The organism is Hymenobacter defluvii (assembly GCF_017589435.1).
GTDB lineage: Bacteria > Bacteroidota > Bacteroidia > Cytophagales > Hymenobacteraceae > Hymenobacter > Hymenobacter profundi.
On record NZ_JAGETX010000016.1, the window covers coordinates 1 to 57,529 of the forward strand.

Sequence of the window (57,529 nt, forward strand, 5' to 3'; positions counted from 1 at the left end):
TCGTGTATGTTTAGGAGTTGGGTGATACTATTGTAAGTGAACTGCACGCTGAGTGCATATTCTGGATAGGTAGTGCAAAAGTCTTGCAAAGCACCCGGAGTCTGCCATATCGACACATGCAACAGGCTGCCTACCCAAAAGAAAGAGGGAACACCGGAGCCGAGTGCTTCGCATGTTCCCTCTCACTCAATCAATGGGCCAGAGCCTATTCGTCGGCAGCTTGTTTTTCCTGGATGCCTTCGTCTTCCGACTGCTTCCGGTCAGACTCTTCTTTGTCTACCTTCCGTTCCGACAGACCTTCTTCAATGGCCTTACCGATTACACCGATAATCAGCGAAACTGATTTCGAGGCATCATCATTAGCCGGAATTGGGAAGTCTACCAGTTCGGGGTTGGAGTTGGTGTCCACGATGGCAAATACCGGGATGTTCAGCTTTTGGGCTTCTTTCACAGCAATATGCTCACGCTTTACATCTACTACGAACAGCGCAGCAGGTAGGCGGCTCAGGTCGGCAATGCCGCCCAGTACACGCTCCAGCTTCTCACGCTCGCGCGACATCATCAGCTTCTCGCGCTTAGCAAGGGCTGCGTATGCCGTATTTTCCTTCACCATCTTGTCGATGGTGCTCATTTTCTTCAGCGACTTGCGTACGGTAGCGAAGTTGGTGAGCATACCACCCAGCCAACGGTCAGTTACGTACGGCATTTTGAGACGCTTAGCCTCTTCCGTTACGATTTCCTGCGCTTGCTTCTTAGTAGCTACGAACAGTACTTTCCGGCCCGACTTAGAGATCTGACGAATAGCAGCAGCTGCCTGATCCAACGAAACGAGGGTCTTGTTCAAGTCGATAATATGGATGCCGTTCTTCTCCATGAAGATGTACGGCGCCATTTTCGGGTCCCACTTGCGCGTAAGGTGACCAAAGTGGGCACCTGCGTCAAGCAGTTCTTTATATGTGGTGGTCTGAGCCATGATAGGAATTCCTCTGGAAGATTAGCGTTTCGAGAACTGGAACGAACGACGAGCTTTGCGCTTACCGAATTTCTTGCGTTCCACCATGCGCGGGTCGCGGGTCAGGAAGCCTTCTTTCTTCAACGCCGGACGAACCTCTGCGTTGTCGCCTACGAGGGCTTTCGAGATGGCCAGACGGATAGCCTCAGCCTGAGCCGAGATGCCACCGCCGCGCACGTTCACCTTAATGTCGTACTGGCCGACTTGCTCGACCGTCGCCAAAGGCTGGTTCACGATATTTTCCAGGAGCTCGTTACCGAAGTACGCTTTCATGTCCCGGCCATTGATAGTGATATTCCCTTGCCCGGCTTGCATATAAATGCGCGCCACCGAGGTTTTTCTTCTACCAGAGGTGTTGGAAATTTCCATTAATAGAATACGATTAGAGAAAAAGGAAAGCCTTATATGGCTTACAGGTGCTTAAGATCAACAGCTTTAGGCTGCTGTGCTGCGTGGGGATGCTCGGCGCCGGCATACACGAACAGGTTGCGGAATTGCTCCGAACCCAAACGGTTGCCTTGCAGCATACCTTTCACGGCGTGCTCGATTACGCGAGTCGAGTCTTTGGCTTTCTTATCGCGCAGGTTGATGCGCTTCTGACCGCCGGGGTAGCCCGAGTGCGTGATGTAGATTTTGTCGGTCAGCTTCTTGCCCGTAACGCGCAGCTTGTCAGCGTTAACAACAATAACGTTGTCGCCGCAGTCCGAGTTGGGCGTGAACGAGGGCTTGTGCTTGCCGCGTAGGATGTTGGCAACTTGGCTGGCCAAACGGCCCAGCGTAGCGTCACCAGCATCAATCACGACCCAGCCCTTATTGGCGTTGGCTTTGTTGACGGAAATCGTCTTGAAGCTCAGATGATCCATTGATGAGTTGAGTAAACGTTTGAAAATGAGGCATGAACCGAATGCGGCTCGGGAAAAACGGACACAAAGTTACCGTTTTTCGGGCAGGAAGCAAACGATGCTATAAAGTTTTGTGTGTGAAAGCCATAGCGCTGCACACAGGAGCACTTTTTAAGCAGTTCGCTAAGCCGCTGATGGCTACTGATACTGCCGTAGCGTATCCACCAATACCCGGAAATCTTTAGGGTAGGGGGCCTCAATAGTTACACGTTCGCCGTCCATTTTGGCAAAGGTGAGCTGCCGGGCGTGCAAGGCAAAGCGCTTAATAAATGGCTGTTCTTCCTCACCTTCTTTCACGTTGAACTTGCGCTTGAGTGAAGACAGGTAGAAGTCTTCGCCGCCATACAAACCGTCGCCTACAATGGGAGCCTGCAAAAACATCAGGTGTAGGCGAATCTGGTGCATTCGGCCGGTGACGGGTACGCACTGCACCAGCGTATGGCGGGCAAAGGCTTCGAGGGTAGTGAAATAGGTTTCGGCAGGCTTGCCTTTGAATGCGAGGCGGGCTTTGCCCTTCGAAGTGGTTTCGATTTTACGATCTACTAGTAGATTATCGAAGTGATGCACACCCCAGGCCACGGCATGGTAGAGTTTGTTCACCTCCCGGTTTTCAAACTGCATGGAAAGGTGGCGGTAGGCCGCCGGGTTCTTGGCCAGCGCCAGTGCACCCGAGGTTTCTTTGTCGAGGCGGTGGCATGCCTGCACATCATCGGCATACTCGCGGGCCATGCGCAGAATGTTGTTGGCACCGCCAAACCGCTCGTCGAGGGTAGCCAGAAACGGCGGCTTGTTGATGACGATGTAGTCCTCGTCTTCAAACAGAATCAGGTCTTGAAAATCAATATGCTTCATTACACTACGAAGGTAGCGGGAAGCGCGCATATCCGTGTTAGTCTACCTGCTCCGGCTGTTTTACGGGGCGTCGCAACTTGGGCTTTGGTAGCTTGAACTCGAAGGTAGTGCCCTGACCCGGCTCGCTGTGTAGGCGCAACACCGACTTATGGCCTTCCACAATGTGCTTGCTGATAGCCAAGCCTAAGCCCGTGCCGCCCGAGTTGCGCGAACGACTTTTCTCGATGCGGTAGAATCGCTCGAAAACCCGGTGATGGTGCTGCTTGGCAATGCCCTCCCCATCGTTGTGCACGGCAATACGCACTGTTTTGGCGGTTTCTGAGAGGTGTACGGATACATGTCCTTTCTCCTGACCGTACTTAATGCCGTTGTCGATAAGGTTGATGAGCACTTGGCGGATGCGGTTGCGGTCGGCTAGCACCAGTAGCTCGGCATCGGCGAGGGTAGGGGGGAGTAGCTCCAGCGTTACGCTCCGTTGGGCGGCCGTTAGCTCTAGCTGCTCAAAGATGTCGAGCACCAGCTGCACTACGTTGAAGCGCTGGCGGCGCATCTGCACCACGCCTTTCTCCAGCTGTGAAATTGTGACCAGGTCCTGCACCAGGTCGTTAAGGGCATCAAGGCTGCTGGCGGCTTTAGAGAGAAATTTTCGCTGGGTTACTTCGTCTATTTCGTCGTCGTCCAGAATAGTATGCACGAAGCCTTGCGCGGCAAAAATGGGCGTTTTCAGCTCGTGCGATACATCGGCTAGGAACTCGCGGCGCAGCACTTGCAAGCGTTTTAGCTCGTCGATTTCTTGCTGCTTGCGAGCAGCCATTTGCAGAATCTCGTCGCGCAGGCGCTTCAGGGGCTCAGGCCGAAACAGGAATTTATTGGAGAGCTTGCGCAATTCTTTGCGCTTGATCATCTCCAAACCTGAATAAATGGTATTGATTTCCCGGAAGATCAGCGCTTCAAACGATAAGTAAACCAGCAGAAAACAAGCTGCTACTGTAATGCCCGCCGTTAAGAATGCTTCCCGAAACTCCATCTGTGGCGCGTAAACGGCCAAGGCCGTAAGCACACCAGCCACGAGCATCGAAATGAGGATAGCAATAGTACGTGAGGACAGATTGAGTTTCAAAGGAAAAGATATAGGGTAGGTAGTGGTTGAAAATAGGTCATGCTGAGCGCGGCGCACCGGAGGCAAAGCATCTGTACTTAAGATAATAATTCCTGTTACTTGAACTACTATCAAGAAAGATGCTCCGACTCCGCTACGCTGCGCTCAGCATGACGTTCTAGCAAAAGGCTTTGCGGGAGGCGCTAATCAGCGTTGAATTTATACCCTACCCCTTTGATGGTTTGAATATGGTGGTCGCCTACCTTCTCGCGCACTTTACGCACGTGCACATCCACGGTGCGGGCCAGCACAAATACGTCGTTACCCCAAATATTCTGGAGAAGTTCGTCGCGGTTGAACACTTTGTGGGGCGAAGCAGCCAGGAACGCCAGCAACTCAAATTCCTTCTTAGGCAGAATGATTTTGCGACCATCCTGGTACACAGCAAAGCCCGTGCGGTCAATAGTCAGACCGTTGATTTCGATGGTGGCGCTAACCTGCTGCGGATCCTGGTCGCGGCGCACGAAGGCAGCCAGACGGCTCATGAGGGCACGCGGCTTGATGGGCTTGTTGATGAAGTCGTCGGCGCCGGCCTCAAAGGCAGCCACTTCCGAAAACTCCTCGGCGCGAGCTGTCAGGAAGATAATATAGGCATCCTTGAAGCGCGGCTGCTCGCGTAGCTGGCGGCATGCGGCGATGCCATCCAGATGGGGCATCATCACGTCGAGCAGGATAATGTCAGGGCCAAAATCGGTGGCGATTTCCAGCGCTTGGCGGCCATCGGCGGCCGAAGCTACTTCGTACCCTTCTTTGCGTAGGTTGTACTCCAGTAGCTCAACAATGTCTGGGTCGTCGTCAACAACGAGAATGCGATAGGCGTTGGAAGCAGAAGTAGCGTGCACAGGGCGAGGCGGTTTGGGGTAGAACAGAACGCGGGCCGACAGGCCAACGCGGCGGTGGGAGGTAGGAGGAGAAAGGACGTTTTTGCGGGCTGGCAGTGTCTTAACCGTTGATGCCAAGGGAGGGGAGCATTAAAAGTGAAACAGACTCGACGGGCCGTTTGCGCCGCCGAGCTACAAAAAAAGCGACCCCAACGGAGTCGCTTTTCCTTACAATCAATTAGAGGCCACTAAGTTCAATCGATTTTTGAGGCCTTGGTATTTATACATATCCACTTTCACGGAGCCAACAAACATTTCGGCCTGAATCAGAACCGGAATTTTATTGCGGTCGTCGGAGAGGTACACCGAAATGGCGTTTTCGCCGCGGAAGAGTTTGTTGCTGGGCATCTTGGGCACCAGCCGAAGCGCCCGCACAATGCCTGCTTTGGTTTCCACCGTTTCGCGCCCTTTGTAGATAACGTCCATGCTAAACACTTCGTCGTCGAAAAAGCCCTGCACCCGGATAACCTCACCGGGTCGATGCTGGTCAAAATTAATAGTTCTCAGGAAATAAACCCCGCTCACGATATCCTGCACATTGCTTGGCACCTTAAAGGTACCGCGTTTTACATCATTCTTGTCTTTTTTATACGATTCGACAGAAGCTACGGCGCGGGTATGGTCGAAGTCCACGGTTTCGCGCTTGCGGTAGTGGTTTTCCTCGATGTTGCGGAAAAAGCGTTGCGGCCGGATGGAAGCCGTGTCGATGTAGGAGCGCCAGGTGTCCCGGATGCGTAAGAAAAAATCGAAGGAGCCCAGCGTGCGTCCCGTAACAGTAGCCTGGTAGCACGGCCGGTTGTTCACGCGGTGAATGTTATCGGCTACCTCAATAGTGGCCTCGGCAGCGTTAATCAGACCATAGTGTACCTTGTAGCTGAGCACTTCGCCATGAGTGAAGCTGCTATTGGATACGATACGGGTAGCCTCCGTTGGTTGAAAAGCCGAAAGGCCTACACCAGCGAAAAGAAGCAGACAAACGTAGTAAAACCAGCGACGGGACATACGGAACGGCGGGGTTGTTTCAGCTGGTACGTATTCAAAAGCGGTGCCAGCAAAGCTACACAACATACGAACGCGCCGCCAGCTAAGTACACCTGAGCTTGAGGAGCATAGTAGTAAAATGCGGCAGAATACGAAAAAGCCCCATAACTAGCGGCTATGGGGCTTTGCAATTCAAGCTAGGGTAGGAACAATGCCTACTCAGCCAGCACTTCGTCGTCCTCATCTACCGTACGGTCTTCGGGGATGGCGGCCAGCGCGGCTTCGGGCTCACCCTTCACCATCTGACGAATCTTAGTTTCGATTTCGTTGGCCAGCTCCTCGTTATCGTGCAAGATGGTCTTCACACCTTCGCGGCCCTGACCGAGACGGTCGCCGTTGTAGGAGAACCACGAGCCCGACTTGGCGATGATACCCATATCTACACCCAGGTCCAGAATCTCACCGATTTTGGAGATGCCTTCGCCGTAGATAATATCGAATTCAATCACCTTGAAGGGTGGCGCTACCTTGTTCTTCACCACCTTCACCTTGGTGCGGTTGCCGGTGATGTTGTCTTTGTCTTCCTTGATCTGGCCGATGCGACGGATATCAAGGCGCACAGAAGCGTAGAATTTCAGGGCGTTACCACCAGTGGTGGTTTCGGGGTTACCGAACATCACACCGATTTTCTCGCGCAGCTGGTTGATGAAAATGCAGCAGCAGCCGGTTTTGTTGATGGTACCGGTGAGCTTCCGTAGAGCCTGCGACATCAAACGCGCGTGCAGACCCATTTTCGAGTCGCCCATGTCGCCTTCCAGTTCGCCTTTGGGCACCAGAGCAGCTACGGAGTCAATTACAATAATGTCGATGGCACCGGAGGAAATCAGCTGGTCGGCAATTTCCAGGGCTTGCTCGCCATTGTCAGGCTGGGCGATGAGCAGGTTTTCGGTGTCAATGCCTAGCTTTTCGGCGTAGCCTTTGTCAAAGGCGTGCTCGGCGTCGATGAAAGCCGCGATGCCGCCTTTCTTCTGTGCCTCCGCAATGCAGTGCATCGTGAGGGTAGTCTTACCCGACGATTCAGGGCCGTAAATCTCAACAATACGACCTTTAGGCAGGCCACCAATGCCCAGTGCAATATCCAAGCCCAAGGAGCCAGTGCTGATAGCCGGAATGTCGACAACTTTATTGTCGCTGAGCTTCATCACGGTGCCTTTGCCGAACGACTTGTCCAGCTTTTCCATCGTGAGTTGCAGGGCCTTTCTTTTTTCAGCGGCCGGATCGGCGACGACTTTCTCTGTGGTTGCAGCCATGTGAGGGTAGGTTATAAAAAGTACTTACGTTTGGTGAAAATTATGCTTTTTCCGGCTGCCCAGCAAGCTCAACGCTGCACGGTGAAACCCGTGACGGCGCTTATTTGGGGCAGCTTTTTCTAACACCCGACCCTGGCTTTTCGTGCCGTTGTGCCGATAAATATATGAGAAATTATTTACTAAATATATTAGCTGTTGGCGGTCTGCTAGTTAGCACGCATGCGGTGCAAGCGCAACTAGATAATCGGGCATTCACAAATACTGAACCAGGCAAAAAAAGCGAGTTTACTTTCAATCAGCAGGCTTCTTCCAGCGAAGAAGAAAACACCGCCGGCGACCTGCGACTATCCGTGCGCTCCTTCACGTTTTTCAAGGATAACGAGTATTTCAACCGCATTATCGAGGGATACACGCTATTTGGCACGCAGTTGAACCCACAGATCGTGTATTATCCTACAGCTAATTTGCGGCTGGAAGGCGGTGTATTTCTGTGGAAAGACTTTGGTAACGCCCGGCTGCGACAGGTGCGGCCTACTTTTCGGGCTACTTATACCAAGGGCAACAGCGAGTTTATTTTTGGAAACATTCGGCCGCATTTGAACCACGGCTACATCGAGCCGCTGTTCAATTTTGAGCGCGTAATCCTAAAACCGTTGGAGGAAGGATTGCAGTATCGCTATGTTTCTGATAGGGTAGGGCTAGACGTTTGGGTGGACTGGCAACGGCAGCAGTATCGGTACAGCAATTATCAGGAAGAAATTGCGGGCGGCCTCAGTGGTTCGGTGCGCCTCACCGGCGCTAGTAGCCCCGTGACAGTGTCCTTACCTCTGCAATTCACAGCCACCCACCGGGGCGGGCAAATCGACACCATCGACCGGCCGTTGCAGACGCTGTTCAACGGAGCTACAGGGGTAGAGGCGCGTTATCAGCTTCCTACCCACCCTACCACGGCATTTCGGGTGCAGGCCTACGGCACAGGCTATTACGACAAGTCGTTTGCCTACCAGCTACCCTACCGGCGTGGCAATGGGCTCTACCTCAATGCCACCGCCGAGACGCGCTACCTCAATGTGATGCTGAGTTACTGGCAGGGCCAACGGTTTCTATCGCCGCTGGGTGGCGATTTGTACCAGTCGGCTTCCCGCTCAGTGGGCAGCCCAACGTATATCGAGCCGCACCGTCGTATTCTGATTTTGCGCTTGATGCGGGATTTTTCGTTGGGCGAAGCGGCGGCTATTACCGTGCGTGTAGAGCCAGTGCATGATTTCAAGGAAAAAAAGACAGACTTCGCGGCGGGTATTTATTTGAATTTCCGGCAGGAATGGCTGCTGGGCAATATCAGCCGCCGCGAACGGGTAGGCAAGTAGCAACTACCGGGTAGGAGCAGTAGCCTGAGATAAGCTATAGTATAAAATCTCTCCCTCCGCATCGTGCTTGCGCAAAGGCCACAGCCGTGTGCGGGTAGGCAACTGCCGAAATCCTGCTGCCTGGGCCACGGCGCAGCTACGCGAGTTGTTTGCCCGGCACCGAATGGAAAAAATACCCACTTGCAGGTCGTCGAAGCCAAACTGCACGGCAGCGGCCAGAGCCTCGCGGGCGTACCCGTGGCCTTCGGCCGACTGGGCAAGGTAGTAGCCAATTTCGGCGGTGCGGGTGCGGCCCGTTTGCGGGCGCAGGCTGATATCACCCAGGTAAGCAGCGGTGGCCGTATGCCAGATACCGAGCACATACAGCCGGTCGGAGTGCCAGTCACTCAGGAAAGTGGCTAGTACACGGGCCGCATCAGTAGGAGTGGTGGTAGCAGCTACGCGGGCCGGGAAAGCAGGGCGCAGGCGGTTGCGCTCCTGGTCGAGCAGCGCAAAAAAGTCCGCTTCGTCGGTAGGAGCATACGGGCGGAGCGTGAGGCGCGCAGTGGTGACCGTAGTGAGGGGTGGCGCAACAAACAGCGTGGCAGCAACAGGCATACAAGGAAGTAAAACGCTGATGAGCTTACGTAAAAGCAGGCAATGGGATGACAAAATGTTTTGCCCGACTACCTTAACCTCGCGTAGAGTAGGGCGTTTCTAGAAAAGCAAATAACTCATTTATACACCTGCTGGTAGCAGTGCTTATCAGCTTTATTTACGGACATGACAGGAAGACTTACAGGCAAAGTGGCCATCATAACGGGCGGTGGCGCTGGGATTGGTGAAGCCATCGCTAAAAAATTTGCGAAAGAAGGTGCTGCTGTGGTGGTAGCAGGCTTTGCGGAAGATCCAGTGTGCGAGGTAGCGGAAGAGATTATTCGCACCGGTGGCCGTGCCATTACCTTCACCGGCGACTTATCGAACCCTCAAACGGCAGAGGCCTGCGTGCAGGCAGCGCTGGCAGAGTATCAGGAGCTACACATCCTGGTAAACAACGCCGGAGTGTTTCCGGCCACTTCTACCATCGATAAATACCCAACGGAGGCGTTTGAGTACATGATCAAAAACAACATCTACTCAAACTTTATGATGACCCGGGCTGCTATTCCGCACCTGCAAAAAACGCGGGGCAATATCGTATCGGCAGGCTCGGAGGCGGGACACATGGGCGAGCCGCAGAACACGCCCTACGGCGGTACTAAGGGCTTCATACACGCCTTCCAGAAGGGCGTAGCCGTGGAGCAGGCCAAATTTGGGGTGCGCTCCAACATTGTAGGTCCCGGCCCCATCGACACCGCCTGGACACACAAAGAAACCGGCCCGATGAATGCTAAAATGGAAAAGCTCACCGTACAAGGCGTGCCCATGGGTCGGCGCGGCACCACCGAGGAGGTAGCCAATGTGTATGCTTTCCTGGCATCAGATGAGGCTAGCTACGTTACCGGCGCCATTTATTTCGTAGATGGCGGCGTTACCGTCTCTAAAGGCCCCCACGGCGACGAGGTGCCTAGCGACTTGGCTAAGGAACCTATCGGTGTCCTACCCGTCGAACATACCAAAGATGGCAACACCGAAGTGCGTCCGCAAGACGCAGCTAGCATGATTACGGATTAACACTGATTTTAGCGGATTTCACGGATTTTGTAGCCGATTGACGCTCACAGTTTCTTAAAGCAAAAAGGCTTGCCATTGGCAAGCCTTTTCCTTTTGTACTTTATCGAATTGAGTCTTTACAACGACAACTCTTACTAATCCGCAATTTTGTATTGCGCGGGGCTGCCTAGGGCGTGCTGCGTGCGCATGATGTTCACTTGGCGGGCGGCTTCGTTGAAGTATTCCAGCCGGCGAATCAGCATTTCTTTGAGCAGCACACGGCCCTCGGGCGTGGCCATGTAAGCCTTCTTATCTTCCAGGAGGCGACGCATGGTGGCTTCCGTCTGGTCTTCGTGCTGCATGTATTGCTGCTGAAACTCGGCTAGGCGGCCTACCCCATCGGTGGTGAGGCGGTACTGCGTGCCACCCTGGTTCAGCACTTCGCAGAGCACGTATACTTCCAACGGGAGAGAGGTAGCCAGCGCCGTAGTGCGCAGATCGAGACCCGCAGCCAGGGCATCTAGAATAATATTGACGTTACGCTCGAACTGCTGGTAGTACGCAGAAACTTCCATGGTAGAAGTATTGAATGGTAAATGGTGGCTGTTGAGAATTGGCCTATAATCAGAGCTTAGCTGACCACTGATGCCCTAAACTTCAACAATGCTACAGAATTTCCTTGATGATTTGCTCGATGCTGATGCCTTCGGCTTCGGCTTTGAAGTTGCGCACCAGGCGGTGGCGCAGGATGGGTAGGGCCACCGCCTGCACATCCTCGATATCGGGCGAGTATTTTCCGTTGAGCAAGGCATTACACTTAGCACCCACAATCAGGTGCTGCGAAGCACGTGGACCGGCGCCCCACTCCAGTAGCTGATTCACACGGGCTGCGGCGCGGCTGGTATTCGGGCGGGTCTTGTGCACTAGACTCACAGCGTATTCCACCACGTTATCGGCCACGGGTACACGGCGCACAAGCTGCTGGTAGGCTTGTATTTCACTGGCGTGTAGTACCTTGCTTACGGTAGCTTTCCGGTCGCTGGTGGTATTTTTCACTACCTGCAACTCTTCCTCGTAGCTAGGGTAGCCCAACTCGATGTTAAACATGAAACGGTCAAGCTGCGCCTCGGGTAGGGGGTAGGTGCCTTCCTGTTCAATCGGGTTTTGGGTAGCTAGCACGAAGAACGGACGGTCGAGGGCGTAACGCTTGCCGGCCACCGTCACAGCGTATTCCTGCATGCTTTCCAGCAACGCCGCCTGGGTCTTAGGCGGCGTACGGTTGATTTCGTCGGCCAGCACAATGTTGGCGAAAATCGGACCCTGCACGAAATGAAAATCCCGCTGCTGGTTCATTGTTTCCGAACCTACAATGTCGGAGGGCATCAAGTCGGGCGTGAACTGGATGCGATTGAACGACAGGTCCAGAGACTCAGCAATGGTGTGAATGAGCAGCGTTTTGGCGAGACCCGGCACACCCACCAAGAGGCAGTGACCCTGGGCAAACACGGCAGTCAGCACCAGCCGCACCACCTCATCCTGCCCAATAATTACCTTGCCGATTTCCTGCCGCAGCTTGTGGTACGATTGCGCCAGCGCATCGGCGGCTTCTTTATCGGAGGCGAAAGGCATAGGTCGATTTGCTGATGTAGGGATTATGGATAGGCTGAGCTTTGCTTGATATACTGATGCTTGATGCGCTACTATGCCGAGTATATACTTCAATCAGCACGTTAACGCATCAGGCATTCACGCATCACTATAGCGTTCTTTGCAGCAGCCGGCACTCGTCGTACTGTGGGTCTACGTCGATAAAGACGGTGGTGCGGTTCTTCTCAAACCACTCGTCTAGTGCCTTATTTTTCTTTTCATTGAGAGCAGCCTGCGCAATTTTCTGGTAGTCGTCGCGGAGGTTAGCTTGGTGAGGCGGCGTGTTCGACTTCAGCCAGATCAGGCGCATGGCGTCCTTGCCATCTTCGGTGCGGTAGGGTAGGGGCTGCGAAATACTACCTACCTTCATCGTATCAATGGTGAAGAAGATAGCGGGGTCAATTTTATCCAACGGAATATAAGTGCTGGCGTTCTGTTGGTTCTGGATCAGGCCGCCGCTGGTGCTAGTGGCTTTATCGTCTGATTCATCTTTGGCAGCTTTGGCAAACGTAAGGCTGTCGGCTAGGATACGGGTGCGTAACTTGTTTAGCTGCACCGCTGCCACGCTTACGTCCTTCGAGCCGGTTTCGGGCTTCAACAAAATGTGGCGCGTGCTGTAGCTGTCGCCCTTGCGCTCAATTAACTGAATAAGGTGAAAGCCGAACTGCGATTCCACCACCGGCGACAACTGCCCTGGCTCCATGCGCAAGGCGGCCGCTTCGTACTCAGGTACTAGCTCCTTGCGCTTGAAAAAGCCCAGATAACCTCCCTGCACCGCCGAGCCAGGATCTTGCGAATACTGCTTGGCCAGCTCCTCGAAACTCTCGCCGCCCTGGATGCGGGCACGCAGATCGTTTAGCTTGGCCATAGCTTCCTGCTTGGCCTTGTCGTTCACTTGGGCCAGTTTCACAATCTGCCCTACCTCTACCTCAGTAGAGAAATAGGGTAGGCTGTCTTTGGGAATGCGGTTGAAATACTGCTTCACCTCGCGGGGCGTCACAGTTACTTTGCCCACAATCCGCTCCTGCATTTCCTGTTGCGTCAACTGGTCTTTCACCTGTTGGCGCAGGTCGTCCTTGAGAGCTTTCAGGGGCTTGTTGTAATACTCTTCCAGCTTTTTCTCAGAGCCAATTTGCTGCACGAAGTAGGCCATACGGCGATTCAACTCGCCGTTGACCTTGGCCTCTTCTACCACTACCGAGTCGGTTTCGGCCTTGGCTAGCATCAGCTTGTTCATCACAATCTGTTGCAGGATTTTGCAGCGCAAGTCAAGCGGTAAGGCCTTACCCTCGGCGCGGGCTTCCTCCTGCGCATATACTATATCCAGATCTGATTTCAGGATAATCTGGTTGTCCACCTTTACGATAATACCATCCACTATCGTGCGACCCACGGGCCGGCCGATGCCTAATTGGGCCGAAGCAGAGGTGACGATGCCCGTCAGTAAACCGAGGCTAAGCAGCGCTACGCGCATCGGCAAACGAAAAAAATAAGTCATGCAGCAAGAAAATAGGTCCGGTGTTGGCACCTGCCAGTCGGACAGCACTACCCAGCAACGCAAAAAGCAGCGCGTAAATTTCAACATAAATCACGGATTTTTTGGATGAAAGCGGATTTTGTGGGCGGAGTGGGGCAGCGCCTCACAGCTGTGCCAGCTCATTGGGGCCACCCTACTTGCTGCGGATACCGCAAAGACCTGTTAGCGTTGCATACGCTAGCCCCAACGTCCTCTACAAAATTCGTGAAATCCGTTAAAACCTGCGCTCATCCGTGGTCTACTTGGTCACCAGCTTATCAATTTCTGATTGGTTGAGCTGCACCGGATATTGCGTCCGCAACTGCTCAATCCATTGTTGCTCCAGGTAATTCTGGTAGTCGGAAGTGGCTTGGCCACGGGCTTCACTCAGCTTCTTGGGGCCGGCCGGCAGTTGTTCTTTGATGATGACGAAGTAGTAGCGGCCATCCAATTGCACGGGGTAGGTGCCAGGACCACGCTGCGCTACTTGGTCCACGGCTTTGCTGTCGCCCTGCTGGAACGTGCGCTGCTGAATCTTTACCCCCAATGGGTTTTTCTGATTGAGGATAGCTTCCAGCATAGCGGGGTTGTTGCTGCTTTGAGCAAACGCAACAGTTGCTGTCGTTGGTTTTGAATTGGCTGTGGCACGTAGGCGACTGGCAGGTACTTCCCGGGAGGTGAGGTAGGAAACGACTTGCTCAGCTCGCCGGCGAGCTAGCGCGGACTTTTCACCGCGCTTTATATGGCCCACTACTTCAGTGGATACCAAAGTAGTGTCAGTCAGCAACTGATCAGCTAGCTGATTAAGGCTTGCTTGAGCCATTGAAGTGAGCTCTGCCGAACCGGCTTTGAAATCAACCGCTTTCGGCAGCTTGTCAGTCATGATTTGGTAGCGACCTACTTGCAGCGACTGCTGGGCCTCTTTCAAGACTTCCGGTGAGGCGGCGTTGATAACCGTTGCCTGCACGCGCGGTGCCCACTGGTAGTCCTGCTGGTGCTCAGTGAAGAACTTTTGCAGCCCTACCGAGTCGTCAATGGCCTTAGACCATACTTTCTCGTCCATCAGCTGAAACAGCAGGATACCGTCACGGTATTCCTTCACCAGCATGCGGTAGTCCTCGTACTTGCCTTCCAGGTTGTCGCGCTCGTAGTTGGTCAGGCTCTGGTCTACGTACTGGTCGTAGAGCACCTGCATGGCGTGCTGGGGCTCATCGCCGGGGCGGGGGCGCTGGCTCTGCTCCACATAGGTCAGGAAGTCGGTGGCAGGGTAGGCTCTGCCGTTGATGGTAAATAGGGTATGAGCAGTAGTAGCTTTACTCTTTATTTTTGCCGGCTCGGTGGGGGCTTTGTACACAAAGCGGCCGTTCACCAAGGCTGTATCTGCTTTCGCAAAAGCGTACTCTTTCCCGGCCTTGTTCTCCTCAAACTTGTTCTCGGCTTTCACGCGCTTCAAAAAGGCTGCGTGGTTCAGCTCAGAGCGTGAGTCCTTGGCTACCTTGCTCTTGAGGGTAGGCTGCATGGCTTCAAACGAAGGCACCGGCATTTTCTCAATCAGCTTGATAACGTGCCAGCCGTAAGGCGTTTGCACGGGGCGCGATAGGTCGCCAGGCTTCTGCAATTTGAAAGCCACCTCCTCGAAGCTCGGAATCATGCGACCCGCGCCAAAGGCGGGAATCTCGCCGCCGTTGGGTGCCGAGCCGGCGTCTTCCGAAAACTGCGCTACCAGCTTGTCCCAGTTCTCGCCGCGTTGCAGGCGGCTATACAGCTCGTCGATTTTCTTTTTGGCCGTGGCCGAATCGGCGGCGGGCATGTTGGGCGTGGCCCGAATCATGAGGTGAGCTACCTTGATTTCGCCTTGCGCTGCTCGGGTGTCATTCACCTTAATGAGGTGGTAGCCAAAGCGCGTGCGCACTGGCTCCGATACCTGCCCTACCGGCGTTTTGTACGCCGCCGACTCGAAGGGGTACACCATCTGCATCGAGGTGAAATAGCCCAGGCGGCCGCCGTTTTCGCGAGCCGAAGGGTCTTCTGAGGTCTGGCGAGCTACCGTTTCAAAGTCTTCGCCGCCGCTGGTCACGCGCTGGCGCAGGGCCTGCGTTTTCTGGTAAGCGGCCAGTGTATCCTTGGGCGCGGCATCGGGTGCTACTCTGATGAGGATGTGCGACGCGTTGATTTCCTTGCTCAGGCGGTCGTAGGCCTCGCGCACGAGCTGGTCGGTCACGCTTTTCTCGGTGAGGTAGGGCTGGGCCAGCTGTTGCCGGTAGCCATCCAACTCACGCCGGAACGCCTGGGTGGTATCCAGGCCGCGCTGCTCGGCATCGAGCACCTTCAGCTTGAAATTAGTGTACAGCTTCAGATACTCATCCACACCCGCACGGGTACCAAAATCGGGGGCTGTGCTGTTGTTTTTGCGGTATACGTAGGCAAACTCCGAGGCGGGCACCGGGTGCGTTCCCAGCGTTTCAACAACGGGTTGTTTGGTTGCCGACGTGGTTTTGGTAGACTGGCAGCCGGCCAGTAGTGCTAAGGCAGCGCCGGCGTACAGAATGCGTTTAGGCATAAAAGCAATAAATCTAAAACAGACACCCTACGCCATTGCGCAGGAAAGGACCGATGCAATTTTACGGATTTTTTCCTGCCCAGCCCGTGGAGGGCAGCACCCGCGGGCGCAAAACAAAAGGCACCCCGCGAAAGGTGCCTTCTTATGCTAAACTCGACTGTTTTTCTTCAGGAAACGCGCTTGTGCAGCCGGCAAACGTTGTATCTACCGGAGGTAGTGAACTCCACACTGTCCATAATCCGGTTGACCAGTGCCATGCCTACCCCGCCTTTCTTGCCCAGGCGCACATGCTCGTTCATGTCCGGCTCGCGGAACGTAGAAGGCCGGTAAGATATCGGGCTACTGTCCTCAATAGAAATATCCACAGCATGGTTTACGAAGTTGATACTCAGGTACAACGAGCGGGATTCATCTTCCCCATTGGCATGAATAATCAGATTTGCTACTACCTCGTCGACAGCCAGTATAATCTGGTTGAGCTGTAATTCCGACAAGTTGTAGGTAGCCAGATAGTCGTTCACGAAGTCGCGCACAACCTTCAGGTTTTCTCTACTACAACTAATGCGGATATCTTTTTTCATGAAAGCAGCGTCCGTCGACAAAACGAGTTAAATAGCAACGGCTTCTGCCTGTGTGGGTACAATCGTCATCAGCGAGTCGAGGCCCAGAATCTCGAATACGTTATGCACTTTTTCCTGCATGTTGTAGAAAATGAGCTTCACGTTGGCATCTTGCAGCCGTTGCAAGTGGGATATAAAAACGCCCAGCCCCGCCGAAGAGATATAATTGAGTCGTTGGCAGTCGATTAATATTTTTTGATAGTCCAAAACTTCCGATTTCGACAGCTCCGTATCCAGAATCACAGACGAGCTGGCGTCCAGCTCACCGTCGAGATTCAGGGTGAGCGATGTATCAGTGGCTTGTTGCGTTATTTTCATGCCTCGGCTCTACGTTAGGAGTGCGGATCAGGTTGAACAGCTTTGAATTTAATCACCAGCAACGTCTGATCGTCGTGCACGGGCTGACCATAGCTGAACTCAGCTAAGTCGCTCAAAATATGTTGTTTAATCTCCTCCGCTTCCAGGTAGTATGTGCGCTCCAGTACGCGCTGTAACCGCTCTTCCCCATATTCCTCCTTATTCTCCCCACGCGCCTCCACGATACCATCCGTATATACTACCATTACGTCGCCGGGGTTATAATCGTAGAACTGATTTTTGATGTGTTTCTCGTAGGAGTCGTTGCGAATAATACCCAAGCCCAGGCCCGCCGTGCGGAAGTAGGAAACCTCTTCCTTGATGGAGTGATAATAGAGCGTGTGGCAGTGGCCAGCGCGCGCAAATACAAATCCACCGTGCTCATAATCAATAATATAGAGCGAAGCAGTGATAAAAGATGACTTTTCCAGGCAGTGGATCAGGGCGGTGTTGGCCTGAGACATGAAACGGCTGGGCACCGGGAATTTTTCCCGGTCGTTGCGAGCCAGAGGGTTCTCCTGCATCAAGGCATGGAAGATACCCTTCATCTGCGCCACGTGAAAAGCAGCTGTCACACCCTTTCCCGATACGTCGCCCACCAAAATAGCCAAGCGACGGCCCGGTAGGTGTAGGAAGTCGTAAAAGTCGCCGCCTACCTCTTTGGCTGCCAAGGCAAAGGAGCTGATTTCAAACCAGTTGTCGGTAGGTAGGGTCTTCGGAATCAGGCTGTCCTGTACGGCCGAGGCAATCTTTAGCTCCTCTTGCACCCGCTCGTTTTCAATAGAAGCCTGGAGCAGTTGCAGGTTTTCGATACTGAGTACCGTTTGGCTGGTGAAAGTTTGTAGGATGCCCAGGTTTTCGCGGTCGAAGCCGTGGCGCTGGTCCTTCAGCATATACAGGGATCCATAGCGGCGCTTGGTAGAGCGCAATGGCATCACAATCATAGACGAAAACGGCAGCTTCAGACTACGAAAGCCGCTGCTATTGTCCAGATCGTTGTTCAGGTACTCAATGTGGCCTAGGTTGTAATCGGTGAGCAGGCTGTGAATGGCAGCGCTTTGCTCCTGCTCAATATTGAAATATTTGCCTGAGTAGCCATCTGTGGGGGTATCCAGGGTCAACCAAGCGGCATCGGCGCCCACCGTTTGCACTGCCGAGTCGAACAAGGTGCTGTAGATTTCCTTTTCGGTTTGGCCTTTCTGGATCAGCTGCGTGAGGCGTTGCAGGCTCAGGATTTCCTCGCGTTTCTGCTCAAACACACCCGCTGTAGGCAGGTTGAAAAACGTGACCAGTAGCCCTACCAGCGAGTAGAACGCGGCGAAGAAAACGGTGAGCATCAAAAAGGCATGCTGGGGCGCGGGCGCTACCAGCTTGGGGTCGTGCTCGATGCGCAGGAAGTACACTACAAACACCCCCATGCACAGTAGCAAGCCTGCCTGCAACAGCACCACTTCCCATTTCTGGCGACGGTTGAGGTAGGCTACCCACTTCTGGTTACCGCTGAGGTAGATGCCAAACAAAGCCAAGCCACCCATCACGGGGTAGGCAAGCAGGCCCGTGGGCGCCCAGTTCAGTAGACGAAACAACAGTGTACCGCCTAATAACAGCTCAAACCACAGCCACTCGCGCCGCAAGTGGGTAGGCGCCCGAAACAGGACCAACGACCGCCATGTGTAGTTGGTACTGGCTAGAAAGACGATGAACAGCGCTAGGTTAATGGTATAGATAACCGCGAAAAAGACTCGGTCATTGGTAGGCGCTTCGGCCTGAATGAAGCGCTCCAGCAGGTGCAATCCCACACAAACGCTGGCCAGGATGCCGGGCCCCAACAACAGCCGCCGCAGCAGCCCCGTGAAATCGGTGCCGCGCAGCGGGTCGGGACGATTGCGCTGGTAGAGAAACACGCCCGCTGCAAAAAGCGCCTGCGACACCAGCGTGAGCCAGGGCGCCGGGCGCCCTAACTGGGTGGCCAGCTCTGGGCTGGCGGTCAGGAGCGTGCAGTACAGCAGCACCAACCAACTCAGAATAGTGAGGGGTAGGATGACAGCTTGCAGCTTCTGGCGAAGAGACATACAGTGAAAACAAGGTAGAACTACGCCGTGCGCCGCAGCGGAGTGGCAATAGCGAAAGGGCCGACAAGATACGCAGCGCGCCGAAATCGGACGCGGGATGCTACCGGGCTGCTAAACTAATGAGCGATTTGCTAGCGCAAGTATAGATGCTATATCGCGAAAGTGGAAGCTCAACCGCAAGAGTGCAATTGGCAGGTGGTAGACACTTGCAATACAACGTTATTTCGACCAGCGGGAGAAATCTCGCGTGCTCCCACTAATTTTCTGATGATTGAATTAGTACGGCACGCGAGATTTCTCCCGCTGGTCGAAATAATGTTGTAACGCAGCGTACTGCTTTTGTTTACCGGCTGCTATAGTTCGGTGCTTCGCGGGTGATCTGCACGTCGTGGGGGTGCGACTCGCGTAGGCCTGCGCCCGTGATGCGGGTGAAGCGAGCCTGTTGCAGGGTAGCAATATCGGGGGCACCGCAGTAGCCCATACCGGCCCGTAGACCACCGGCCAGCTGGTAGAGCACCTCGGCGGCCAGGCCTTTGTAGGGCACACGGCCCACAATGCCCTCGGGCACCAGCTTTTTCACGTCGGCCTCGGCATCCTGGAAGTAACGGTCTTTCGAGCCGTCTTCCATCGCCTCCACCGAGCCCATGCCGCGGTAGCTCTTGTACTTACGGCCTTCAAACAGCGTCACTTCGCCGGGTGCCTCCTCGGTGCCGGCTAGCAGGGAGCCTACCATGATGGTAGAGGCGCCAGCTGCCAGGGCCTTTACTACATCACCCGAAAACTTAATGCCACCGTCGGCAATCAGCGGGACGCCGGTGCCTTCCAGGCCGCGGGCCGCTTCCAATACTGCTGAGAGCTGCGGCACGCCAATACCGGCAATAATGCGGGTGGTGCAGATGGAGCCGGGACCTACGCCTACCTTCACGGCATCGGCACCAGCATCGGCTAGGGCGCGGGCACCTTCAGCAGTAGCCACGTTGCCAGCAATGACTTCGAGGGCAGGGAACTGCTTTTTGATGTTGCGCACGGCATCCAGCACACCTTTGCTGTGGCCGTGGGCTGTGTCTACGCTCACTACGTCTACGCCGGCTTCTACTAGGGCCGCAATGCGGTCCAGCAAATCAGCCGTCACGCCCACCGCGGCGCCTACCCGCAAGCGGCCGAACTCATCTTTGCAAGCGTTAGGCGAGCGGCGGCGCTTGCGAATGTCGCGGTAGGTAATCAAGCCCACCAGCTTGCCGTCCTTGTCTACCACGGGCAGCTTCTCCACTTTTGAATCCTGGAGGATTTCTTCGGCAATACTGAGGGCAGTGCCGGCGGCGGCCGTTACAAGACTTTCGCGGGTCATTACTTCTGATACCGGGCGACTCATGTCTTTCTCGAAGCGCAGGTCGCGGTTGGTGAGGATGCCTTTGAGGCGGCGCTGGTCGTCCACAATCGGAATGCCGCCAATCTTGTTGTCGCGCATCATCTGCTTGGCATCACCCAGGGTAGCGGTGTCCTCCAGCGTGAAGGGGTCGAGGATGATGCCGCTTTCCGAGCGTTTCACGCGGCGCACCAGTTCGGCTTGCGCTTTGATGCTCATATTTTTGTGCACCATGCCAATACCGCCTTCCTGGGCCATGGCAACGGCCATGTCGGCTTCAGTAACGGTGTCCATCGCCGCCGAAACAAAGGGCAGGTTTAGGCGAATGTTGCGGGTGAGCTGGGAACTGGTGTCGGCGTCGCGGGGCAGTACTTCGGAGTAGGCCGGAAGTAGCAGGACGTCATCGTAGGTGAGGGCCTCGAAGGCAATTTTGGCAGCGTAGTCGGCCATGGCAACAAGAAGGTTAGGTGCTACTTATTGCCAGACAAAGCTACGACGAAAAGTTGGCTTGCGTGTTATCAAACTATGAAAGATGCGCTGCAAATCCATTCTAGCAAGAGGCATTGGTGCAAACGGACCGCCCGATTTCCCCTACATTGCGCTACGCAAACGTTTGTCTAAACCGACCTAGTCCATATGCCTCGTTTCCATTACCCCGCTTTCGCAGCGGGTTTTCTGTTGCTGTTTGCTTCTGCGTCCGTCCCTGGCTTTGCCCAAAACCACCAAGACTACCTACTCACCGACAATTGGAAATTCACAAAGGGTGACTTTCCCGAGGCCGCTACTCCGTCTTTCCGCGATGCGAAGTGGCAAACCGTGCGCGTGCCGCACGACTGGGCCATCTACGGCCCGTTTGGCGCCGACAACGACAAGCAGCAGGTGAAGATTGAGCAGAACAAGGAGGAGCAGGCCACGGTGAAAACCGGCCGCACGGGCGGCCTACCCTTTGTGGGGGTAGGGTGGTACCGTCGCCAACTGGAGGTGCCGGGCTTTGGGGCCGGCAAGCGGGCGGTGCTACTGTTTGATGGGGCCATGAGCAATGCCCAGGTATTCATAAACGGCAAGGAGGTTGGCCGCTGGCCTTATGGCTACAATTCGTTCTATTTCGACATCACCGACTACCTGCAAACCGGCGGCAACAACACGCTGGCCGTGCGCCTGGAAAATCAGCCGGAGTCGTCGCGCTGGTACCCAGGGGCGGGGCTGTACCGCAACGTGCACCTTATCGTGAGCAACGACGTGCACATTCCGGTGTGGGGCACCTACCTCACCACGCCCGAAATCAACACGGAGTTTGCTAAAGTCAAGCTGAAAACCAAGGTGGAAACGCCCGGCAACACCTTCCAGCCGCTGCGCCTGGAAACCGAAGTGCGCGACGCCACCGGGCAGGTGGTGGCTACTACCTCGTCTACCCTCGCGGCCACTGACCAGCAGGAGTTCGAACAAAACTTGGTGGTAAAAGCGCCTAAGCTCTGGTCGCCGGAAACGCCTACCCTCTACACGGCTACCTCCAAGCTGTATGCGGGTGATGTGCTGAAGGACGAGTACAAGACGCCGTTTGGCATTCGGTCATTTAAGTTTGAGGCTGGCAAAGGCTTTTCCCTGAACGGGCAGCCGCGCAAGTTTAAGGGCGTGTGCAACCACCATGACCTGGGCCCACTGGGCACAGCCGTAAACACGGCCGCCCTGCGCCGGCAGTTGGTACTGCTGAAAGATTTGGGCTGCGATGCCATCCGGACCACCCACAACATGCCCGCGCCGGAGCTGGTGCAGCTATGCGACGAAATGGGCTTCATGCTGATGGTAGAGTCCTTCGATGAGTGGAAAACGCCCAAGGTGAAGAACGGCTACAGCCAGTATTTCGACGAGTGGGCCGAGAAGGACCTTGTGAATATGGTGCACCAATACCGCAGCAACCCTTCGGTAATTATGTGGAGCATCGGCAACGAGGTGCCCGACCAGAGCGCACCCGGTGGCAACAAGCTTGCTAAGCGCCTGCAAGACATTGTGCACCGCGAGGACCCTACCCGCCCCGTGACGGCCGGTATGGACCGCATCGACGATGCCATCAAAAACAACTTCGCCTCGGTGCTCGATGTACCGGGCTTCAACTACAAGCCCCACCGCTACCCCGAGGCCAACAGCAAGCTGCCGCAGGGCTACCTGCTGGGCTCCGAAACGGCTTCTACCGTTAGCTCGCGGGGCGAGTACAAGTTTCCGGTGGAGCTGGCGAAACAGAAGAAATACCCCGACAACCAGTCGTCGTCCTACGACGTGGAGTATTGCGTGTGGTCGCAAATTCCGGACATTGAGTTTGCTGCGCAGGACACGCTACCCTATGTGGCCGGTGAGTTTGTGTGGACGGGCTTCGACTACCTGGGCGAGCCCACGCCCTACGACGAGTCGTGGCCTTCGCACAGCTCCTACTTCGGCATTCTGGACCTGGCGGGCATGCCCAAAGACCGGTACTACCTCTACCGCGCCCGTTGGAACCCTCAGCAGACTACCCTGCATGTGCTGCCGCACTGGACCTGGCCCGGCCGCGAGGGCCAGACCACGCCCGTGTACTGCTACACCAACTCGCCCTCGGCTGAGCTATTCGTGAACGGCAAGAGTATGGGCCACCAAACCAAATCCAATACCGCCGACCTGCGCACCCGCAACCGCCTGATGTGGAACGACGTGCAGTACCAGCCCGGCAGCATCAAGGTAGTAGCCTACGATGCCCAGGGTAAAGCCGTAGCCGAAGAAACCGTACGCACCGCTGGCAAACCCCACCACATCCGCCTAGTGGCCGACCGTACCCAGCTCACCGCCGACGGCCAGGACCAGGCCTACATCACCGCCCGTGTAGAAGATGCCCAGGGCAACCTCTGCCCCGACGCCACCGAACAGCTGCGTTTCAAAGTAAGCGGCGCGGGCAGCTTCCGGGCCATCGGCAACGGCGACCCTACCTCGCTGGAGTCGTTCCAGGCGCCGCAGATGCACGCGTTTCATGGGCAGCTGGTGGCCATTGTGCAGACTACCGGTAAGCCCGGCGCCGTGCGCGTGCAGGCTACCGGCAAAGGCCTGAAGAACGGGGAAGTGACGTTGCAGACGGCCGCGGAGAAAGCGCGGTAGTTAGTTTTTTTAACGGGCCCCGGCCCAACCTTCTGCTGGGCTTTGGAGTTGAAAAGTCAGTCGGGCGCGATACAATAGCGTCTAGCTGACTTTTTACTTATAACTCCACCCCTCATGGCAACTACAAAAAACTGGTTTATAACCGGCGTTAGCACCGGCTTTGGTGCGTCGCTAGCCGATTTGCTTCTCGAAAAAGGTGATAAAGTAGCCGCTACCTTCCGCAAACAGGAACAAGTAGACGAATTCACGAAGAAAGCCGGCGAGCAAGGCCTGGGCGTACTGTGCGACGTGTCGGACGAGGCGCAGGTGCAGCAGGCCATCCAGCAGTCTATCGACGCACTGGGCCACATAGATGTCGTAGTGAACAACGCAGGCTACGGCTCACTGGGCAGCATCGAAGAAATTGATGACAAAGAAGTACAGCGCCAATTTGACGTGAACGTGTTTGGTCCGCTACGTGTGCTGCGCGCCGTGCTGCCCCACCTGCGCGAGCAGAAAAGCGGTCACGTGCTCAACATTACCAGTGTAGGCGGTTTGAAAACCTTCCCGGGGGTAGGTATCTACAACGCGTCAAAATTTGCGCTCGAAGCTATTGGCGAAAGCCTGGCCCAGCAAGTGAAACCGCTCGGTATCAAAGTTACCAATATTGAGCCCAGCGGCTTTCGTACGGAGTGGGCCGGTGGCTCAGCTACCTACGTGGATACCAACATTGAGGACTACCGCTCTACGGTAGGCGAAAATCTGAAAGGCATTCAGAGCTACAGTGGTAAGCAGCCCGGCGACCCCGACCGCGCCGCGCAAATCATGTACGATCTGGTGCGTGAGGAAAACCCACCCCTGCACCTGCCCATTGGCAAAGCCGCCGTGAAAGGCGCCCGTGACAAGTTCACGGAGCTGGTAAAAGAGCTGGCGCAAGTGGAAGAGCTAGGAAACTCAGCTGATTTCCCGGAGGATAAATAAGGTTGCTAGTACGTCGAAAAAAGCCCCGTAGCGTGTAGCTGCGGGGCTTTTCGGTTTTTCAGCAACGAAAAATTGTAGCTAGAACTTTGCACCAACGCTTAGCTGAAACTCCCGGATGCGGTACTCCGCATCGTATGTATAAGGACCATTAAGCTCACCTTCGAAGCGCGAGGCACCCGGAATCAGCACGTTGTAGGGCGTGTCGGAAACCGTGGCGGACAGCAGCAGCCGGTCGTTGGTGAAATAGAGGCCGGGTTGAATGAAGGTATAGCTGTAGCCGTTGTGGCTGAGGTTGACCATTTGCCCTACCGCCACGCCGGGCATCAGGTGGGCCGAGGTGCCCAAGTTGAACCGGTAGTAGATGCCCCAGTCGGCGCGGGCGCGAGCGAGCAGGCGGCTGATATGCTGATTTTCATAGGCCGTAATGATGTCGTTGACCACCGTTTGGGTGTAGCCGGTTTTGTAGTTCAGGTGCTGCATGTCCAGCCCCAGCGTGGCCGCCAGCACCACACGCTCCGACAGTGGCTTGAAGGCCTTCACCTGCATAAAGCCCGAAAACGTGTTGCGTATCGTTGTTTTACGCTGATCCTCCGGGAACACGAGCGAGGCTGACCGCGGGCTATACGTGCCCCCGTACGACATAGCGCGAAAGTCACTGATTTTGGGGCCGGCTTCGAAGTAAAATACCCATTTGGTAGGGGTGTACTGGGCCACGCTCGGGCGACTCAGCAAGGCCCCGCTTACCGTTAGTAAAAGGGCAGGCACGTAAGATTTAAGCATACAAGGCAACAGTGGAAAGTGGATAGATTGAATAAGGCCCGCTTATTCAACTGTAATGCCAAAATATCTTACTTTATTAATATTAATTGACATAAGTTGTAGAATAGCCGCGTAGCGGCTATAGGTTTGTAGAAAAATATCGATTCCAGCGCGCCGCGCATCCCTTATTCGTGGCGTGCTACAAAACTGGAGCCGCTACGCAGCTACTCCACAACTTGCGTAAATAGCATTATCTCCAATGCTTCTAGAAAGATCATATAAAGACTCTGCGTCAGGGTAGCAAAACCGCAAAAGGATGCTGCCTGCCTACAACCCATTCTGCTTCTTGGTGCCGCGAATGGCCTGTGCTTCCAATGGGTTTTCGGGCCAGTAGTGCTTGGGGTAGCGGCCGCGTAGTTCCTTGCGCACCTCAAAGTAGCTGCTGGTCCAGAAACTGCGTAGGTCGCGGGTCACCTGGGCGGGGCGGTAGCCGGGCGAGAGCAGGTGCAGGGTGAGCGGCACCGCGCCGCCGCCTACCATGGGCGTGTCGAGCAGGCCAAAGACCTCCTGCAAGCGCACGGCCAGCACGGGTGCGGTGGGGTCGTGGTAGTCGAGGCGGATGCGCGAGCCGGTGGGGACTTCCAGGTGGGTAGGGGCGAGGCGGTCCAGCCCTTGGCGCTGTGCCCAGCCGTCGGGCAGCCAGTTTAGTAGCGCTTCCCCCAAGTCCAGCTTGCTAATGTCGGTTGCAGAGCGCACGTCATCCAGGAACGGCCCCAGCCACTCGGGCAGCGCTTCCAGTAGCGCCGCATCCGATACCTCGGGCCACTGCTGGGGCCGCAGGTGGTGGAGAAACGCCAGCCGCTCTCGCACCTGCGTAGCCGCCTCCGTCCACGGCAACCGACTGATGCCATCGGCCCGCAGATGGTCGAGTATCACGGCGGCTACCGTTTCGGGAGTAGGCTGAGGTAGGACAGATTCAGCTAGAACCAGTGCACCCAACCGTTGCGTACGGCGGGCCACCACGCGGCCAGCGATATCGTCCCAACGCACCTGCTCCTGTGCTTCGATAAGGTAGGCGAAGTGCTGTTCGAGCTCTGCGCGACTGATGGGCGCGGCCAGTCCGGCTCGTGGCTGCGCGGCCACGCCATCCAGCGTAGCTACGGCAAAAAACGTGTCGCTGGCGCTGAAAAACTCCGCCGGCAACGTGGCCCGCTGGCCCGATACCAAGCGCACGCGTTCGGGCGTTTCGCGCTGGGCGAGGCGGTCGGGGTAGGCGAGGGCCGTGAGTAGGCCGGCCGCGTCAGGCACCAGCGGAGCGGCTTCTACCCCGGCCCGGCGGCGTAGGACTGTAGCAGCTTCGCGCACCCGGCGCAGCGTGGCCTGGTCGGGGTGCAGGCCGGGTAGGGGCGCCCGGCCGGTTTCCAGCGCTTCCAGGCGCAGGCGCACATCGGGCGGGCCAAAGGAGCCGTCGGCGGGGCGGAGTAAGTCGCGCTCGGTGAGAAGGGCGGCGAGGGCGCAGGCTGTGGTGCCTTGCCCTACCTCTTTGCCTCGCACCACTAAGTGCGCCAGGCGCGGTGCTAGCCCAAGCCCTGCCAGTGCCCGGCCATGAGGGGTAGGGCGGCCGTCGGGTTGGAGGGCATGAAGCCGCACCAATAGTTCGCGGGCCAAAGCCAGCGCGGCGGTGGGCGGCGCATCGAGCCAGCGCAGGGCTTGAGCATCGTAGGCCCCCCAAAGTGCCAGTTCCAGGGCCAGGGCGCTCAGGTCGGCCGTCAGGATTTCGGGTGCAAGGTAGGCGGGTAGTTGGTGATGGTCGGTGGCGGTCCAGAGGCGGTAGCAGGTGCCGGGACCAAGGCGGCCGGCGCGGCCCCGGCGCTGGTCGGCGGCGGCTTGGCTTACCGGCTGGGTAGTGAGGGTAGAAAGGCCGGTGCGCGGCTCAAACTGCGGCACGCGGGCATAGCCACCGTCTACCACAATCGTCACGCCCTCAATGGTTAAGCTGGTTTCGGCGATGCTGGTGGCCAATACCACTTTGCGCCGGCCGGCTGACGCTGGCCGCAGGGCGGCATCCTGCTGTTCCAAAGGTAGTTCGCCGTGTAGCACGTGCAGGTCGGTGGTGGGAGCGAGGGTAGGGGCCAGGCGCTCGGCCACGCGGCGCTGATCGGCTAGGCCGGGCAGAAAGGCCAGCACGTCGCCGGTGGCGTGGGTGGCCAGGGCTTCGCGGATAACGGCGGGCATCAAATCCTGCAACCGCTCGTGGGGTCGGCGGCTGGCGCCGCCCGCCCGCGCCGGCGTGAGGTAGTGCGTCTCGACGGGGTAGCTAAGACCAGCGCTACGCACCACCGGCGCGCTCAGCCAAGCACCCAATCGCTCGGCCTCCAGCGTAGCCGACATCACTAGCAACCGCAAATCGGGGCGGAGTACGGCCTGTGCGTCTAGTGCCAAGGCCAAGCCAAGGTCGGCCTGCAAGCTTCGCTCGTGAAACTCATCAAACAGCACGGCTGCCACGCCTTCCAGCGCGGGGTCGTCCTGAAGTTGGCGCGTCAGAATCACTTCCGTTACTACCTCAATCCGCGTTTTCGCGGAGACTTTGCTTTCCAGGCGCATGCGGTAGCCCACGGTTTGGCCGACTGGTTCACCCAGCAACTGCGCCATGCGCGTGGCCGCCGCCCGCGCCGCCAGCCGGCGCGGCTCCAGTACAATAATGCGCCCGCCGGACGGCATCCAGTCGGCTTCGAGCAGGGCCAACGGCACCAGCGTGGTTTTGCCCGCGCCAGGCGGGGCCTGTAACACCGCGCAGGCGTTGTGGCCGAGGGTAGCAAGCAACTCGGGTAGGGCAGCGCGGATGGGGAGGTTGGGGAGATGCACGGGTGGCTAGTGGAGTAGTTACTGTAATACGTTTTTCATTCTGAGCCTGCGAAGAACCTTCTCACAGCTGGAACACTACCACACGAAGTCGTTCTCGTCATTTAATATCAACTACCAATGATTCGTTCTGCCGTGAGAAGGTCCTTCGCAGGCTCAGGATGACAGACGTATTTCAATTCAATTTTTAGCAATCAACACTGCTAATACACCGCTACCTCAGGGTCTACCTCGCGGCTCCAGGCGTCGATACCGCCTTTCAGATTGAGCAAATTGTTGAGGCCGTGGCGATGCTGCAAAAACGCCAGGGCTTGCATAGAGCGCACACCGTGGTGGCAAATGAGCACTACAGGCCGGTCGGTGGCTATTTCCTCGGTGCGGCGCGGCAACTCGCCTAGCGGAATCAGGTGGCTGCCCTCGATGCGGCAATAGTCGTATTCCATGGGCTCGCGCACGTCGATAAGCTGGAAAGTTTCGCCGCGTTGCTGGCGGGCGTGCAGGTCGGTGGGCGTGAGGTCAGGCAGCATAGGTAGCGAGGAAAGGTAGGCTGCAAAAATACGGCGCGGCTCGGTAGGTTTGGGTAGCTTTGGCCGCACCCGGTTGGGTGCTCACTCAAACGCGCGTTGTTTTGCTGCATTCTCTGTACGAATTCTGGACGGCCGCCGTGGGCAACACGCCGCTGGAATGGGTAGCCGTTGTCACGGGGTTTTTGTGCGTGTGGCTGGCCGCCCGCGAGTCGCTGTGGAACTTCCCGGTAGCCATTGTGAGCTGTACGCTCTACATTCTGGTTTACCACGACAGCAAGCTCTACGCCGACCGCAACCTGCAAGTCGTATTCATCCTGTTGAGCCTATACGGTTGGTACGAATGGCTCTACGGCGGCGCCCGCCGCACCGAGCTAACGGTGTCGCGCACGCGCCCTCAGGAGTGGCTGCTGCTCGCGCTGGGCGCGGCCGCTTTCACGGGTGGCTTCGGCTACTACCTGCAACACTACACCGACGATACCATTCCCTACCTCGACAGCCTGACCACGGCCATAAGCCTGGCCGCGCAGTATCTGATGATGCGTAAGCGCCTGGAAAACTGGTTGCTGTGGATTGGCGTCGATGCCTTGTACGTGCCTATTCTGTGGCACAAACAGCTCTACCCTACCAGCGGCCTCTATGCTTTGTACCTCGTACTGGCCGTGTACGGCTACGTGGAGTGGAAACGAGCTGCTCAGGTAGCGCAAGCTACTGGCACCTCCAATTCAGCCATCTAAATGCTACGCGTTTCCCTCACTGGCCCCGAATCGACGGGCAAAAGCACGCTGAGCCGCCTGCTGGCCGCGCACTACGGCACCGCCCACGCGCCCGAATATGCCCGCACCTACCTCGATCAACGCGGCCCTACCTACACCCTGCCCGACCTAGAGGCCATTGCACGCGGCCAACTTGCCGCCGAAGTTCAAGCCACGGCCGAAGCGGCGGCGGCCGGCAAACCGGTGGTATTTTTTGATACCGATTTGGTGGTGATAAAAATCTGGGCCGAGCACGCTTTCGGGCAGTGTCCTACCTGGATTACCGACCACCTGCACCAACATCCCCACGACTTGACCCTGCTGCTCGACGTGGACCTGCCCTGGGAGCCCGACCCCCTGCGCGAACACCCGGACCCCGCGCAGCGTCAGTATTTCTACGAGTGGTATCGGCGGGAATTGCAGGGCCTACCCAGCCAATTTGTGGAAGTAGGCGGGCCGCCGACTGAGCGGTTGGTGCAGGCCGTGGCGGCAGTGGATGCGTTGCTGCGGAATAGTTGCTAAGCGCCGGTCTGCGTATGTGGATACAATACAAACGTTTTTTCGAAAGCCCCATAGCTCATATCCCTACCCCAACCCATGCAACACACGCTCATCAACGACCACTGCCGCGTCACGATCAATACCAAAGGAGCCGAGCTGGCTAGCTTCGTCCGCACCAACTCGGACCAGAATCCGCCCGAGCTGGAATATATGTGGCAGGCCGACCCAGCCGTGTGGAGCCGCCACGCGCCGGTGCTGTTCCCTATCGTTGGCAAGCTGCCGCAGGACACCTACCTGCATCAAGGCAAAGAATACAAATTGCCTCAACACGGATTTGCCCGTGACCGGGAATTTGCCTTGGTACAGCAAACGGAAACCGAACTGACATTTGAGCTACACGCCGACGAGCAGAGCCGGCAGGTATATCCATTCGATTTCGTGCTGCGGATTTCCTACCACCTGCACGAGCTAACCCTGGACGTGCGCTGGCAAGTGCTGAACCCCGCCACCAATCAGGAGCTGCTGTTCAGCATCGGGGCACACCCGGCGTTCCGGTGCCCGTTGCTGCCTGGCGAAACGTTTGAGGATTACGCTTTCCATTTCGACCACCCCGTTACGTTCGAGCGGTACTTGCTGCAAGGCGGCCTACTCTCCGGCGAAACGGAGCCAGTGCTAAACCAGCAAACCGAGCTGCCGCTGACCTACGACTTGTTCAAAGACGATGCGCTAGTGCTCAAGCATTTCGACTTTTCTACCATTACGCTGCGCAATTCCCGCTCCGACCGCGCCGTGCGTCTGCGCTTCGACGGCTTTCCCTACCTCGGCCTCTGGACCAAAGGTCCCGGCGCCGAGTTTGTGTGCGTAGAGCCCTGGCAAGGCATTGCCAGCACAGTAGGTGCCCCCGTGGAGCTAGCTGATAAGGAAGGTATTCTGACGCTGGCGCCCGGCCAGGAGTTCAATGCCGCGTATTCTATTGCTGTGCAGTAAATTCATTTCTCTGTCATCCTGAGTGAAGCGAAGGACCTTATTACTCTAGAACGACAAGCGTACTAACGACTCGTTCACCTGTGATAAGGTCCTTCGCTTCACTCAGGATGACAGAGAAAAAACATTCAACTACCTAGTAGCTCGCGCATGCATATCCAACCCATCACCCCTGAGCAAACCCACGCCCTGCGCCACCAGGTACTGTGGCCCGACAAACCGTTGGCATACGTGCAACTGCCGGAAGATGCTGATGGACACCATTTTGGGGTGTTTGAAGGAGAGAACCTGGTAGCGGTGATTTCGTTGTTTGTGGATGCGCAAGGCGAGGCGCGGTTTCGCAAGTTTGCTACCCATCCCGATTTTCAGGGGCAGGGTATTGGCACGGCGCTGCTCACGCACGTGCTAGGCGAGGCCATCCGCCTGGGCGCACACGCCATTTGGTGCGATTCGCGCCAATCGGCCGCTGATTTTTACCGGCGTTTTGGGATGGAGCCGGAAGGGGAGGTATTCTATAAAGGTCCGATTCCGTACGTGCGAATGCAGCGCCGCTTGCCGTAGCGTCCGCCCCGAGGGGCTTACACGCAAAGAACCCCTTTTAAGGGTAGGCTCTCTCTTTCAGCCACGAATTGAGAGAAAGCCAGCGGCTACACCAGCGGTGCGGCCGGGCGCGTGGGTACGCCCCGGTTGTAATCGGGCTCCCAGTCGTTGATGGGGCGGGTGATGCCGGGCGGCAAATCTAGGTCGGGTAGGCCGTCGTCGAGGGGCTCGCCGCCTTCGTCGTCGTTATCGGGGTAGGGGGGACGTAGGAAACGCCGCTTGGGCATCACCAGGAAATACGCCAGTACGGCAAAGACCAGAAGGGTATAGATCAGACTGATCATGGCGGAAGCAGGTGGGTGAATCGACGAGGGAAAGGACGACGAAAGACTACTGTCAGTCAGTTAACTAACGGCAGTCGGGGCCGAGTTGTTTTCGGAAAAAGTCACTTTTTCAACCCCTCCGCCCGCGTCTACCCAAGATACGAAGTTCTGGCGCGAAAGAAAAATAGCCGCGTGCTTCTGCTTGTAACTGGCCGGTGCAGCGCCTACTTTTGCCCCATAGTTTAGGGGTGCCAACCCGCCATGTGGCGGCCAGTGGCTGAGATCATACCCATTGAACCTGATCTGGGTAATGCCGGCGAAGGGAACAGACGATCCGCGAACGTGAAAACCCGAGTGGTGCCGACCCCTGGCACCGGGCCCGTTCCACTTTTCTGCTTTTGCATTCTTGAAAAATGTACTGGTTTTGGGCACCGCGCTGTTGACGCTGCCCGTAGCGGCCTGGGCGCAAGGTCCCGTGTCCGGCATCATCACCGATGCCCGCACAGGCACGCCGCTACCCGGCGCTACCGTACTGCTCGACGGCGCTACCGGTGTGGTAACCGATGCGGCCGGCGGCTTCTCCCTACCCGCTGTGCCAGCTGGCGCGCACACGCTCCGCATCACGTTTGTGGGCTACGACCCCATCACGCGCACCGTGCAGGGACAAGCCACCGCGCAGCGCCTCACAGTGCCGTTGCAGACCGGCGGTGTGCTCACCGGTGAGGCCCTCGTAACGGCCCAGCGCGCCAACGAGCGCACGGCTACTGCCTATACCAACCTGGGCAAGGAAGACTTGGCCAAGCGCAACTTCGGCCAGGACCTGCCCTACCTGCTCGACCAAACGCCCTCGGTAGTCGTTAATTCCGATGCCGGGGCGGGCGTGGGCTACACCGATATCCGTATTCGGGGCACCAGCAACACGGGTATCAACATGACCATCAACGGGGTACCGCTGAACGATGCGGAGTCGCACGGGTCGTTTCTGGTGAATCTGCCGGATCTGGCGTCGTCCATCAACTCCGTGCAGGTGCAGCGGGGGGTAGGCACCAGTCAGAACGGCGGCGCGGCCTTCGGAGCCAGCATCAACATCTCTACCCTGGATGTGCGCCGTGAGGCCTATGCCGAAACGCAGAACACCTACGGCTCCTTCAACACCTGGAAAAACAACGTGCAGTTCGGCACAGGGTTGATTAATAACCACTTCACGGTGGATGGCCGCCTGTCGCGCATTGCCACGGATGGCTACATGAACCGGGCATCGTCGGATTTGAAGTCGTACTACTTTGCGGCGGGCTACCAGGGCAAGAATACCATGCTGAAGTTCATCACCTTCTCGGGCCGTGAGAAAACCTATCAGGCCTGGAACGGTGTGCCCGAACCGGCCATTACTGGCAACCAGACTCTGCTTCAGAACTACATCGACAACGGCGAGCTGAGCGAAGCTGATGCCGAGCGCGTGCGCCGCGAGGGTAGGCGCTACAGCTACTACACCTACGACAACCAAACCGACAACTACCAGCAAAACCACTACCAGCTGCACCTTTCCCAGCAGTTGGGTCCCGACTGGAACGTGGGCGCGGCCCTGCACCTCACGCGCGGCTTTGGCTACTACGAGAGCTACCGTGCCCGCCGCCGATTCACCGACTACGGCTTGCAAAACGTGATTATCGGCGGCGATACTATCACGCGCACCAACCTGGTAGACCGCAAATGGCTGGATAACTACTTCTACGGCGGCACCTTTGCGCTCAACTACCAGCCCCGCGACGGCAAGCTGCAAGCCACCATAGGCGGCGCCTGGAATCAGTTTGATAACGACCACTACGGCGAAGTGATCTGGGCGCAGTACGCTTCCAATAGCACCATTCGCCAGCGATACTACTTCAACGATGCCCGCAAAACCGACTACAACGCCTACGCCCGCGCCACGTGGCAAGTGCTACCCAAGCTGGGCGTGTACGGCGACATGCAGGTACGCCACATTACGTATACTATTGATGGCGTGGAGGATGAGCAGAACGACGTGCGCACCCGCGCCCGCTACACGTTCTTCAACCCCAAAGCCGGCGCTACCTTCGCCCTGGCTGAAGGGCAGCAGCTCTACGCCAGCTTTGCCGTGGGCCAGCGCGAGCCCGTGCGCTCCGACTTCACCGACCGCCCCGCCGGCGACGTAGGCGCTAAAGCCGAGCGCCTCAACGACTGGGAGGGCGGCTACCGCTTCACTCGCGCCAATGGTCGATTGTTAGGCTTTCCAGCCACCGTGCGCGTTGAGATTAACGGGTTTTATATGAGCTACCGCAACCAGTTGGTAGCCACCGGCCAGCTCAACGATGTGGGCACGCCTCTGCGGACTAATGTAGCTCGTAGCTACCGGCGCGGGGTAGAGCTAACGGAGTTTGCCTCTATCAATGATAAGCTAAGCCTGAGCAGTACGCTCACGGTCAGCCAAAACCGCATTCTGAATTATCAGGGCATCAGTTACGACGCTGATTACAATCCCGTGACGGAAGCGCCGCGCACGAGCACCATTTCCTACTCGCCTTCGGTGGTATCGGCGCATACGCTGGCGGGGCAGCCGCTGCCGGGTCTGCGCTTGGCGCTGCTCTACAAAACCGTGAGCCGCCAGTACCTCGACAACACCACCAGCGAGGACCGGCGCATCAAGCCTTACCAAGTGCTCGACTTCCGGGTGCGCTACACCATCCGGCCAAAGTTTGTGAAGGAAATTGAGCTGGGCTTGCTGGTGAATAACGTGCTGAATCGTCGCTACGTAGCCAACGGCTACACCTACAGCTACCTCGGCGCCAGCGGCGGCCTCGATACGTTCAACTGGTACTTCCCGCAGGCTATGCGCAATTTCCTAGCGTCGGTAGGCGTCAATTTCTAGACCACGGATTCGCTCGGATTTATCGGATGACACGAATTTCGTGGACGGTTTTCCTTTCCGAAAAGCGCCCATTATCAACAGAAAAGCCTCGCAGTTTGCGAGGCTTTTTTGTTGTCTCCTGTACGGTGATAAGTTGGAGGAATCGTACAGGAAATCTGTGTCATCTGATAAATCCGAGCGAATCCGTGATTCAGATAATCAAGCGCACGCCGCCCAACTCAGAAATCTGGTAGGGGAACCGGTCGCCGGGGGAGCCGATGAACATGAAGTTTTTGGGGATGTTCCACTCCTGCGAGAGCTGGTCGATGAGGGCGGGTCCGAACTGGCCTTTGAGCGGTACAAAGTCAATCACGATTTCCTCGTAGGCACGGTCTAATACTTTAATATCTCGGAGCAAATCCTGGGAAAACGTTTCGCCCTCACGTAGCAGCGTCACAATTTTAAGACGGTTAGTAAACTCGTTTTCGACCACATAGGACATGACTTTGTTGAGGTTCGATACGTTGTCACCCTTGGTGAAGAATACGAATTCCTGGCGGTTTAGCTCGTGTAGCTGCCGCTTAATGGTAACCTGCGTAAGGCGCGAAACGCGAGGCGAGTGTTTGGCAAACGACTCGGCGCCGGCTAGAATAAGGTTTAGAATGGCCGTGCGATTCAGCATGGCCGCCACCACTAGCATGGATGGCACGAAGTATTGCAGGAAAACCACTAAGTAATCGGGCCGGATGCGGATGTTGCCGTACAGCGCCGTGACAACGCCCACCAGCGCCAGCGCCACCGTAACGACACCTGCGTACACCGGTCGGGGTAGGTTGGGCCGCTTGCGCTTGAGCAGGAAGTTACCCAACGCGAAAAAGGCCATTACCGACAGGAACGAAATGGTGTATACGCCCGCCAGCGGCCCCAACTCGCCGTTCGTAATCAGCAAAACCGATATACACAGCAGAAAGAAGGTAATGAGGATGATGTAGTTGCTTTGGCGCTTATTTTCTTTCAGAAAGAACTGGGGTAGGATGCGGTCCAGGGCCATGCGCTTCATCAGCCCGCTCACGCCCACAAAGCTGGTGAGCACGGCACCGCTGAGCACCGCCACGGCATCCACCGAAATAAGGGTAGCCAGCCAAGGGCCGCCAGTAGTGGTGCCAAGGTAGGAAAGCAAGGTTTCGGTGTGCTCACCCACCTCGCCTAGCGGTAGCGCAGCCACGGCCAGCAAGGCCAGCAGGGGGTTGAACACCGTAACCACGACCCACATATTGCGTAGCGTTTTCTGAAATACGCCCTCAGCTTGCTCCTCCACAAAGTTGGCCGAGCTTTCAAAACCCGAAATGCCCAGCATAGCCGCGCTGAAACCCAGGAAAAGCGCCGATGAGAGGCTCCCCTGCAACGGCATGTGCCAGTTTTCAACTAAAGTGCTCAGCCCATGCGTAAACAAATACCACCCTGTGACGCCCACCAGCAAGGTGAGTGAGAACAAATGCAGCACGAAAATGCCCACAGCCACCACCGCCGACTCAGAAATGCCTAGGATAGTGAGTAGTAGAAAGAAACCCAACAGCAGCACCGTGGCCGTGATGATAGGTAGGCCGTGCCAAAGCGTGTGCAGGTAGTGCATGGCCTCGGAGGCCGAAATAACGGCCGTAGCCATGTAAGACAAGATAGTGAGACAGGCGGCCACGGCAGCGTTGCGCTTGCTAGTAGTGTTCAAGAGCACGTTGTAGGCGCCCCCATTGAGGGGTAGGGCGCCCACGACCTCGCCATAAATGCGACGGAATAAAAACAGCACGCCTCCTACAATCAGCAGAGCTACCCACGCATACTGTCCCGCATACGCAATAGCCAGTGCCGACACGTATAGGCAGGAAGAGGATATGTCGTTGCCACAGATAGCAGTGGCTTCCAATTCGTTTAGTTTTTTCTCGTGGCTCATCGGGTATAGCGTAGGAGGGGATAGAAGGTGTACGGGGGTAGGCGGGTAAAAGGTGGGAAAAGCTCGGCCGGCACTTGCTTCCTGCTTGGTTTACGGGAACAATTTGCCCCTTCGCAATTGCTTATATTTGACAACCAAACCCCACCCCGCTAGTCTATGTCTTCCCAAGCCGATATCCTCTCGCCCCAAAAGAAAGCCGACCGCGCCCACGGCTCCACCAATGCCGCTGGCTTCACCGACTACTTCGACCTCGACGGCCTGCTCACGGAGGAGCACAAGCTCATCCGCCAGACCATTCGGGACTTTGTGAAGCGGGAGATTTCGCCCAATATCGAGCGTTGGGCGCAGGAGGCGCATTTCCCCTCCGAAATCGTACGCAAGTTTGGCGGGGTAGGTGCCTTCGGCCCTACCATCCCCACGGAGTACGGCGGCGGTGGCCTCGACTACATCAGCTACGGCCTGATTATGCAGGAAATAGAGCGCGGCGACTCGGGTATGCGTTCTACGGCGTCGGTGCAGGGCTCGTTGGTGATGTTCCCGATCTACCAGTATGGCTCGGAGGAGCAAAAGCAGAAGTTCCTACCCAAGCTGGCCTCGGGCGAATGGCTGGGCTGCTTCGGCCTGACGGAGCCCGACCACGGCTCTAACCCCGGCGGCATGGTCACGAAGTTGGAAGACAAAGGCGACTACTACCTACTGAATGGCGCCAAGCTCTGGATTTCCAACTCGCCTGATTGCCAGGTGGCCGTGGTGTGGGCCAAAAACGAGGAAGGCCGCATCAAAGGCGTCATCGTAGAGCGCGGCATGGAAGGCTTCACTACCCCCGAAATCCACAACAAATGGAGCCTGCGCGCCTCCTGCACCGGCGAGCTGGTGTTTGATAACGTGCGTATCCCCAAGGAAAACGTGCTGCCGAACGTGGAAGGCCTCAAAGGCCCCCTGTCCTGTCTCGACTCGGCCCGTTTCGGTATTGCTTGGGGTGCCATCGGTGCGGCCATTGATTGCTACGAGTCGGCTTTGAAGTACTCCCTGGAGCGGGAGCAGTTTGGCAAGCCCATCGGTGGTTTCCAGTTGCAGCAGCGCAAGCTGGCCGAAATGCTCACTGAGATTACCAAGGCGCAGCTCATGGCATGGCGCCTGGGTGTGCTCAAAAACGAAGGCAAGGCCACATCAGCCCAAATCAGCATGGCTAAGCGCAACAGCGTGCACATGGCGCTGGAGGTAGCCCGCGAGGCCCGCCAGATCCACGGCGGCATGGGCATCACGGGCGAGTACCCCATCATGCGCCACATGATGAACCTGGAATCAGTAATTACCTACGAGGGCACGCACGATATTCACCTGCTGATAACGGGGGCGGATATTACGGGGATTCAGGCGTTTAAATAGGGTTTTCCTTGGGTTTGGGGAGAAAGGCACGGCTGTACTTCCCAGCATCCGGCTATATTAGCCCATCCATTTATTTGATCTGACCTCTATGGCCGCTGCACCCGCTCCCTCTGCTTCGCCCCTGGTTTTGCTTGAATGCCTGATTGCCGGCACCTCCCACCGCGAGGGCCTGAAGGCCTACGAGCCGCAGCTACAGCTAGGCCAGGCCCTCACGCTGGAGCGCGAAGCCGATAGTTCCTACGACGATTGGGCCGTGCGCGTGTACACGGCTGGCCCCGAGCCGATGTGGCTCGGCTACCTCCCCGAAGGCCGCAACGAAACCGTAGCCCGCCTCCTCGACGCCGATTTCGCATTGGCTGGCCGCCTCACCCACAAAGCCTGGGAAGACGAGTGGCTGTACCTGGAAATGGAAGTAGTCCTACCCATTTAGGAGGTATAGCGCCTCACCGCAAGTCGTCGAAGGCATATTGCGCAGTGCTCCAGAACTCGTCCAGCGCCACCAAGCGGGGCTTGAAGAAGGAAATCAGTCGGGGCCAGTCGTCGCGGTTGAACAGGTTGACGGGCGCCAGCTCCTGGTAGATGCGCGCTGTGGGCTGGCCGTTGGCGTCGTGCGTTGCGGGCTCCCAAGTCCAGGCTTCACCGGCTGCTTCTTCCAGCCACCGGCGCACTTCCTTGAACTGCTCGTAAAAAAGCTCTCGGATGCCGGCATCTGGGTGGGTAAGCTCAATGCCAATGCTGGCCCGGCGGCCGTCGGCGTGCATGCGAAAGTAGACGTGCTTCAGGCCGGTTTTGTAGTTGATCCAGTTGGTAGGCAGCCCTTCGGCCGATGGAACCGGGGCCATGTATTGCCCAAAGGTGGTCCAGAAAGCCTGCCGGAGCTGCGTGACTTCAGTTTTGCTGTACATGAGGAGTAGAGCGGCGACGGGGTAGGCCAAACAGGTTTGCGTGCGTAGTACGCATCTGGTAGGAGGCCTGCCGCGGCCGGTGAGTGGTCGTCATGATACGGCGGTTGAGCCGCTGAAACAGTACGGTGTCGCTTTCTAGGTAGTACCAGGCGGGTTTGCCATCGTAGTCGCCAATAGTACCCTTGTACAGCTCATCGTACACCAGCCAGCCCCGGTGGCCCTGGGTGGCAGCGGCAAACTCATCAGCTGTTTTATCGATGTAGGTAGGAATGCTGCGCGAAGCCGGCCGGTAGTCGTGGCCCAGTACGGCGTTATATTTCAAAGGGTAGGCGAGCTTATAATAGCGGTAAGGCGGCACGTGGTTCCAGTTCAGGTACACCACATCGCCGGGCTGATACCGGTCATTTATGAACTGAAAAGCCTCCCGGAAGTACGATTTCTTATAGCCGCCAAACAATCCTGGGTCGGCTAGCTGGCGGGCCGAAGCCGCTAATGGCGGCAGCAGCAGCAGCAGAGGTAGCACCCACTGCCAACTCGCTTTCACACGATTCCCAATAGCCGCGCAGCCACTGGCAATAAACAGAATAAACACCGGCGCCAGAAACACAATCAGGCGCTCATACACTGGATACTTGCGTAGCGCCGAGGCAACCACCGTGAGCAGAATGGCAAACAGCAACACCAGAAACAGTTGCCGCTGCCGCCGAAAAAGCACAAAAGCACCCACCGCCAAACACCCCAGCGGCACGAGGCGCAGCACCAGGCGCGGCAGCGTGCTGCCAAGGGTGCGCAGGTCTAGCAGCAGACCAAGGGGGTAGTCCAGCGCCATGTAGAGCTGGTAGAAAGGCCACCGCACAGCAGCCCGCGTAGCGGCTACGGGCATAAAGGCGTCCAGCGTTTCAAACCAATACACCAGCCAGCCCGACTCAGTATAGCGGCCCGTGAAGAGCAAATAGTTGAGCGCGAAGCTGAGTAGCCAAGCGGTAAATGGCACCAACTGTCGCCAGAAGCGCGGCCAGTCGCGGTGCCACAAGTGCCATAGGCTTAGGGCACCAGCAATGGCCATCAGTATAAAGATGCTGGCGTAGGAAAACCACACTAGGGCCGCCCCACCCACGGCCCACAGCAACAATGGTCGCCATTGCTGCGCCGTATAAAAACGCAGGTAGAGATATAAGGCTACAACGGTAGCCAGCAGCTCGGCGCTGTACTGCTTGATTTCGACGCTATGGTACACCAGCGGCGGTGCCAGTGCCAGTATGCCCATGGCCACAGCCGCACCCAGCGGCGACAGTACCCGGCGGCTAACCGGTACAAACAGCGCCAAAGCACCCAGCGAACAGAGCAGCGGAACCAGTCGCAACGCCATTTCCTGCTTACCAAAGAGCAGCACCGACAAGCGGCAGAGCCACAGAAACAGGATGGGGGCTTTCTGTTCGTACTCTAGAGCAGGCTGCGCTAGCCGCCCAAAATCCATCCGAATCAGGCTATTGGCCACGTACACTTCATCAATCCACAGCGAGCGGTTGTCGAAGAAGTGAAACAGCCGAAGAGCCACGCCACAGCCCAATAGCAGCCAAAAAACGACCTGCCAACTGAGCACGCGGTGGGTAGACCGCTGCCGGGAAAAATAAGTGCTGGTTGTAGGAGAAAAAGTAGTGCTTATGGCCATGAAGCGATGCTCAGAGGATACAGGTATAAATATTTCTGCTTGAAACGAGTAATATTTTATATGAGTTATATGCAAAAAATGGGTGTGTAGATCGTCGATTTACTACCCGCTGAAAGGTATAAGAATGACAGCTTGCAGTCGATAGGCGCAGAATGCACACCTACCAAGCCGTCTGTCCAGCTCAGCAATAAGGGCTTCGGAATATGCAAAACGGAGATAATTGTTGCTATTTTTATATTGAACTGTATTATGACAATAATCGTAAATTATCCGCAATTCATACAAAACCGCCTGTTCATTGCCTACAAATCTACTACCTACGATACCCACAGTGAAGGCAGTTATATTCGATGTAGACGGGACACTCTATGAGCAGTCCCGTCTGCGCCGCAAGATGCTGTATGCGCTGTTGGGCTATTATGCACTACGTCCCTGGCGTGCGCAGGAACTGTTAATTCTGAGCAAGTTTCGGGCAGAGCGGGAAAAGCGCTCTGGTGCTGTTGGCCCCGATCTGGAAAATGCCCAGTATACGTGGTGCGCCGAAAAAGGCGGGTATTCCATTCCTAAAATTAAGCGCACAGTAGAGCAGTGGATATTTCGCAGCCCCAATCGGTATTTGGCGCAGTGCGTGTATCCGGGCACGCAGACCTTTTTTGAGACCCTACGGCAGCGCGGGATTAAAATCGGTATCTACTCCGATTACGCCGCGCACGACAAGCTGGTAGCAATGGGCTTGCAGGCTGACATCGTGGTAAGCTCCACCGACCCCTTTATTGACCGCATGAAGCCGAACCCAGAAGGCCTGCTCTACATTGCTCAGCAACTAGAGGTAGCACCGGAAGAATGCTTGTTCATTGGCGACCGGCAGGAATTAGATGGCGTGTGTGCAGAGCGCGCCAACATGCCCTACCGCATCGTGGACAAACAGCCGTTTGCCCAATTCGATTTCTATCACACTCTGAAAAATCAGTTGTTCCCCTCCACCAACTAGACTTATGGAAAACACTTTTATCCTTTCTGACACTGACAGTCAGGAGACAACTACGTTGCAGCCAGCGGGCCTACGCGACTACATCGCCATTGCACGACCCGATAACTGGGCTAAGAATGTCTTCATGATGCCGGGTGTACTGTTCGCCCTGCTTATTTACCGGCCAGGTCTTGACTCGCTTTTCGTGCTGAAGCTGGTGCTAGGCATTGTGAGCACCTGCCTGATAGCCTCGGCCAACTACGTCATCAACGAGTACCTAGACGCCGAGTTCGACAAGTTTCACCCACTCAAGAAAAAGCGCACGTCGGTGGTGCGCGTGGTAAGTGCCAAGCTGGTGTACCTGGAGTGGGCCGGACTGGCCACCGTGGGCCTCATACTGGCCTACCAGATTTCCATGCAGTTTTTGCTGGTAGCGGCCTTTCTGCTGTTCATGGGCGTGATCTACAACGTGCGCCCCTTCCGCACTAAGGAGCGGGTGTTCCTAGATGTACTATCCGAGTCCATCAACAACCCTATCCGCTTTGCGCTGGGCTGGTTTATTGTGGCGCCGTCTCTCACCATCGGCACCATCAATTGGGCCGATCTGTTCCAGAGCCTACCCCCCTCCAGCATTCTGATTGCTTATTGGATGGGCGGCGCTTTCCTGATGGCCACCAAGCGTTTCGCAGAGTACCGCCTCATCGGCAACTCCGAGCTGGCCGGCCTGTACCGTCGCTCCTTTAAGTTCTACACCGAGCACAGTCTGCTGATTTCGATGTTCTTCTATGCCCTCACATCGGCATTCTTCCTGGGTATTTTTCTGATCAAAAACCGGGTAGAGCTGCTAATTAGCTTCCCGTTCTTTGCGCTGCTATTTGCCTGGTACCTCCGCCTTGGGCTATTGCAGAATTCGCCGGTGCAAGGCTCCGAAAAGCTCTACACTCGGAAGTGGTTTATGCTGTACGTTGTTTTGTTCTGCATTTTACTCACGGCTCTTATGTTTATAGACATTCCGTGGTTGCATTTATTCCTGCAGGAAACGTACTCGCTTAATTAATTCTGAAATTGCGGTAGTCAGGTTATTAAAATAAATGACCTGTATATAGTCAACCCGATACAACATACTGGCGCCCCGTTAAGCTTAACGGAGCGCCAGTATGTTTTTACCCCAATAGCTCAGCCAGCGCCGCTATTTCCTGCCGTGCCTGCTGCACGGTGGGCTCTTGGCCAAATTCCCAGTCAACCCAACCAATAAAACCCGTTGCCAGGGCGGCCACGGCCTGGCGGCTGGTGCCAGGGGTAGCCGCCACAGGATAGTCGGCGAGGGGTAGGGCATCCTCTAGGCCCAGTGTGCCCAGCACATCCGATACAAAAGCCAGCGCGCACACGTGCAGTACCTGGTAAAGCAACACCAGCTCCGGTAAGCTTAGCGGGAGCCGCTCGCCGGCTTCCACTGCGCTCAGCCGCGTGGTAATGGCTTCTATGGCCGAGTCGGATAACGTGGTAAGTGAGGGTAGGGCTTTTAGAAAAGGGTGCGCTGAGGCCGCCGTGGTATGACGCAATTCCTGCGTGAGTAGCAGCGCCAAGCGCAACAATTGCAAACGCCCCTCATCGAAACCCAGGGTAGCCGCTAGTGGCAACGCTGGGCGTAAACTAGCTTCGTGCTGCTCGAAAACCACCTGTATCTGCTGCTGGCGGCGGCGCAGCGGTGCCAGGGCCGCCGCGCCACTCGGGCCGGCCAGAAACTGCTCTAGCGCATTTTCCAACTCAGCGCTAAGCTGTAGACAATACGTGAAAAGGCTTTCCAATTCCTCATCCGAGAGCTGCATGTGCTGCCGCAGGTAGGCGCGCACTGCCGCGCCTAGCGGGCTGACCAAGGCCGCCCTACCCAGTAGTACATAGTCGTAGAGGCGGAGCGGCCGGGTGGCTATTGTTTCTTCCAGCTCGGCAGTGGAGGCCAGCCCCGCCAGTTGGGCTACGGCGGAGGCATCGAGGCGGGTAAGCGTGGTAATGGCTTCCTGAGCCGGTGCCGCCGCGGGCACTTGGAAAAAGTGCTGCGTAGCCATGCCCAGCGCAGATAAGGCTGGCGCTAGTTGGGCATAGGTAGTAGGCGGCAAAGGCCGCAGAGAGTGGTCAGACGAGTGCGTGAAGGAAAGCATGTGCAAAGGTGGCGAAGAAGACTGAATTGTTGCTTCAGTATATCTTTTTAATAAATAAAAATATGGGTTATATATTTATTATTTGCTCTGCTTTAATTAAAGCATAATATAAAATTGTAAAAAATAAATTATAGTGAATAATATGAATTTATAATGCTTTGTAACAGTCATTTATAGTGATAAAAAGGCTGTGCTGTGTAGTTTTTATTTGGCAATACAGTCTATTTAAATTGCATTTATATATTATTTTTCGTATCTTTGTATTATCAATTTTAAATAAATCATTCACTTAATTCATACACATGCACTATCAAATCAATTCTATCAAAAGTATTTCGGCTAAACAAGCAGCTACCCTCGAGCAGGAAGGCATTATGACGTCAGACGCGCTACTGCGTGCGGCCCGTACACCCGCCGACCGCCGCGAGCTGGCCCGCAACACAGGTATCGAGGAAATGAAGATCTTTAAATGGGTAAACTACGCTGACTTGTCGCGTATCGACGGGCTGGAGCCTGGCCTGACCGCTCTCTTAGAGCAAGCCGGCATCACCACCATGCTCGATCTGCGGGGCCGCTCGCCGTTCAGTCTGCACAGCAAGCTCGTAGCTCTCAATAAGGAACACCAAGTAGTAAACGCTGTGCCCGATATGCTGCAAATGGCTGATATTGTGAATCATGCTAAGAGCCTGGAGCCAGAAGTTTCCTACCAATAAGTAATACGGGTACAGCTGTTGCCCTAGATTCCACCCAGCAGAAAACCGCGTTGGCGCTTCATATTCGAAACGCCAGCGCGGTTTTTTGTTTCATTTATACTATTGGTATTAGTAATATCTGTGTCGATTGAAAAAATGCTAATGTAATGGGACAAATTGCGAAATGGTGCTGTTCTATAGCCAACCACAATCCGCTTACCTTTGCATATGCGTGAACCCTTCCTCACTGGCGGCGACGAGCACTACGACGCCACGGACAAAGACATTGATAAGGCCCTGCGCCCGCTTAGCTTCGACGACTTTGCCGGACAGGACAAGGTAGTCGAGAACCTGAAAATCTTTGTGGCCGCCGCCAAACGCCGCGGCGATGCCCTCGACCATGTGCTGTTGCACGGACCTCCCGGCCTGGGCAAAACCACGCTGTCGCACATCATTGCCAACGAGTTGGGCGCGGGCATTAAAATGACCAGCGGCCCGGTGCTCGACAAGCCCAGCGACCTGGCCGGCTTGCTCACCAACCTCGACCCGCACGACGTACTCTTCATCGACGAGATTCACCGCCTCAACCCGGTGGTAGAAGAATACCTGTACTCGGCTATGGAGGACTACCGCATCGACATTATGCTCGATTCGGGTCCGAATGCGCGCTCGGTGCAGATTTCGCTGTCGCCCTTCACGCTCATTGGTGCTACTACACGCTCGGGCCTGCTTACGTCGCCGTTGCGGGCGCGTTTTGGTATCAATTCGCGCCTAGAGTACTACGACGCCAAGCTGCTGACCAGCATTGTGCAGCGCTCCGCCGAAATTCTGGGCACGCCGATTTACGAGGATGCAGCTTTTGAAATTGCGCGTCGCTCACGCGGTACGCCGCGTATTGCCAACAACCTGCTGCGCCGCACCCGCGACTTCGCTCAGATTAAGGGAACAGGCACCATCACCGTCGATATTGCCCAATTTGCTCTCAACGCCCTCGACGTAGACGCCCGCGGCCTCGACGATATGGACAAGCGCATCCTGAGCACCATCATCGACAAGTTTAAAGGTGGTCCGGTGGGCATCAGCACCATTGCTACGGCTTGCGGTGAAGAAGGCGAAACAATAGAGGAAGTGTACGAGCCGTTCTTGATTCAGGAAGGCTACATCAAGCGCACTTCCCGCGGCCGCGAGGCCACCGAAGCTGCCTACTTGCATTTAGGTAGGCAAATGCCTCAGCATTTGCGCGGCAATACGAGTACAGGGGAGTTGTTTAGTTGATTTGCACGTTCAGGTACTAGTCAAAAAGCGCTCTAAAATAGTATGGTAAGCTATTTTAGAGCGCTTTTATGTGTTAAGGATGTTAATTAGCACAGATCCCCCGTGTCGAATACAGTTATATACGTCAGTGACTCCTAAACTAAAATTCGGATCATACGCAGACTGTCTTGTCGCTAAGAAGAATACCTGTAAACTGGTATCGTAAAATCAAAAACATAGCGATGCAAAACCAAGAATTAATCACTAAAGCGTACGCTGCCTTTAATGCCCGGGATATTGACGCGGCGCTTACAACCATGCATCCTGAGGTTCAGTGGCCTAAGGCGTTTGAAGGAGGCTATGTGAGTGGCCATGCGGCTATTCGGGATTATTGGACACGTCAATGGTCGGAAATAAATTCTAGGGTTGAGCCAATTGAATGCACACCCAGACAAAACGGAACCCTGGAAGTTACCGTTCATCAGGTAGTCAGGGACTTGCAGGATAAATTGCTATTCGATGGAGTAGTGAAGCATGTATACACGTTGCAGCAGGGTCTACTGCGTCGCATGGACATCGAACTAACCTAAGGTAGATGTTGCTGACCGGAACGGGAAAACTGGTTTTGCTTTTGGAACGCTTCACCACTGGTGGGGCGTTTCGGCTTTTCAGCCGACCTTTGTTATCCTCATGCTTCCTACCGCTCACTATACCGCCTTCATCAAGCGCCGCGCTGCCGAATTGGGCTTTATGTACTGCGGTATCTCGAAGGCGGAGTTTCTGGAAGAGGAAGCGCCGCGGCTGGAAAACTGGCTCAACCGCAACGCCCACGGCAAAATGGCCTACATGGCCAACCACTTCGACAAGCGCCTCGATCCGCGCCTACTGGTAGAGGGCGCCAAATCAGTGGTGTCGCTGCTGCTAAATTACTACCCCGCCGAGGAAGACCAGCAGCCCGACGGCCCAGACGCGCTCAAAATTAGCAAGTACGCCTACGGCCGGGATTATCATTTTGTCATCAAGGATAAGCTGAAAACCTTGCTGGCTGATATCCAGCAGGAGGTAGGGGAGGTAGGCGGGCGCGTGTTCGTGGATTCGGCGCCGGTGATGGACAAGGTGTGGGCCAAGAAAAGCGGCTTGGGGTGGGTAGGAAAAAGCAGTAATCTAATCCGACCTGGCACCGGCAGCTTTTTCTTCATTGCTGAGCTGATTCTGGACCTAGAACTGGACTACGACGGCCCCATCAAAGACTACTGCGGCACTTGCACCAAGTGCGTGGATGCCTGCCCGACGGGTGCCATCACGGAGCCCTACGTGGTAGATGGCAGCAAGTGCATCAGCTACTTCACCATCGAGCTAAAAGACCAGATACCGCAGGAAGTAGCCGGTAAATTTGGCAATTGGGTGTTTGGCTGCGACATCTGCCAGGATGTGTGCCCCTGGAACCGTTTTGCCCAGGCGCACAACGAGCCGCAGTTTCAGGCGCACCCGCAGTTCAAGCACCTGCGCGCCACTGACTGGCAGGAAATCACGCATGAGCTGTTTTCGGAGCTGTTTCGGCAATCGGCAGTGAAGCGCACGGGCTATGCGGGCTTGCAGCGCAACATCCTGTTTGTAACGCAAACCGCCGATGCTGGGGCATCGGCGGGTAGGGGGGTGACGGAATCAGATGGCTAGTTGACCAAAGGCGCGATTTAGAATAACGCGGTAGACTTTGGCAAACTGGGCGTAGCACCATTCCTTGAACTGGGCTACTTCTTCGGGTAGTATCGTGCGAAGCGCTTTGCGTAGCTCCTTTTCAAATAAAAACTTGTCGAAACTAACCTTGGATAGGATGGTTTTGGTGTACTCTAACATGGTGGGTGGTTTTCAATAGCGGGTGGATTACTGGGTGGGGAGGGCGAACCGTTATACGAACAAGCGTTAGGTAGAGTGGTAATTTATGCAAGGCTAATTGCTAATCATCAGACAATCCGGAAATTAAATTTTAAAGCCACAAAAAAGGGACGCCATACACGTCCCTTTTTTGTGGCTTTATCTTGAAAAACCGCCTTTTTGCTATATTCTAGTATATAAATAGGTCTGCTAAATTGCTGGCGGTAGTGGCCGTCATGGGCTCATCGAAAGCGGCTTGCACTTTCTGTAAGGCGGTCTGCCCTACCCCCGCTGCATCAATGGGTAATTGATCGAACGGAATGGTTTGACCGGCTACGCGCTGGGTGGTGTTTTCCTCGCCCGCATACACGGCATCGGTCAGGCCAGCCGTCGTGATGGATTGGTCTGTGGGACTGACCCAAGGCTTTACGGTGGCGTTGCGGTTGCGGCGCAGGGTCCGGATGTGGGCCGCGTGCCGGGCCTCTACCGAGTGAATTCGAGCGGCCGCAGTTAGAAACACCCGGTCGCTTTGCACAGTGGCAAGTTGGCCTTTGTAAGCGCGAACTCCGGTGTCTTCCAACAATTGAGCTACTTGCAAGAACGTGTCGAAGTTGCTGAATACGTCGGCAAACGGTGCGCTCTGCGTACCGTTTTTACTACCCGTAAAATCGAAGTTAAGGTTGGTAGTTATATCAGCGCCGGATGCCTGGAGCGCCCGCGTGAGGAAGGCAACGTGCTGCTGCTCGTGCTGCTGCACCGTAACAATACCCGGCCGCAAATCAGCAGGAATAAACCCGGCAGGCACGGCGGGCGTGTTGGGTACTAAACCCAGCGCCCGCGAATAAAAGTTGTTTTCGAGCAGCTCCAGGGTAAGCGCTAGCGAAAGCGAGTCGGTAATGGTTTGTGCTCCACGCCCGTAGGCCTGGCGCAGCGCCGAGCCCAGCACTAGAGGCGCCGTGGCTACGGCCGCCTTGCCGGTGAGGGAGCCCAAGCGGGTAAGAGCTTCGCGGCGCGAGCCCAGCCGAGCAAGCAGTTCCGGATCGGCTTCGGTCAGGTTGACCAGTAGTTTTAAAATATTCATACGCGAAAGGGCAGGCGAGACTAAGCTAAAGCGGCTGTATCGGAAGTAACAACGGTTACTTTGAAGTAGGGGACCAGTTCCGTAACCACTGCCGATGGAGCCAGCATGGTATCAAGTCCAGCCAAGTCGCCGCTATTGCTTACTACATCGGTACCGGCAAAAGAGCCAGATACCTCCAGGTCGCGCACGTAGGCAGCGTGGCGGGCCTTCACGGAGGCAATCTTACCCGCAAATAGCAAGTACTCCTTACCAGTATTATCCGTGGAGAATCGCACGACAACGTCGTTATAGGCCGCTACGGTCAAATCCTCGAATTTTTTAGCCGCAGCCAGCACGCCGGCACGAGTAGTAAGAGTAAGGGTAGCAAACGTGAAGTCTAGTGGGGCAATTCCGTTGGCGCCTAACAGATACTTGTACGACTCTGTATAGATCAACTCATGGTCGCGCAGATCGGTGAAGCCGGCCTGTTCCGCTGTCGTCATACCCGTAGGGAAAGCCGCTACCACTGCCTGATAAAAAGCCAGCGTTAACTGGTGTAGGCTATACAAATAGTTGAATACAACATTGTTGGCAGTGATGTTCCGTACGTTATTGGTATAGGACAGCTGAGGCGCGACAGGCGTAGCAGGCGTGTTTTCGTCATCGTCGTCACTGCAACCCGCCAGTACCAGCGTAGAGGTAGCAACCGTTGCGCCTGCCGCCCGCAAAAACGTACGACGTGGCAGGGGAGTAGATGTGAAGAAAGGAGTAAGCTTATCGGACATACACAAAGGCGAAACAGGCTTTCAACGCAGATTCACTATAAATCTGATATAGGCGCTGGTAAAGTTACTTAGTTCCGACTGAATAGCGGATGGAACCCACAAAAAGCACAAAAGGGTACGCCACGCGGCGTACCCTTTTATATAGTCTCTTTCCTAAAGATTAGGCGAAGAAGGTACTACCCGTTACTGTGAAAGTGCTAGCAATGGTTAGCACTGTTGGTACAGGTAGGGGCTCGTCAAACGCTTCCGAGAAAGCCGAAGCTGGGAAATTCAGCGAAGCCAAAGTGGATTGCAAATTCACGCCGCCCTGAGTTACGTTATCTTCAGCAGGGAACGTGATACCCGCTGGAGTATAGGCTGGGGCATTACCAGCACCATAAATGGCAGCAGTCTGTGCAGGTGAAGCTCCACCACCGTCTTGGCCCGAAATCCAGCTCTTAGGTGAGGTGGTTGGGTCAGTGCCAGCAGCTACTGTAGCAGGAGCCGTACTCATAGCACCAGCACGTCGCATAGCACGCAGACGAGCAGCGTGACGAGCCTCTACCGAGTGAATATTGAGCGCTGCTGTCAAGATATCATCATTCGAAGCTAGATAAGGAGCACCACCCTTATATGCACGAACGCCAGTGTCTTCCAAAGACTGAGCTACAGCTAGAAATGTTGCTGGGTTGGAAAATACATCCGCAAAGGGGCCGTTGCCATTACCTTTGCCGCCCGTAAAGTCGAACTGCGACACCATTGGGGCAGTAATAGGAGTAGCACCTGCTTTCTTAAGAGCATCAGTTAGGAAATTCACGTGGTTGTTTTCGTCCGTGCGAATTTTCAGCAGAGCAGCTACATTCTGAGCACTCATTTTTCCACGCAAAGAAGTCTGAGCAGCCGAGGTTGTATTATTGCCAATAGTGCCGTCACCCTGCAAACCAATATTGTAGAAATAAGCCTCTAAGTATTCCAGCTTCAACGCGAAGTTAAGTACATCTGGTATAGAGGGAGCACTCGTAGTTTGACCGTATGCTTTATTGAAAATGGAGCCCATTGCTAAAGGCAAAGCAGCGGCTGTCATCTTTTTGCCGAAGCCAGTCATGTGTTTAAATACACGCCGACGGGAATCGAAACGTTCGAAAACTTCTGGATCAGTCTTCTCGATTTCGGATAGTATTTGGAAGAAGTTCATATTGAAGGCAAATTTTAGATAGGAGAAAGGATACTGTGTGGATTACACAAGGTTGGAAACATTGAGTTTCGAGCCCTCCTTCAAATACTGATTGGCTGCTGCTACCACTTCTGTCGGAGTTTTAGAAATCTCCAAGCCGTTTGTGCCAATGGTTACTACGTCAGAATCAACAAACGAGCCTTCCAATACCAAGTCGCGAATCAAGGATGCATGACGGGCCTCTACAGATACAATCTTGCCGGCAATAACCAAGTACTGTAGTCCGGTGGCATCAGTAGCTATATAGCGTCCAGCACCATTATAAGCAGCTACTCCCAAGTCTTCAAACGTTTTGGCTGCTCCTAATACAGAAGCACGTGAGTTGAAATCAATGGCAGAAAAATCAGGCTCTAGTGCCTTGATGGCATTAGTACCCAACGCAGCCTTGAAAAATTCGCGGTGAATCACTTCGTGGTAATACAGGTCGTCCAGAATCTGCTTTTCAGCGGTGCCTGATGCCAAACCTTTATAATACGTACCTTCCCGAAGGCTAGTGTAGAAACCAGCTTCAAGTTGTTCCAAAGCATAAGCGTAGTTCAAAACGCCAAGGCTGCTAGAGCCAACATCCACCATGTTAGGCATAGAGGTGTTGTCGCTGTCATCGTTGCAACCAGCTAGTGCTAGAGCGGTTATACCGGCAGTAGCGCCAGCATACATGAAAAAAGAACGACGCTTAATGGGGGCATACAGCGGCTTAGTGAAGCCCACTTCGTCTTCACCTGGTTTGATAATGTTGGACATAAAAAAGGAAGTTTGGGTGAAACAGGGGAGCTAGGGCAATAACAGAGCTACGACAGATATTTCCTGCCTTTCTTCAAATATTGGATTTCCCGGAAGCTTATTATTTGATGTGATTTACGGCTGATATTGTAAAATGGATTGGTTAATGGTACTTTTTTTTGTTCAATTCCTTTCGAATGGACCATTTGCTGCCTGTCAGCGTGTTGTGCAAGGTTTTAACTGAATAATCCGGCTGTTACACCAACTGCCGAACGGAAATTGCGAGCAGTAGCTTTTACTGCATCTGCGTTTAATAGCTCGTCAAAATATTCCGCTGCCGCTGCTACCGCGAGCGAGAGTAAAGCCTGCGGGAGGTTCTGTACGTTGATGCTGGCTTGCGTCACATTGCTATAAGTTACTCAGTAGAAAAGCTGTGCATCGCATTCTGGTCCGAGAGACTATGCACAAACCCTTCTTTGGCAGTAGGCTGTCAGTTTTGCCTAAATTTGCGCGTGATACGACTCCAAGCTCTTCTCTGCCTTCTGCTGTTGCTGCTCGCAGAAACAAGCCGTGCGCAAGCTGTTCCGCCTGCCACTAGTACAGGCCAGGCGGTGGTGGTGCTGGGCCGCACGGAGTTTCCGATCAACGAATACTTCACCATCAGCTTCACCCTACGGGGGGCACCGCTAGACCGCTATTCGGCTTTTCCGGATATCGAGGGATTCAAGAAAAGCGGTAAGCTGAACACCACGACCACGCGCACGGTAGGCGGGCAGAGTTCGATTGAGCTGACCATTACGCAGCGGTACGCCGCCTACCAGGAAGGAGAGTTCGAACTACCGCCCTTCACAATCACCGTGAACGGCAACCCCATCCGCTCGCCCGGCGCTACTCTGGAGGTAGGGCCACAACAGACAGCCCCTACCCCGCCCGCCACCGGTGCCAACCCCAATAACCAGCCTCTGCAAGGTATTGGGTTGCTGGATGAACTGTTCGGAAAGCCCAAGCCCGACGCGTACGTGGAGCCGAAAGACCACGCGTTTCTGGCGCTGGTAGCCGATAAGAGCAGCGTGTACGTAGGCGAAGGCGTGCACGTGAGCATGTACTTCTACCTCACGCCAGCCGACCAGGGCCTGCTAGACTTCTATAATTTTGCCGGTCAGCTGCCGGGCATCATGCAGCAATTGCAGCAGCGCACGGCCTGGGGAGAGCATTTCGAGGATCAGGAAATAACTCCCGAAACCATAACGGTAGGAGGTAAAAGCTACCTGCGCTACCGGCTCTACGAAACCGAGTTATACCCTCTGACGGCTGAGGCGTTGCGCTTCCCCAGTATTTCGCTGCAAATGGTGAAATACAAAGTAGCAAAGGACCCCACTGCCGACCCCACCGACCGCCTGGAAGGCTACAAAACCTACTTCACTGAACCGTTGACCATAGCGGTAAAGCCCCTACCGCCTCACCCCCTGCGCGACCAGGTAGCCGTGGGGCGCTATCAGTTGCGCGAGGCCATCGACCGCACTACGTTTCAGGTAGGGCAGACCTTTACGTATACATTCTCGGTAGAAGGAGAGGGAAATCTGGCCACGTTATCGGCGCCTACCCTGCGGCCTCAGCCTGGGGTAGAGCTCTACGGACCGGATATTCAGCAAGATCTGACGCGCCAGAGTGGGCGGGTAGGCGGGCGCAAACGGTTTACGTATCGGCTGGTGCCCCGTCAGCCGGGCCCGCTGCTGCTCGATAGTCTGCTCACGCTGGTGTACTTCAACTTGGCTACGGCGCGCTACGATACGTTGCGTCCGCAACTGGTTGTATCCGTGCAGGATGCACCCCGAAAAGCTGCGTTTCGCCCTCGTCCCGACGACCCTTTCTACACGGAAGCCCTGCAAGCGGCCGACAACACGTTGCAGCCCCTGGATGCCTACCGTGATGTGCGTCGCTACGCCAATGTAGTGCTCGTGCTGCTGCTGGGCCTGGCAGGTTTTGGTTGGTGGCGGGGAGGCCGACAAGGGGCCGCGTAGCAGGATTAACAGGGAATTGCGTGCGCTAATGAGGGCTTTTGCTGACCTTTACGGTCAACAGAACTGCGTATTGCTCATTCCTTACCTGCTTACTACTCACTGCTACCCTATGGCTAATTCCTTCGGCACCCTCTTCCGCATCACCACCTTCGGCGAATCGCACGGCGTGGGTATTGGCGTTACCATCGACGGCTGTCCGGCCGGTTTGGCAGTGGATGTAGCGGAAATTCAGGCGGCGCTAGACCGGCGCCGGCCTGGCCAGTCGGACCTAACGACCCCGCGCAAGGAGGCTGACCAGGTAGAGGTGCTTTCGGGGCTGTTTGGCGGTATGACGACGGGCACGCCCATCGGCCTGCTCATCCGCAACCAGGACCAAGCCAGCCACGACTACTCCCACATCGAGCACGCCTACCGCCCTTCGCACGCCGATTATACCTACGACCAGAAGTACGGTCGGCGCGACTACCGGGGCGGCGGCCGCAGTTCGGCCCGCGAAACGGCCGCCCGCGTGGCGGCTGGAGTAATAGCGCAGAAATTCCTGGCGCACTATGGTATCGAGGTGGCTAGCTATGTGTCGCAGGTAGGGGCCGTGGCCGTGCCGGTGGGCTACGAGGAGCTGGATTTGGGTTTAATTGACTCCAACCCTGTGCGCTGCCCACACCCCGAAACGGCTGAGCGCATGGCCACGCTCATCCGCCAAACCCGCGACCGACACGACACGGTAGGCGGCATCGTGACGGGGGTAGTGCGCCACGTACCCACAGGCTTGGGCGAGCCGGTATTCGACAAGTTGCACGCTGAGTTAGGGAAAGCTATGCTGAGCATCAACGCCGTGAAAGGCTTTGAGTACGGCTCGGGCTTCGCTGGTACGCTGCTGTTCGGCTCCGAGCACAACGACCAGTTTTACACCAATGAAGCTGGTGAAGTGCGCACTCGCACCAATCATTCGGGTGGAATCCAAGGCGGTATCAGCAACGGGCAGGATATTTACTTCCGGGTGGCTTTCAAACCCGTCGCTACCATTCTGCAACCGCAGCAAACCATCAACGACCAAGGCGAGGAAATCAGCCTGGCCGGCAAAGGCCGCCACGACCCTTGCGTACTACCGCGCGCCGTACCCATCGTAGATGCCATGACTAGCCTTGTGCTAGCCGATATGATTTTGCGGGCACGGGCAAATAAGGTAGGTGAGGTGTCTTAAAGTAGGAGGGTTTTGAGGGAAGGAGGGTGTGAGGTAAGAAGAAAAGCGCCTGTCATCCTGAGCTTGCGAAGGACCTTGTCACGGTAGAACGACCATCGTAGCAACGACTCGTTCAACTGGTAAAAGGTCTTTCGCAAGCTCAGGATGACACATTTGCTGCCGCTCCTACCTTCTTACCCTAAAGATACCCTCACTCACTAATCCACTCATAAGGCGCGACCTGCCGGGGTAGGGCGGCCATATTCACATCCGGTGATACCAGCGGCCGTGGTGCCCGCCCGTTGAGTCGTACCAGTGATATGGCGTGCACTGCCACCGGCCCGAGGCCGCGCTGCTGGTAGTCGCGGGCTAGGAAATGGGCGAACTGCAACAGCGCATCGGGGTTGCTGAGCAGGTAGTGCTGCTGCCGGGGCGTGAGGTAACGAAGAGGGTCTACAATATCGAGCTGGCCATTGGGGCGACGCACGTGGTAGTACACGCTGCCGGTTTTGCTGCGCAGCATCATGTGCCACGCAAACTGATGGCCTTCTTCGGTCCAGTGCACATCGCCGGGGTAGAGCAGGTAGCGCAATGGTACCAGCAGCTGTACAGCAATATAGAAGGCTAAAAAAGTAAGCAATACGGGCGCCGTGCGTGGGATAATTGGATTGGCCGAAAGCGCGGGCAATGGCACGCGAGCGGCCAGCCAGCTACGGAGCTTTGGAGCTCGTCGGGGCCAATCGGGAGGTAGGAAGAGGCACACCGTCAGCCCCAGCGAAAACCACGGAAACGTGCCCAGCCCAAACACCAGCACATTAGACAAGTGAAAAAACGCTACCGCTGCTAAGGCCAGAAGTCGGGTGCGGCGCCATAGCAGCAGCGGCACCAGCAGCAGATCGAAGGCCAGACCGGCGCGGCTCATCCAGACCGGTAGCCACGGCTGCGCCAGCAGCGGTCCGATGAGGAAATAATGCGCTTTCGGGGCCAACCAGATGCGCAGCGAAGCACCCGCCCACCAGTCGGGATTCAGCTTAGCCAGGCCAGCAAAGAAATACACCAGCCCTAGTTGCAGTTGCAGCAGCCAGCGCGTCCAAGCGGGCGTGGTGGTAGAGGCGGTAGTGCGGCCGGCGCGCACATCGGCAGACGCGGCGCGGTGGGCTGGCGTGAGAGCCAGCAACCCCGCCAGCAAGGAATAGAGGTAGAAATGATTGATATAGCGCGTTTGCTCGGCCAGAAACAGCCAGGTAAAGGCCAGGCACAACGCAGGCGCCGTAAACCGAAAACGCCAACCGGCCGCCACCGCTACGCCCAGCCCAATAATGAGCAAGTGCAGCCCTATCATACCGACTGGGGGTAGGGTGGGCAGCCAGGTGAAAAAGAGGTAGGAAAAGTGAAAAGCCGGCTCGGTGTACTCGCGGATGTAACCCAGCGCTAAGCTGCCTGCCACCTCCAGCGCCAACAAGGACCCAATTAGCACGCGAGCTACTACCAGCCAGGCAATATCGATGGGGCGAAATAGGGCGGCAGTCCAGGAATGCATTCAACCAAACGCTAGAACAGGAAGTGGGCCATTAGGCTACATCCAATACAACAACACGCTCACCAGGGCTAGCACCGGCAGCAGGTAGACCAGGGAGTAGCGGAAAATATACTGGAAAAACGCCGGCATATCGATTCCCTCGTCACGAGCAATGGAGCGCACCAGGAAGTTGGGGCCATTGCCGATGTAGGTAAGACCGCCAAATAGCACCGCCCCACTGGAAATAGCGCGCAGCAGCGGCATAGTAGCGGGGTCGTAGGCGAAGGCGGCCACGGAGGCTACCTTGTTGAATTCCAGCTCGTGCCCGGCCATACTCAACGATACCAGGCTGGCATAGGTAGGGGCGTTGTCGAGGAAGGCAGAGAGCAGGCCGGTCACCCAGTACAGTACGGCTGGCGTAAGGCGCGTGGCGATGGCCGGGTCGGAAGCTACGCGGGATGCCAGTTGCAGGGCGGGCATCATGGTCAGGAAAATGCCGAAAAACAGAAACCCTACCTCATAAATAGGCCCAAACGTGAAATGGTTGCCCGTGAGCGCACGGCCGGTAGCCGTGCGGTAGCAGCCCCAGGCAGCCAGTAGCTGCACCGTTTCCCGCACAAACGACACGTTCACCCCAGCAATGCTCAGGGTAGGAATCCAAGGAAACTGTTGCGGATCTATGAATACGCTAATCAGTACAACGACCAGCCAGATCAGGTTGTAGCGCCCATGAAACTCCAGCAGCGGCAGTCCGCCCTCGCGCCGGATCTGCTCCTGCTCCTCGCGCGAGAAGCGGCTTGGGTAAGGGATACGGCGGTCAATCAACCAGAAAATCAGCAGCAGTGCGCTGTTGGCCACCACCCACGGTAGGGCTAGGTGCAAGGACGTCCAGATAAACGGGACGCCGCGCAGAAAGCCAATGAACAAAGGTGGGTCGCCGAGTGGAGTGAGTAGCCCGCCTACGTTGCTGACAATGAAGATAAAGAAGACGATATGGTAGGGCTTGATGCGTTCGTCGTTGAGACGGATAAACGGCCTGATAAGCACCAGCGAAGCACCAGTAGTACCAATCAAGCTGGCCAGCACCGCACCAATGATCAGCAGAATAACGTTGCGTTGAGGAGTTCCCTGCAAACCGATGTTCAGGTACATTGTGCCGCCCACCACGTACAACGACGCCAGCAACGTTACGAAGGAGAAATATTCAGCGAGGGTTTCAACGGCCATGTGCCAGTCGTGGCGGGCAAAGCCGTAGTAAAGCAGCATCAGCAGGCCCAACGCCACGGCAATGCGGGCATAGTTACGTTCCCAGAAATGCGGAAACAACAAGGGGCCAGAGGCAATAAGCCCAAGCAAACTAACAAAAGGTATCAGCAGCCAAGGAGCAACGGCTGGCATGTGCACGGCGAGTAGGAGAGAGGCAGAGAAAAAAGGCAATAGTGAAAACGCTAGGTGAAAGACAAAAGTAGCCCACCGGCCATCGGCAAGCGCAAGATGGTCGGTAGGGAGCTAAAAGAGGAGGGGAGTTGTTACCTTTATAACATCTACGGCTCCGATTGGTTGTAGATGCAATGGATTTGGCGAAATTAGCCAAAAGACATTCTTTTTTACTTCGCAACGCCTTACGTATCAATTGCCTTATGAATACCACTCCTGCCGCCTCGCCGGTTTCCATCTACGCCGAAGCCAGCCCCAATCCTGAGTCCATGAAGTTTGTGCTCAACGCCACGCTACTCAGC

Annotated in this window: 52 protein-coding genes and 1 riboswitch (1 of these 53 cut by a window edge); of the genes, 20 read left to right on the forward strand and 32 right to left on the reverse strand. The window is 55.9% G+C overall.

Translation table 11 applies throughout. The features are described from left to right. Positions 1-205 precede the first annotated feature (205 nt). From rpsB to recA, 8 genes are all read right to left on the reverse strand, one after another. Complete coding sequence (rpsB, locus tag J4D97_RS18675; protein WP_208308900.1) at positions 206-973, reverse strand: 30S ribosomal protein S2; 768 nt, start codon at positions 971-973, stop codon at positions 206-208. Positions 974-994: 21 nt separating this feature from the next. Then, a complete protein-coding gene (rpsI, locus tag J4D97_RS18680) occupies positions 995-1,381 on the reverse strand; it encodes a 30S ribosomal protein S9 (protein WP_185281289.1) in 387 nt (128 codons plus the stop codon). 41 nt (positions 1,382-1,422) lie between these two features. Beyond that, on the reverse strand, positions 1,423-1,875 hold the full coding sequence (gene rplM / locus J4D97_RS18685) for a 50S ribosomal protein L13 (protein ID WP_185281288.1): 453 nt from the start codon (positions 1,873-1,875) through the stop codon (positions 1,423-1,425). A 177-nt stretch (positions 1,876-2,052) separates the two neighbouring features. After that, positions 2,053-2,766, reverse strand: a complete 714-nt coding sequence (locus J4D97_RS18690) for an RluA family pseudouridine synthase (RefSeq protein ID WP_208308901.1) — start codon at positions 2,764-2,766, stop codon at positions 2,053-2,055. A 37-nt stretch (positions 2,767-2,803) separates the two neighbouring features. Then, positions 2,804-3,886, reverse strand: coding sequence for a sensor histidine kinase (locus J4D97_RS18695; RefSeq protein ID WP_208308902.1), 1,083 nt, complete (start codon positions 3,884-3,886; stop codon positions 2,804-2,806). A 182-nt stretch (positions 3,887-4,068) separates the two neighbouring features. Then, positions 4,069-4,767, reverse strand: coding sequence for a response regulator (locus J4D97_RS18700; protein WP_185284345.1), 699 nt, complete (start codon positions 4,765-4,767; stop codon positions 4,069-4,071). A 213-nt stretch (positions 4,768-4,980) separates the two neighbouring features. After that, positions 4,981-5,808 (reverse strand): DUF3108 domain-containing protein, encoded by an 828-nt coding sequence (locus J4D97_RS18705; RefSeq protein ID WP_185281285.1) that lies wholly within the window; start codon positions 5,806-5,808, stop codon positions 4,981-4,983. Between the two features lie 194 nt (positions 5,809-6,002). Continuing rightward, on the reverse strand, positions 6,003-7,097 hold the full coding sequence (recA, locus tag J4D97_RS18710; protein WP_208308903.1) for a recombinase RecA: 1,095 nt from the start codon (positions 7,095-7,097) through the stop codon (positions 6,003-6,005). Positions 7,098-7,321: 224 nt separating this feature from the next. Here recA and J4D97_RS18715 point away from each other — a divergent pair, with 224 nt between their 5' ends. Further along, complete coding sequence (locus J4D97_RS18715) at positions 7,322-8,464, forward strand: hypothetical protein (RefSeq protein ID WP_208308904.1); 1,143 nt, start codon at positions 7,322-7,324, stop codon at positions 8,462-8,464. A gap of 3 nt (positions 8,465-8,467) precedes the next feature. Here the strand turns inward: J4D97_RS18715 and J4D97_RS18720 are convergent, their stop codons facing one another. Next, a complete protein-coding gene (locus J4D97_RS18720; RefSeq protein ID WP_208308905.1) occupies positions 8,468-9,061 on the reverse strand; it encodes a GNAT family N-acetyltransferase in 594 nt (197 codons plus the stop codon). Between the two features lie 165 nt (positions 9,062-9,226). Here J4D97_RS18720 and J4D97_RS18725 point away from each other — a divergent pair, with 165 nt between their 5' ends. Next, positions 9,227-10,117: an SDR family NAD(P)-dependent oxidoreductase gene (locus J4D97_RS18725; protein ID WP_208308906.1), complete on the forward strand. Its 891-nt coding sequence runs from the start codon at positions 9,227-9,229 to the stop codon at positions 10,115-10,117. A gap of 134 nt (positions 10,118-10,251) precedes the next feature. Here the strand turns inward: J4D97_RS18725 and J4D97_RS18730 are convergent, their stop codons facing one another. From J4D97_RS18730 to guaB, 8 genes are all read right to left on the reverse strand, one after another. Beyond that, positions 10,252-10,671, reverse strand: a complete 420-nt coding sequence (locus J4D97_RS18730) for a hypothetical protein (RefSeq protein WP_185281280.1) — start codon at positions 10,669-10,671, stop codon at positions 10,252-10,254. Positions 10,672-10,762: 91 nt separating this feature from the next. Beyond that, positions 10,763-11,725, reverse strand: a complete 963-nt coding sequence (locus J4D97_RS18735; protein WP_185281279.1) for an AAA family ATPase — start codon at positions 11,723-11,725, stop codon at positions 10,763-10,765. Positions 11,726-11,852: 127 nt separating this feature from the next. After that, positions 11,853-13,241 carry a peptidylprolyl isomerase gene (locus J4D97_RS18740; protein WP_243900406.1) on the reverse strand — a complete coding sequence of 463 codons (1,389 nt, stop codon included), beginning with the start codon at positions 13,239-13,241 and terminating at the stop codon, positions 11,853-11,855. A 277-nt stretch (positions 13,242-13,518) separates the two neighbouring features. Next, positions 13,519-15,819, reverse strand: coding sequence for a peptidylprolyl isomerase (locus J4D97_RS18745; protein WP_208308907.1), 2,301 nt, complete (start codon positions 15,817-15,819; stop codon positions 13,519-13,521). Positions 15,820-15,986: 167 nt separating this feature from the next. Then, positions 15,987-16,400 carry an ATP-binding protein gene (locus tag J4D97_RS18750; RefSeq protein WP_208308908.1) on the reverse strand — a complete coding sequence of 138 codons (414 nt, stop codon included), beginning with the start codon at positions 16,398-16,400 and terminating at the stop codon, positions 15,987-15,989. Positions 16,401-16,427: 27 nt separating this feature from the next. After that, the gene (locus J4D97_RS18755; RefSeq protein ID WP_185281276.1) at positions 16,428-16,757 is read right to left on the reverse strand and encodes an STAS domain-containing protein; all 330 of its coding nucleotides are present in this window, start codon (positions 16,755-16,757) and stop codon (positions 16,428-16,430) included. Between the two features lie 14 nt (positions 16,758-16,771). Continuing rightward, complete coding sequence (locus tag J4D97_RS18760) at positions 16,772-18,868, reverse strand: GAF domain-containing SpoIIE family protein phosphatase (protein ID WP_208308909.1); 2,097 nt, start codon at positions 18,866-18,868, stop codon at positions 16,772-16,774. Positions 18,869-19,211: 343 nt separating this feature from the next. Further along, entirely contained in the window at positions 19,212-20,684 is a 1,473-nt protein-coding gene (gene guaB / locus J4D97_RS18765) for an IMP dehydrogenase (protein WP_208308910.1), read from the reverse strand. Positions 20,685-20,870: 186 nt separating this feature from the next. On the opposite strand from guaB, the gene galB reads away from it, so the two are divergent. Together galB and J4D97_RS18775 are read left to right on the forward strand one after the other, a co-directional pair. Beyond that, complete coding sequence (gene galB, locus J4D97_RS18770; protein WP_208308911.1) at positions 20,871-23,354, forward strand: beta-galactosidase GalB; 2,484 nt, start codon at positions 20,871-20,873, stop codon at positions 23,352-23,354. Positions 23,355-23,468: 114 nt separating this feature from the next. After that, the gene (locus J4D97_RS18775; RefSeq protein ID WP_208308912.1) at positions 23,469-24,314 is read left to right on the forward strand and encodes an oxidoreductase; all 846 of its coding nucleotides are present in this window, start codon (positions 23,469-23,471) and stop codon (positions 24,312-24,314) included. A 78-nt stretch (positions 24,315-24,392) separates the two neighbouring features. On the opposite strand, the gene J4D97_RS18780 is transcribed toward J4D97_RS18775, so the two are convergent. From J4D97_RS18780 to J4D97_RS18790, 3 genes are all read right to left on the reverse strand, one after another. Next, positions 24,393-25,094 carry a hypothetical protein gene (locus tag J4D97_RS18780; RefSeq protein WP_208308913.1) on the reverse strand — a complete coding sequence of 234 codons (702 nt, stop codon included), beginning with the start codon at positions 25,092-25,094 and terminating at the stop codon, positions 24,393-24,395. 306 nt (positions 25,095-25,400) lie between these two features. After that, positions 25,401-27,938 (reverse strand): ATP-dependent helicase HrpB, encoded by a 2,538-nt coding sequence (gene hrpB / locus J4D97_RS18785; RefSeq protein ID WP_208308914.1) that lies wholly within the window; start codon positions 27,936-27,938, stop codon positions 25,401-25,403. Positions 27,939-28,138: 200 nt separating this feature from the next. Further along, positions 28,139-28,462, reverse strand: a complete 324-nt coding sequence (locus J4D97_RS18790) for a rhodanese-like domain-containing protein (RefSeq protein ID WP_208308915.1) — start codon at positions 28,460-28,462, stop codon at positions 28,139-28,141. Positions 28,463-28,563: 101 nt separating this feature from the next. On the opposite strand from J4D97_RS18790, the gene pnuC reads away from it, so the two are divergent. From pnuC to J4D97_RS18810, 4 genes are all read left to right on the forward strand, one after another. Beyond that, a complete protein-coding gene (gene pnuC / locus J4D97_RS18795) occupies positions 28,564-29,196 on the forward strand; it encodes a nicotinamide riboside transporter PnuC (RefSeq protein ID WP_185281268.1) in 633 nt (210 codons plus the stop codon). After that, on the forward strand, positions 29,197-29,736 hold the full coding sequence (locus tag J4D97_RS18800) for an AAA family ATPase (protein WP_208308916.1): 540 nt from the start codon (positions 29,197-29,199) through the stop codon (positions 29,734-29,736). Positions 29,737-29,811: 75 nt separating this feature from the next. Next, positions 29,812-30,702, forward strand: coding sequence for an aldose 1-epimerase family protein (locus J4D97_RS18805; protein WP_208308917.1), 891 nt, complete (start codon positions 29,812-29,814; stop codon positions 30,700-30,702). 147 nt (positions 30,703-30,849) lie between these two features. Beyond that, positions 30,850-31,260, forward strand: a complete 411-nt coding sequence (locus tag J4D97_RS18810; protein ID WP_208308918.1) for a GNAT family N-acetyltransferase — start codon at positions 30,850-30,852, stop codon at positions 31,258-31,260. A gap of 86 nt (positions 31,261-31,346) precedes the next feature. On the opposite strand, the gene J4D97_RS18815 is transcribed toward J4D97_RS18810, so the two are convergent. Then, entirely contained in the window at positions 31,347-31,583 is a 237-nt protein-coding gene (locus J4D97_RS18815) for a hypothetical protein (RefSeq protein ID WP_185281264.1), read from the reverse strand. A 213-nt stretch (positions 31,584-31,796) separates the two neighbouring features. Beyond that, positions 31,797-31,906, forward strand: a riboswitch (TPP riboswitch). A gap of 62 nt (positions 31,907-31,968) precedes the next feature. Between J4D97_RS18815 and J4D97_RS18820 the strand changes: the two genes are divergently transcribed. Beyond that, positions 31,969-34,449 carry a TonB-dependent receptor gene (locus tag J4D97_RS18820; RefSeq protein ID WP_208308919.1) on the forward strand — a complete coding sequence of 827 codons (2,481 nt, stop codon included), beginning with the start codon at positions 31,969-31,971 and terminating at the stop codon, positions 34,447-34,449. A gap of 190 nt (positions 34,450-34,639) precedes the next feature. Here J4D97_RS18820 and J4D97_RS18825 read toward each other — a convergent pair whose 3' ends face one another. Next, complete coding sequence (locus tag J4D97_RS18825; RefSeq protein ID WP_208308920.1) at positions 34,640-36,376, reverse strand: APC family permease; 1,737 nt, start codon at positions 36,374-36,376, stop codon at positions 34,640-34,642. Positions 36,377-36,532: 156 nt separating this feature from the next. On the opposite strand from J4D97_RS18825, the gene J4D97_RS18830 reads away from it, so the two are divergent. Together J4D97_RS18830 and J4D97_RS18835 are read left to right on the forward strand one after the other, a co-directional pair. Further along, positions 36,533-37,765, forward strand: coding sequence for an acyl-CoA dehydrogenase family protein (locus J4D97_RS18830; RefSeq protein ID WP_208308921.1), 1,233 nt, complete (start codon positions 36,533-36,535; stop codon positions 37,763-37,765). 88 nt (positions 37,766-37,853) lie between these two features. After that, a complete protein-coding gene (locus J4D97_RS18835) occupies positions 37,854-38,195 on the forward strand; it encodes an HIRAN domain-containing protein (RefSeq protein ID WP_208308922.1) in 342 nt (113 codons plus the stop codon). A gap of 13 nt (positions 38,196-38,208) precedes the next feature. Here the strand turns inward: J4D97_RS18835 and J4D97_RS18840 are convergent, their stop codons facing one another. Together J4D97_RS18840 and J4D97_RS18845 are read right to left on the reverse strand one after the other, a co-directional pair. Continuing rightward, the gene (locus J4D97_RS18840; RefSeq protein WP_208308923.1) at positions 38,209-38,670 is read right to left on the reverse strand and encodes a DUF4268 domain-containing protein; all 462 of its coding nucleotides are present in this window, start codon (positions 38,668-38,670) and stop codon (positions 38,209-38,211) included. After that, positions 38,654-40,342 carry a glycosyltransferase family 39 protein gene (locus J4D97_RS18845; RefSeq protein ID WP_208308924.1) on the reverse strand — a complete coding sequence of 563 codons (1,689 nt, stop codon included), beginning with the start codon at positions 40,340-40,342 and terminating at the stop codon, positions 38,654-38,656. The genes J4D97_RS18840 and J4D97_RS18845 overlap by 17 nt, the downstream gene beginning before the upstream one ends. A gap of 331 nt (positions 40,343-40,673) precedes the next feature. Here J4D97_RS18845 and J4D97_RS18850 point away from each other — a divergent pair, with 331 nt between their 5' ends. Then, the gene (locus J4D97_RS18850; protein ID WP_208308925.1) at positions 40,674-41,333 is read left to right on the forward strand and encodes an HAD family hydrolase; all 660 of its coding nucleotides are present in this window, start codon (positions 40,674-40,676) and stop codon (positions 41,331-41,333) included. A gap of 4 nt (positions 41,334-41,337) precedes the next feature. Beyond that, positions 41,338-42,369 (forward strand): UbiA prenyltransferase family protein, encoded by a 1,032-nt coding sequence (locus J4D97_RS18855; RefSeq protein ID WP_208308926.1) that lies wholly within the window; start codon positions 41,338-41,340, stop codon positions 42,367-42,369. A 106-nt stretch (positions 42,370-42,475) separates the two neighbouring features. Here the strand turns inward: J4D97_RS18855 and J4D97_RS18860 are convergent, their stop codons facing one another. Then, complete coding sequence (locus J4D97_RS18860; protein ID WP_208308927.1) at positions 42,476-43,471, reverse strand: hypothetical protein; 996 nt, start codon at positions 43,469-43,471, stop codon at positions 42,476-42,478. A gap of 302 nt (positions 43,472-43,773) precedes the next feature. On the opposite strand from J4D97_RS18860, the gene J4D97_RS18865 reads away from it, so the two are divergent. The 4 genes from J4D97_RS18865 (at position 43,774) to queG (ending at position 47,094) form a co-directional block, all read left to right on the forward strand. Further along, entirely contained in the window at positions 43,774-44,184 is a 411-nt protein-coding gene (locus J4D97_RS18865) for a DUF4332 domain-containing protein (protein ID WP_185281255.1), read from the forward strand. Positions 44,185-44,391: 207 nt separating this feature from the next. After that, entirely contained in the window at positions 44,392-45,438 is a 1,047-nt protein-coding gene (ruvB, locus tag J4D97_RS18870; RefSeq protein ID WP_208308928.1) for a Holliday junction branch migration DNA helicase RuvB, read from the forward strand. 221 nt (positions 45,439-45,659) lie between these two features. Further along, positions 45,660-46,007, forward strand: coding sequence for a nuclear transport factor 2 family protein (locus J4D97_RS18875; protein ID WP_208308929.1), 348 nt, complete (start codon positions 45,660-45,662; stop codon positions 46,005-46,007). 100 nt (positions 46,008-46,107) lie between these two features. Further along, positions 46,108-47,094, forward strand: a complete 987-nt coding sequence (queG, locus tag J4D97_RS18880; RefSeq protein WP_208308930.1) for a tRNA epoxyqueuosine(34) reductase QueG — start codon at positions 46,108-46,110, stop codon at positions 47,092-47,094. Here the strand turns inward: queG and J4D97_RS18885 are convergent. The 5 genes from J4D97_RS18885 to J4D97_RS18905 form a co-directional block, all read right to left on the reverse strand. Then, complete coding sequence (locus J4D97_RS18885; protein WP_185281252.1) at positions 47,083-47,274, reverse strand: hypothetical protein; 192 nt, start codon at positions 47,272-47,274, stop codon at positions 47,083-47,085. The two genes, queG and J4D97_RS18885, sit on opposite strands and share 12 nt — an antisense overlap. Positions 47,275-47,482: 208 nt before the next feature. Further along, positions 47,483-48,373 (reverse strand): ferritin-like domain-containing protein, encoded by an 891-nt coding sequence (locus J4D97_RS18890; protein WP_208308931.1) that lies wholly within the window; start codon positions 48,371-48,373, stop codon positions 47,483-47,485. Positions 48,374-48,393: 20 nt separating this feature from the next. After that, the gene (locus tag J4D97_RS18895; RefSeq protein ID WP_208308932.1) at positions 48,394-49,137 is read right to left on the reverse strand and encodes a ferritin-like domain-containing protein; all 744 of its coding nucleotides are present in this window, start codon (positions 49,135-49,137) and stop codon (positions 48,394-48,396) included. A 160-nt stretch (positions 49,138-49,297) separates the two neighbouring features. Continuing rightward, a complete protein-coding gene (locus J4D97_RS18900; protein ID WP_208308933.1) occupies positions 49,298-50,311 on the reverse strand; it encodes a ferritin-like domain-containing protein in 1,014 nt (337 codons plus the stop codon). Between the two features lie 42 nt (positions 50,312-50,353). Beyond that, entirely contained in the window at positions 50,354-51,091 is a 738-nt protein-coding gene (locus tag J4D97_RS18905) for a ferritin-like domain-containing protein (protein WP_208308934.1), read from the reverse strand. Positions 51,092-51,618: 527 nt separating this feature from the next. Here J4D97_RS18905 and J4D97_RS18910 point away from each other — a divergent pair. Further along, complete coding sequence (locus J4D97_RS18910; RefSeq protein WP_208308935.1) at positions 51,619-53,091, forward strand: BatD family protein; 1,473 nt, start codon at positions 51,619-51,621, stop codon at positions 53,089-53,091. Positions 53,092-53,200: 109 nt separating this feature from the next. Continuing rightward, positions 53,201-54,292: a chorismate synthase gene (aroC, locus tag J4D97_RS18915; RefSeq protein WP_208308936.1), complete on the forward strand. Its 1,092-nt coding sequence runs from the start codon at positions 53,201-53,203 to the stop codon at positions 54,290-54,292. A gap of 190 nt (positions 54,293-54,482) precedes the next feature. Here aroC and J4D97_RS18920 read toward each other — a convergent pair whose 3' ends face one another. Both J4D97_RS18920 and J4D97_RS18925 read right to left on the reverse strand, forming a co-directional pair. Continuing rightward, positions 54,483-55,811: an HTTM domain-containing protein gene (locus J4D97_RS18920; RefSeq protein ID WP_208308937.1), complete on the reverse strand. Its 1,329-nt coding sequence runs from the start codon at positions 55,809-55,811 to the stop codon at positions 54,483-54,485. Between the two features lie 36 nt (positions 55,812-55,847). Further along, positions 55,848-57,188, reverse strand: a complete 1,341-nt coding sequence (locus J4D97_RS18925) for a sodium:proton antiporter (protein ID WP_185281242.1) — start codon at positions 57,186-57,188, stop codon at positions 55,848-55,850. Between the two features lie 242 nt (positions 57,189-57,430). On the opposite strand from J4D97_RS18925, the gene J4D97_RS18930 reads away from it, so the two are divergent. Next, a protein-coding gene (locus tag J4D97_RS18930; protein WP_185281241.1) for a NifU family protein crosses the window boundary here: on the forward strand, positions 57,431-57,529 show its beginning. Its footprint extends 522 nt past the window's final position; the window shows 99 of its 621 coding nt (coding positions 1-99); its start codon is at positions 57,431-57,433; its stop codon lies beyond the right edge, outside the window.

Bases quoted from the DNA above. Each gene is read 5' to 3' on its own strand.
- rpsB (WP_208308900.1), bottom strand. From the start codon at position 973: ATGGCTCAGACCACCACATATAAAGAACTGCTTGACGCAGGTGCCCAC.
- rpsI (WP_185281289.1), bottom strand. From the start codon at position 1,381: ATGGAAATTTCCAACACCTCTGGTAGAAGAAAAACCTCGGTGGCGCGC.
- rplM (WP_185281288.1), bottom strand. From the start codon at position 1,875: ATGGATCATCTGAGCTTCAAGACGATTTCCGTCAACAAAGCCAACGCC.
- J4D97_RS18690 (WP_208308901.1), bottom strand. From the start codon at position 2,766: ATGAAGCATATTGATTTTCAAGACCTGATTCTGTTTGAAGACGAGGAC.
- J4D97_RS18705 (WP_185281285.1), bottom strand. From the start codon at position 5,808: ATGTCCCGTCGCTGGTTTTACTACGTTTGTCTGCTTCTTTTCGCTGGT.
- recA (WP_208308903.1), bottom strand. From the start codon at position 7,097: ATGGCTGCAACCACAGAGAAAGTCGTCGCCGATCCGGCCGCTGAAAAA.
- J4D97_RS18720 (WP_208308905.1), bottom strand. From the start codon at position 9,061: ATGCCTGTTGCTGCCACGCTGTTTGTTGCGCCACCCCTCACTACGGTC.
- J4D97_RS18725 (WP_208308906.1), top strand. From the start codon at position 9,227: ATGACAGGAAGACTTACAGGCAAAGTGGCCATCATAACGGGCGGTGGC.
- J4D97_RS18730 (WP_185281280.1), bottom strand. From the start codon at position 10,671: ATGGAAGTTTCTGCGTACTACCAGCAGTTCGAGCGTAACGTCAATATT.
- J4D97_RS18735 (WP_185281279.1), bottom strand. From the start codon at position 11,725: ATGCCTTTCGCCTCCGATAAAGAAGCCGCCGATGCGCTGGCGCAATCG.
- J4D97_RS18740 (WP_243900406.1), bottom strand. From the start codon at position 13,241: ATGACTTATTTTTTTCGTTTGCCGATGCGCGTAGCGCTGCTTAGCCTC.
- J4D97_RS18745 (WP_208308907.1), bottom strand. From the start codon at position 15,819: ATGCCTAAACGCATTCTGTACGCCGGCGCTGCCTTAGCACTACTGGCC.
- J4D97_RS18750 (WP_208308908.1), bottom strand. From the start codon at position 16,400: ATGAAAAAAGATATCCGCATTAGTTGTAGTAGAGAAAACCTGAAGGTT.
- J4D97_RS18755 (WP_185281276.1), bottom strand. From the start codon at position 16,757: ATGAAAATAACGCAACAAGCCACTGATACATCGCTCACCCTGAATCTC.
- J4D97_RS18760 (WP_208308909.1), bottom strand. From the start codon at position 18,868: ATGTCTCTTCGCCAGAAGCTGCAAGCTGTCATCCTACCCCTCACTATT.
- guaB (WP_208308910.1), bottom strand. From the start codon at position 20,684: ATGGCCGACTACGCTGCCAAAATTGCCTTCGAGGCCCTCACCTACGAT.
- galB (WP_208308911.1), top strand. From the start codon at position 20,871: ATGCCTCGTTTCCATTACCCCGCTTTCGCAGCGGGTTTTCTGTTGCTG.
- J4D97_RS18775 (WP_208308912.1), top strand. From the start codon at position 23,469: ATGGCAACTACAAAAAACTGGTTTATAACCGGCGTTAGCACCGGCTTT.
- J4D97_RS18780 (WP_208308913.1), bottom strand. From the start codon at position 25,094: ATGCTTAAATCTTACGTGCCTGCCCTTTTACTAACGGTAAGCGGGGCC.
- J4D97_RS18790 (WP_208308915.1), bottom strand. From the start codon at position 28,462: ATGCTGCCTGACCTCACGCCCACCGACCTGCACGCCCGCCAGCAACGC.
- J4D97_RS18800 (WP_208308916.1), top strand. From the start codon at position 29,197: ATGCTACGCGTTTCCCTCACTGGCCCCGAATCGACGGGCAAAAGCACG.
- J4D97_RS18805 (WP_208308917.1), top strand. From the start codon at position 29,812: ATGCAACACACGCTCATCAACGACCACTGCCGCGTCACGATCAATACC.
- J4D97_RS18810 (WP_208308918.1), top strand. From the start codon at position 30,850: ATGCATATCCAACCCATCACCCCTGAGCAAACCCACGCCCTGCGCCAC.
- J4D97_RS18815 (WP_185281264.1), bottom strand. From the start codon at position 31,583: ATGATCAGTCTGATCTATACCCTTCTGGTCTTTGCCGTACTGGCGTAT.
- J4D97_RS18825 (WP_208308920.1), bottom strand. From the start codon at position 36,376: ATGAGCCACGAGAAAAAACTAAACGAATTGGAAGCCACTGCTATCTGT.
- J4D97_RS18830 (WP_208308921.1), top strand. From the start codon at position 36,533: ATGTCTTCCCAAGCCGATATCCTCTCGCCCCAAAAGAAAGCCGACCGC.
- J4D97_RS18835 (WP_208308922.1), top strand. From the start codon at position 37,854: ATGGCCGCTGCACCCGCTCCCTCTGCTTCGCCCCTGGTTTTGCTTGAA.
- J4D97_RS18840 (WP_208308923.1), bottom strand. From the start codon at position 38,670: ATGTACAGCAAAACTGAAGTCACGCAGCTCCGGCAGGCTTTCTGGACC.
- J4D97_RS18845 (WP_208308924.1), bottom strand. From the start codon at position 40,342: ATGGCCATAAGCACTACTTTTTCTCCTACAACCAGCACTTATTTTTCC.
- J4D97_RS18855 (WP_208308926.1), top strand. From the start codon at position 41,338: ATGGAAAACACTTTTATCCTTTCTGACACTGACAGTCAGGAGACAACT.
- J4D97_RS18860 (WP_208308927.1), bottom strand. From the start codon at position 43,471: ATGCTTTCCTTCACGCACTCGTCTGACCACTCTCTGCGGCCTTTGCCG.
- J4D97_RS18865 (WP_185281255.1), top strand. From the start codon at position 43,774: ATGCACTATCAAATCAATTCTATCAAAAGTATTTCGGCTAAACAAGCA.
- ruvB (WP_208308928.1), top strand. From the start codon at position 44,392: ATGCGTGAACCCTTCCTCACTGGCGGCGACGAGCACTACGACGCCACG.
- J4D97_RS18875 (WP_208308929.1), top strand. From the start codon at position 45,660: ATGCAAAACCAAGAATTAATCACTAAAGCGTACGCTGCCTTTAATGCC.
- queG (WP_208308930.1), top strand. From the start codon at position 46,108: ATGCTTCCTACCGCTCACTATACCGCCTTCATCAAGCGCCGCGCTGCC.
- J4D97_RS18885 (WP_185281252.1), bottom strand. From the start codon at position 47,274: ATGTTAGAGTACACCAAAACCATCCTATCCAAGGTTAGTTTCGACAAG.
- J4D97_RS18890 (WP_208308931.1), bottom strand. From the start codon at position 48,373: ATGAATATTTTAAAACTACTGGTCAACCTGACCGAAGCCGATCCGGAA.
- J4D97_RS18895 (WP_208308932.1), bottom strand. From the start codon at position 49,137: ATGTCCGATAAGCTTACTCCTTTCTTCACATCTACTCCCCTGCCACGT.
- J4D97_RS18900 (WP_208308933.1), bottom strand. From the start codon at position 50,311: ATGAACTTCTTCCAAATACTATCCGAAATCGAGAAGACTGATCCAGAA.
- J4D97_RS18905 (WP_208308934.1), bottom strand. From the start codon at position 51,091: ATGTCCAACATTATCAAACCAGGTGAAGACGAAGTGGGCTTCACTAAG.
- aroC (WP_208308936.1), top strand. From the start codon at position 53,201: ATGGCTAATTCCTTCGGCACCCTCTTCCGCATCACCACCTTCGGCGAA.
- J4D97_RS18920 (WP_208308937.1), bottom strand. From the start codon at position 55,811: ATGCATTCCTGGACTGCCGCCCTATTTCGCCCCATCGATATTGCCTGG.
- J4D97_RS18925 (WP_185281242.1), bottom strand. From the start codon at position 57,188: ATGCCAGCCGTTGCTCCTTGGCTGCTGATACCTTTTGTTAGTTTGCTT.